The organism is Prolixibacter bellariivorans ATCC BAA-1284 (assembly GCF_000621705.1).
GTDB lineage: Bacteria > Bacteroidota > Bacteroidia > Bacteroidales > Prolixibacteraceae > Prolixibacter > Prolixibacter bellariivorans.
This window is the reverse complement of record NZ_KK211332.1, coordinates 284,512-342,182: the sequence shown is the minus strand read 5'-3', so window position 1 is coordinate 342,182 and position 57,671 is coordinate 284,512. Positions and strand designations below refer to the sequence as shown.

Sequence of the window (57,671 nt, the reverse complement as noted above, 5' to 3'; positions counted from 1 at the left end):
CCGTGGGACAAGATTTGAATCATATTACCGGGAGGCAAATTGCACTGGAGGAATCGTGGAGAGTGATTCCATAACATATCATCTGCAGTTGTCTAACCTGTTTTTAATGGCTCCCCTAATCCTGATAATGGCGTATATTTATGTAAGGCATTTTGTCTGAACCGGTTTATTCCCCCGGAACCGGTCAGCATATGAAACTGAATTAAACGTCCAAAATCATGAAATCACTGCTCATTCTCGTCCTTGGGATATTCCTGATGCATCCATTGCGGGCGCAGGAGAATGTAAAAGTCACGTACATTTCCAATGAGGGTTTTCTCACGGAAACGGGTGGCACGAAAATACTCATCGATGGTATGTTTGGGCCGGTAGCCGGAAACTGGTGCGATTCACCTTCGGCGGAAACGGTTGATGCGATGCGTCATGCCCGGCCTCCATTTGACGGGTTGGATATTGTTGCTGTCACGCACCAGCACCAGAATCATTTTGATGCTGATATTGTCGCTGACCATCTGATGAGTAATCCAAAAGGGAAAGTCATCTGCCCCAAACAGGTCGAACGCCTACTGGCGCAATGTCCGCAGTGGAATAACTTCCGCTACCGCGTTATTACGGTCACACCGGAGTTTTATTGCGATACCTGTCTCGACGTAGCAGGAGTCTCTGTCCGTGTGTTGCGTCTGGAGCACAGTCACTACATGGAGGAAGACACGGCTACCGGAACAATGGTTAACCGGCATCAAAACATTGAAAACCTGGGCTACCTCTTTCAGGTGAATGGTAGGACAATCTTCCATTGCGGCGACACCAATCCGGTGAACGAAAAAGAATATGAAGCCGCGGCATTAAACCGGGAAAACATTGATGTAGCTTTTCTTGAGCGTATGTTTTTCACGAAAGGCGAAAAATCCCTCGACATTCTGAATCGCTGCATCCAACCCAAGGTGATTGTGGTGATGCACGTGGCCCCCAACAATCAGCGCCTTTTCGCTGAGCATTTCAAAGAGCAAACGGATGTAAAAGTGTTTGAGCAGAAAATGGACACTATGATATACAGTTTCAATGAGTAAACCTGTCTTACGAATAATTGTATCAGGATAACAGAACAGGAGTTATGCTGTACACACAAGTCCGAAAATTGGATTGGGCAGAGGCTTCTGTTAATCATAATCACATTTATACTGTTTTTTTTTGCAATCTGTGAACATTATGGTCTGTATGAACGCTGTAGTAGTCGGATATTCGTTTATGGATTCTGCATGATTAAACGTAAATTTAGAGTCGTTTTAAATAGCATGACATTTACATCAAACAAGATACAATAATGACTATTACTGAAAGTACAGGACAGGTTCCGTTTAGCGCATTTCTCAACTCGCTGAAGGAGACATTGAAAAGTGTTTTTTATGAGCGGGACAACATTGAGAAATTTATTCAGCAACGGGGTTTTCCTGCCTTAGTATTGCGTGACATCATGTCCCGGAATCCGTTATCGGTAGCCATTCCTGAAGCCTATGGCGGCAGGGGCGTGAAGGTAAAGGAATGTTTGGGCGTTTTGGAAACGGCGTCGTACGAGTCGTTGCCGTTGTCGTTGGTATTCGGCATCAACATGGCTCTTTTTCTGGAACCGGTGGTGAAATATGGCCAGGATTCAATCAAAGGCGACATCTTCAAACGATTCATGGAGAAGCAGAACATGGGGGGACTGATGATTACCGAGCCCGACTATGGCAGCGATGCTCTAAACATGCATACGTTTAATGTAAAAGAGGGGGCAAAATATCATATTCAGGGAACCAAGCACTGGCAAGGGTTGACAGGTATGGCCGATTATTGGCTGATGACCTCGCGGCCCAAAATTGGGGACGACAGGTTGGGACGCGATATCGACTTTTTTGTTTGTGACGCGCATCAGCCCGAGCAGCGTATTGAAGTAGAAGAGTATTACAACAACATCGGGCTATATCCGATTCCTTACGGGAAAAACAAGATCGATATCAAAGTACCCGAAGAGAATAAACTGAAGCCGGAAACCACCGGATTGAAACTGATGATGGACTTGTTGCACCGCAGCCGGTTCCAGTTCCCGGGTATGGGAATGGGCTTTATTCACCGGATGCTGGATGATGCCATCGGGCAGGTGACTTCGCGTTTCGTGGGAGGTAAGTCACTGATGTCGCTCGACCAGGTGAAACACCAGATTTCCCGTATTCAAAGTGCGTTTACCATCAGTTCAGCTATGTGTTCGCGCAGTGCCGAACACAGCGGTATAGAGCATGATTTATCGCCCGATGCGGTGGAAGCCGGCAGTATGAAAGCATACATCACCGACCTGATGCAGGAAGCGGCTCAAACGCTGACGCAGTTGATGGGAGCCAATGGTTACAAAGCTGAGAGCGTGGGCTCACGGGGCATTATGGACTCTCGTCCGTTCCAGATTTTCGAAGGCTCGAACGACATGTTGTACACCCAGATTTCGGAAGGCGTACTGAAAATGATGCGCAAGCAGAAAGTGATGAATCTGTTGGATTTCTTCCAGTCGTACAACCTCACTGATCGCGCGGCTGATTATTTCAAGTCACTGGTGAACTTCAAGGTTGATTTCGATTTGCCTCAGCGGAAAGTGGTCGACCTGGGCAAAATCATCAGCAAGGTGATTGCGGCCAATCACGTGGTTACGTTGGGAGCAAAAGGTTTTCGCGGCGATTTGATTCAGGAAAGCATCGAAACCATCCGGCACGACATTGCGATGCTGGTGAGCTCATACAAGTTTCAGACACAAACGGCTCCGGTAGTCGAATATCAGGAGAATAGTTCGTGGCTGAAGTTCAGCTAAGCGTTTCAATCAAAAATATGTGAAAGGATGTCATCGCTCTGAGGGATGACATCCTTTTTTTGTCTGGTATCTTTCTTAATACTTGAAACTCTTCTTCAATTAGATATTTCACGCAAAAAGCATAACGATTTTTCCCGCTAAAGCAGAGATCATCCGCGGATGGACACGGATAGTATTAACAGATTATTCATACTTTTCCATTCGATGAAAAGTATTGCAAAAATCTTGTCAAAGTGATCCTTCCACCCGCGTCACGGTTATTTTCTTCCCTACCCACAATCCTGAATCCCCGCCAAAAACCGCTCCCCCCAACTCCTGCCCGGGCAACTTTGACGGGCAAACGCACGTATCGCCTATGGGCGATGTAGGGGACGAATCATTTAAGAAGTTGCTATGTATATATTATCTGTAAGGCTTCGAGTAACAGAAAAAACATCGTAACTATTGGAGCACAACTAAAATAAAGCATAACCTGAAACTTGAAATCGCGTAGCGTAACCTGAAACCTTTTAACGATAGGAACAACAGAAACCCCTTTAACCTGAACCCTCGCAGCTCAACCTGAAATCGCTAAGCGTAATGCAGAAGAAGTCTATATAAGCAGGCAAATCGCTGATGCGCTTAAATTTCAGCTATCTTGTGCCAATTGAATGACAATAGCATGAATAAATAAAAAGCTGAACGTTGCCTGACACGCAGTGGCGGCATGAAGGATTTGAAGAGGAAGAAGAGATAATTTCCCACCTGCCGGAAGTTCCCAAAGGTCAAAAAGAGAATACCCGTAAGCCACCCTACCCGTAGATTCCAACGTTTACTGAATAACAAACTACATTATGGCAAACACTCACTCGTTTCATATTCCTGTTATGGGAATTGGATATACCATTGATACCCCCTTAAAAGTTGCGCATCTGGGCATTGATTCCGTCATTTCACTGGTGGACGACATGCTGTTGGAGAAACTGCGCAAAATGTATTGCGAGAAGTTCGAAATGCCTTACCAGGAAATCACGGAGAAGATTGAAGATTTCCGGGCTAAGCGGATTACTTCCTATCTCAACCTGATGAACAGTGTGGCGGAACGCAAGCTCGAAGAGTTGAAAAGTGCGGCATTGGGGAAGAGAGAGGAGATAAGGGAATATATCAACATGTTGCCGGATAGCTCGTCCATCAAGCAGGAGTTCAAAAAGCGAACGGCAAAATATGTCAATTGGGATGAAGTTGGTAGTTGGCTCCGGGAGAATCTTTCGCTGGGAAGCATCGACGTGAACATCATGACCAAGATTGATAAAGACAATTACCTGAAAAAGGAAAAACTGCCGGTTGAATATAACGATGCGCACGCTGCGTTGCGTGGATTTGCCCAAAGCAATTTGCATTCGAGCATTGTCCTCTCGGCGGGGATGAATCCGCGTTTGTACAGTTACCTGGAAAATTTCGATGACTTCTATCCGGATGCCAGCGGTTACATTCAAAAGAAAATTGTGCTGAAGGTAAGTGATTACCGTTCTGCTTTCATCCAGGGAAAATTTCTGGCAAAAAAGGGATTGTGGGTTTCGGAATACCGGGTTGAATCGGGATTGAACTGCGGTGGTCATGCTTTTGCCACCGAAGGTAACCTGATGGGACCCATCCTGGCCGAATTCCGGGACAACCGGAAAGACTTGATTCAGGGGGTGCACGAAATCATGGTACAGGCCCTTACTGCAAAAAACCGTGTAGTTCCGGAGAAAGAACTTCCACTGAAAATTACGGCTCAGGGAGGTGTTGGTACCGCTGAAGAGCACGAATTCCTCATCGATCATTATCAGATTGATTCAGTGGGATGGGGGTCACCCTTTCTGTTGGTTCCGGAAGCCACCAGCGTGGATGATGAAACCATGAACAAGTTGGCAGATGCCAAAGAGGGCGATTTGTACCTAAGTAATATATCGCCATTGGGCGTGCCGTTTAATAATCTTCGTGGTAACACGAAAGATGTAGAGAAAATGGCCTGGGCCGAAGGTGGCAAGCCGGGAAGTCCGTGTCCGAAAAAATATGTGGCGCTGAATAATGAATTCACCGAAAAGGGAATTTGTCCGGCCTCTCGTCATTACCAGCTGCTGAAAATGAAAGAGCTGGATAAAGAGGGTATGACACCGGAAGCTTACCAGGAAAAAGTAGACCAGATCATCGATAAATCGTGTATTTGTGTAGGACTGGGAACCTCGGCGTTGAAAGCACACCATCTCGACACCATTGACGAAGGAGAAGGAGTATCCGTTTGTCCCGGACCGAATATGGCCTATTTTGATAAAGTAGTTAGTCTGAGAGAGATTACCGATCACATTTATGGTCGCGGTAATATGATGGCGCGGGCTGACCGACCCAATATGTTTGTAAAAGAACTGAAGATTTACCTCGATTACCTGAAGGATAAAGTAGACGAGACTAAAAAATCGGTGACTGCAAAACAGGAAAAATACTTATCTTCTTTTGCGAATAATCTCGATAAAGGAATTACCTATTACCAGGGACTGTTTAGTTCAGCGAAAGAGAAATTCAACGACACCAAAGCAGGCATTTTAACCGAACTGGACAACAGCAAAAAGACGCTGCAACGTCTGGTAGGAGAAATTGAAAGTTTGAAGTAAAAAATATCCCCGCCCGTTGCAATGCATCAGGCGGGGAATTCTACACTTAGATGGATAGTTGGCTTTCAGATAGAATCAATCCAATGTCTCACGTTCATTAATAAACGTTCTTAAATCTATCCATCATTGGTTTATCATGCTCCAAAAATTTCTCTGCCAGTGAGTCGGAATCCCCGTATTTCTTTTGCAGTAAGCGCAACTGAACGGTCAGCGAATCCCTGACTTGCCTGTAATCCGGGTTGTCGTATACATTCTGCATTTCGTCCGGATCGTTTTTGAGATCATATAACTCCCATTCGTTGACATTGTAATAGAAGTGGATGAGTTTATAGCGCTGTGTCCGGATACCGTAATGTCTTTTCACGGCATGCCAGCCGGGATATTCATAGAAATGATAGTAAACCGCCTTTCTCCAGTTTGCCGGTGCTTCTCCACTAAATAACGGTACCAATGAGGTTCCCTGCATGTAGTCCGGTTTCGGAATACCTGCCAGGTCGAGGAAAGTTGGACCAAAATCGAGATTCATTGCCATGCCATCGACAAGGGTGCCAGGCTTGATTTTGGGCGGATAGCGCATCAGCAGCGGCGTCCGGAACGACTGTTTGTACATGAACCGTTTATCAAACCAGCCGTGCTCACCTAAATACATCCCCTGGTCAGAGGTGTAGACAATCAGGGTATTATCGAGCAATCCAGCCTGTTTCAAGTAATCCAGCAACCGGCCCACATTCCGATCAACGGAACGGATACACCGGAGGTAATCTTTGACGTATCGTTGATATTTCCAGATAACGAATTCCCGGTGCGTCATTTTCGAGGTATCTACCTGGGCATCTTCGTTGGCGTAAAACCGGAGTACGGTGGCACGCTGAGCACTGTCCATGCGGTTAAGCTCACGGTGCAAATCGGAAGGTGCGTCGTTGGGTATCGGTCCCGATGCATTATATTTCAGGTCATTATACAAATGCATGTTTTTGTCAATTTCCATCATCTGTTCGTGAGCGGCTTTTCCACGTCCGGAATAGTCGTCGAATAACGTGGCCGGCAAAGGAAGGTCTTTGCTGAATTCATGGAAATCCGTCGTATCTGGCAGCCAGTCGCGGTGCGGCGCCTTGTTGTGAATCATCAGACAGAATGGACTGTTCTTATCCCGCATACTCGAAAGCCAATTAAGCGCTTTGTCCATGGTAATGTCAGTCGCATAGCCGTGCGCCCGGGCTGTGTCGCCATTGGTAATAAAATCGGGGTTATAATAATTCCCCTGACCAATCAGGATGGAAGAGTAATTGAACCCTTTCGGTTTGTTGAGCAGGTGCCATTTTCCAACGATGGCAGTTTGGTAACCCACTTTCTGCAACAGCATAGGGAAAGTGGGTATCCCCGAATCGATGCGCATGGAAAAAGAGTTGTCCCTGGCGCCGGTACGGTGGCTGTACTGGCCGGTAAGAATCACAGCACGGCTTGGGCTGCAAAGGGAATTGGTGACGAAGCAGTGATCGAAACGTGCTCCCTGGTTGGCAATTTGGTCAATGTTGGGCGTTTGAATCAGCTTTTGATCGTATGCACTGATGGCCTGGTAGGCATGATCATCACTCATGATGAAAATGATGTTGGGCTTTTTAGGCTCCGGTGTCTTTTGGGTACAGGCAGAGAACAAACTTAAAGCACCCAGGCCGGCGGCTGCAAGTGTTTTCCCTTTTAAACGATGAGATTCCATAACCTAGTGTTTAGCGAGTTATTTCTGCCAGTTTATCCTGGCTGATTGTACATCTCTTGAATTTCCGCCAACCATGATTTCGAACTCACCCGGTTCCCAGTCGTATTTCAAATCGTAGTTGTAAAACTTCAGGTCGTCGGGAGTGATGTTGAAAGTTATTGTATGGGTTTCGCCAGCTTTCAGGTCGATTTTCTGAAATCCTTTCAATTCCTTCACCGGACGGGTTACGCTTCCCACCATATCGCGGATGTAGAGCTGAACCACCTCTTTGCCATCCCTGTCTCCCGCATTGGTTACCGGAACTGAAACGGTTAACGTCTGATCACCTGTTAGGGAGTCGCTACTCAGCTTCATCTTACCATAATCGAAGGTAGTATAACTCAGGCCAAATCCAAACGGGTAAAGCGGATCATTCGAAACATCAAGATAGTCGGAGCGGAATTTCGTGAACCATTTTCCTTCCGGAAGCGGCCGACCTGTATTTTTGTGGTTGTAGTAGATCGGTACTTGTCCCAGGTTTTGCGGGAACGTAGCCGTCAGTTTCCCGGAAGGGTTGACATCGCCAAAAAGCACATCTGCAATAGCGTTACCGGCTTCTGTTCCACCAAACCACACATCGAGGATGGCGGGAACATGTTCCTGTTCCCACTTAATGGCCATTGGGCGACCATTAAAGAGCACCATCACCACCGGCTTTCCTGTTTTGAGTAACGCTTTAAGTAGTTCGCGCTGGTTTTCAGGTAGCTCAATATGCGACATGCTGGAGCTTTCCCCGCTCATTTCAGCGGCTTCGCCCAAGGCTGCTACAACCACGTCAGCTTTGCGGGCCGCATTGACCGCTTCACGAATCATTACATCAGCCGGACGGTTATCCCGGTAGGTGGGTTTACCAAATATGCTTACGCGCGCTTCCAGTGCTGAGTCGGCAACCACGTTGGTGCCCCTGGCGTAAATCACTTTCACCTTGTCACCCGCTACATTCCGGATGCCGTCCAGCAGCGAAACTGAATTTTTGAAATCGCCTGCCACACTCCAGGTCCCGTCCATGTTTTCGCGGTTATTGGCTAAAGGTCCAACGAGGGCGATGGTTCCCTTTTTCTGTAATGGCAAAATATTCTGGTGATTTTTCAGTAAAACAAAACTCTGAGCAGCCGTCTCACGTGCAATCCGACGGTGTTCAGGCGTGAAAATGTCTTCTTTTGCTCTTTCTGTATCGCAGTAGCGATACGGATCATCGAAAAGTCCCAACTTGTATTTGGCTTCGAGAACGAGGCGGCAGGCACGATCAATTTCATCCTGTGTGATTTTTCCTTCTTCCAGCGATTTTTTTAGTGTCGTAACGAAACCTTCGCCTACCATGTCCATGTCGACACCGGCTTTCAGCGCCAACGCCGAAACCGTTTGTAAATCGCCTAAGCCATGAGAGACCATCTCATTAATGGCAGTAAAATCGGTTGCCACGAAGCCTTTAAAACCCCATTGCTTGCGCAGAACCTCGGTCAGTAACCATTTGTTGGCGCTGGCCGGGATACCATCAATCTCATTAAAAGAAGTCATCACACTTCTGGCTCCTGCATCCACCGCAGCTTTATAAGGCGGAAAGTATTCGTTGTACATGCGGATACGACTCATATCGGTGGTGTTGTAATCACGGCCGGCTTCCACTGCGCCGTACAAAGCGAAATGCTTCACGCACGCCATAATCGTGTTGTTTTTCGTCAGCGAATCGCCTTGATAGCCTTTTACCATGGCTTTGGCAATCTCGGCTCCAAGGTACGGATCCTCACCGCTTCCTTCGGCTACTCGTCCCCAGCGCGGGTCACGCGAAATATCAACCATCGGAGAGAAGGTCCAGCAGATTCCGTCGGCACTGGCCTCAATGGCTGCGATGTGAGCCGATCGTTCAATCAGGGACATGTCCCAGCTACAAGAAAGTCCCAAAGGAATTGGGAAAACTGTCTCGTAACCGTGAACGACATCCATACCAAAGATCAACGGAATTTTCATCCGGCTTTGCTCAACGGCAATCTTTTGTACTTCGCGAATCTTTGCAGCGGTTTTGATATTGAAAAGTCCGCCCACTTCACCATTCTTTATTTTGGTGGCAATGTCGGAATTAGTTGCTTCTCCCGTGGTAATGTCACCTGCACCGGGTAAGTTCAGTTGTCCAATTTTTTCTTCAAGCGTCATCTGCTGCATCAAAGCATCAATCTTTTGATCCATTGGAGACTGCTGGTTTGTCGACGTGCAAGCTACAACCAAAATTGGCAGCACTACCGGCAGATAAAATCTTCGCTTTAGCTTTTTTGTCCATCTCGTCAACCACATCAAAATTGATATGGGCCTTTTCACTCGTTGCTTCATAGTGTATTTAGTCTTTATCGTTTTTCCTTATCGCTCAAACTACGGTTTCAACTTATTTCTGAATGACCAGTTTGGTTTGGCCATAGTTGTTACCGTTGACGAGTTGCAGGATGTACATCCCGTCGGGCAAAGCAGAACAGTCGAAAAAAATCTCAGTACCGGAGCCTGTTATGTTTTTCTTCAACACCATCCGTCCGTCGAGAGAGAAAACATTCACATCAACGGAACGCTGTGTATTGACAGCCGGAAAGTAGATGGTTACCTGTCCGCTTCCCGGATTCGGATATACGCTGAATTCCTGTTTGTTACTGAGAATATCGTTTGCGTCGGTTGAGGTTTGGTACTGAAAGCCGAGCTCATCTAATCCGGCCTGTACGTCGCTATCCTTCATCAGGGTGTTCCAAAGCAAACCGGTCCGGTAGTTTTCAATCATCACCACAATGGGACCTTGATCGATTCCGATGTAGGCTGGTTGCACCCAGTTTACGTTATCATTGAAGGCGTCATAAGGTCCGTACAAGCCAAATAGTTTCTGTCCGCGCTCGCGATAGAAATATTTTAATGCCTTCAGGGATTCAGCGGGCGTATAAGGCATGCTGGCCAGAGCCGCCGTCGGGCTGATGGTTCCGTTGTCGTTGTCATATGGCCGGTGTGCGGAGTAGCCATCCGGATCATCGCTGGCGGTGAGGCCCCAACACTTGTCGCTGTAATTCGGGAAATTCTTTGGATTGTCGACTGCGTAGGCGTGATGAATCTTCGCCGTGTTGACATTCTCCTGCCAGTAGTCGGCATATTGGTCTTTCAAACCGTGCGGATTGATGCCCAGAAAGGAGTAGTGAATCCAAAACAACGGACCGCCCCAATCGGGTGACAAACTGATGGGAAAATCGTAGTACGTTCGTGGGTTGACTATACTACCGTTACGAGCCCATCCCTGCTCATACACCTCTTTGGGGATGCCGTGCGTAGGAGAGGCGGCTGCCATCAGATACGTCGTGAGGCACTCATCCCAGCCCTGCACTTTCATGTTTTTGGCGAAACCGTAGTTGGGAGACCAGTGCCAATACAGCACATTTTGCCCATCCTGCCGGTACCAGTCCCAGTCTACGCCTTTCCAAAGCTCGTCAGCCTTTTGTCTGATTTGAACCGATTTGTCATCCGTTCCCGTGAAGTAGTTTTTTAGAGCAATGAGGCCTTGCACCACATAGGAGGTTTCGACCAGGTCGCCGCCGTCGTCATCGGCACTGAAGGGCTTTGTTTTATATGTGTCGGCATCGTACCAGTGGGACCATGCTCCGTGGTGACGGTCACAGTTTTCGAGGAAATTCAGGATTTTTAGAATTCGGTCCTTGATTTCGTCGCGAGGCCGATATTCCCGTTCATAAGCCACTATCATAGCCATGAGGCCCATTCCGGTGGCACCCGAAGCAGCCGTTGTTCCACTACCGTTGGAGCGTTCCAGCGCCATGCCGGTTGCTTGGTGAGCGCCGTCCCAGAAATAGCGAAACGCATACCGTTCGGTCATGTCCAGCAACTCATCATCCGTAAAGTCTCTTAGAGTAGCCGTCTGCTCAGCTGGAGTGGATTCTTTTCCTTGTGTTGTCGCAATAACACGGTAAGTGACGGTTGAGTTTTTTGCACTTGCCGGGACAAAGTCGAGGTAATAATTCTGCGCGGTTTCGCCTCTGAGTTCGAAAGTCTGACCACCATCGAATGACGCATAAATCTGGTAAGACAAATCGTTCATAGGAATGGTCCAGTTCAACTCAGCATGACTGTCGTAACCTTTGGCAGTTAGCCCGGTGACTGCCGGTACTTCGCTGATACTTTTGAATGCGGTAATTTCATCGAGCAGGATCAGCCTCGAGCTGTTATCGTTCTCCGATTGGTTGAAAATGATTCCCTTTGCTTTCGTGAAATCGAGTGTGCTGTTGTTTGTATCGTTAAAGATCACGCTTAGCGGAAAGGTAACCCGGTTCCATTGTCCGGTTTGAAGGTCGTTGTTGTAATCGGCCAGCGCGTATAGCTGGGAAGAAACTTCGGAAGTGCCACCCGCCTGAATTGCCCTTATGCCAATTAGCGGCAAGGCTGAGGCCGGGAAGGCATTATCCGTGTAAACGTAAAACGAAATGGAATCCATTCCCGAGATATCGGCAGTGGACCAGTCGTTACGAAAGATCGTAGCTTTCCAGTTTCCGTTAGGAGAGGAGGTGTAATTAAATTTCAGCGAAGTAGCTCCCTGGTAAGCCGTGGTTGAGCAGGGAACTTTATCGTCGTATTGCGGTGCTCCCGGAGGATAGGTATGCTCGAAGGTGCTTTCGCCCAGATTGGCCACATCCACCAGTCCCTGGTCGTAGTAAGTCGCGTCCGTTCCTTCCGTGAAGAAGGTCACTTCCTGTGCCCATGTGGTGCGGAAAAGCCCGATTAAAATGATGAGAACGACTAGCCTGCTTTTATTCATTTTCGGTTCAGTTAATGGTTGTAATTCAATCTTCCGCTTTTGCGGATTCGGATGTCACGGTAAATCCCAGTCTCTTCAGCCCATTTTGAACATCTTCATTTTGCATGAATAATTTCCAGAGCAAACCCGTCCGATAGTTTTCGATCATCACTGGAATCGGCCCCTGATCGATAGCCAGATAACGCGGCGTATACCAGTGGTTTGACACGCTGTAGGCGTCATAAGGTCCGTATTTGCCAACCAGTGAATCGGCTTTGAAATAAAGGTATTTCAGGAATTGCATCGATTCTTTAGGCGTATACGGAAAGGATGAGAGTGCAGCAGTCGGAGAAATCACGCCTAAATCCGCTTCCCCGGGGTGATGTCCGGCATATCCTTTCATCGAATAGCTGGAGGTCAGTCCCCATTGCTCTTTTCCATAACCTTTATATCCTTTGGGATTGTCTAGCGCATAGCGGTAATTGATCAGAGCATGGTTCCGGTTGAGTTTCCAGTAATCGGCGTATTTATCGGATAATCCATGCGGATTCAGTCCCAGATAAGAATAGTGTGCCCAAAACAGCGGCCCCACCGGATCGTTGTTGTGTTCGTAATGATTGAGAACGGTGTGAAGCCCATAATAAACAGTATCGTGCGCAATGGCACCATCCCTTGCCCAACCTTTATCATATACGCGTGGAGTAATCGGGTGCGTGGGAGAAGAAGCTGCCAGCACGTACATAATCAGGCATTCATTGTATCCGCCTACCGGGAAATTCATGTCCCAGTCATAATTGGGTGACCAGTGCCAGTACAAGACGTTTTCGCCACCTTTGGTATACCAGTTCCAGTCTACCTCTTTCCATAGTGTTTGAATATCGGAAGCCAGTTGTTGTTCCGCTGCATTGCCATCTTTAAAGTATTCAGCGACTGTCAGCAAACCTTGTATCATGAAGGCTGTTTCGACCAGGTCGCCTCCATCGTCTTTTTTGCTGAAGGGCTTTACCTCTCCGGTTTCGCCATGCAGCCAATGCGGCCATGCACCATGGAACCGGTCGGCTTTCGCCAGAAAATCAACAATTTTCCGGTAACGGGTAAATGCTTCTTCGCGGGTAATGAAACCATGTTCGACACCAACCAGAATGGCCATTACTCCGAAGCCGGAACCTCCCAATGTTACAACGTTCTTGTCATTCTGTGGATAGACATTGTCCATGTGAATTCGTTCGCGGGCCATCCCGGAATTGGGTTCGGCTCCGTCCCAGAAATACTGAAAGGTTTGGTATTGAACAGTATCCAGCAGTTGATTGTCGGTCAGGTCAGCATATTTCCCGGTATCTACTTCCTGTTTCCCTTCTTTTTTACCAGAATGAACGCATCCAGCCATCAGGAGTAGGAGTAGGCTTGTCATCAATATTTTCATATGCTCGGTGCTCTTTCAGGGATGAGAATCCCTATTTGTTTGGTTTATTCGGATGTAAAAAAAAGATTGTTTTAAAGAGAATAGAAGAGACAGATCATGTCTTGTCTGATAGGTTGTTTAGATAGAAAGAGCTGCCCGGATGCTTCCGGGCAGCCATTCCCACTGTCAGAAGAACCTATCTAATCTATAATCTATGAAAAATGACGTATGAGAACGCAGCGGATTTCCAGTTGGTGTATATTTAAAATACCACTTATTGCTGCTACTCATTTGCCAGTAGCGTTACTTCATCAGCTGAAAGTGCTTTATTGAACAGATACAATTCATCCATTTCTCCTACACATGACAAATGTCCCCATCCGGTGAACCGGGGTGCTCCTGACATAATGGAGAACAAGTCGCAACCCGTCCAGTCAATTCCGGTAGTTGTAGCGGTTCCTACCTGTTGTCCGTTGATGTAATAGGCCACGTCAGTTCCTGAAATCGTCATCGCCAGATGGATCCAGCCATTGTTAACAGCCGGGTCAACTTTAGCAGCATCGCCACCATCAACCCAGGTTTCCCCGGCACCGGTACCGACATTCACCTTTAAGTAGGCCAGGCCGCCGGAATTGTCATAGAAGAAGCGGAAACCACTTGTTCTTACGTTTTGAGCATCGGGATTTGCTGTGTCTTCCGGTCCCATCACCAAAATACCGGCATTGCTATCAATGGTTGACGGCAGTTTCAGCCAGCAGCTTGCACTGAATTCATTTCCCTGCAAGCCGGTTGTCGGGAAGGTCAGGTAAGAATCAGCGGCACCCTGGTATGCATCACCGGAAACGCCATCACCATAGGCATACGAAGGTGAACCGACAACCGTTGCAGCATCTCCGCTCACGGCATCTTTATAATTTCCGTCAAAGCCCATGTGGAACGTTGATTCTTCTTTCAACATCATGGTTTGAATTTCCGCCTGGGAAAGTGCTTTGTTGTAGAGACGCAACTCATCCATACCTCCGGTGCATGACAAATGTCCCCATCCGGTAAATCGCGGAGCACCCGACATGATGGAAAGCAGATCGCAACCGGTCCAATCGATACCGGTGGTGGTACTTTGCTTAATAAGCTGACCATTTACATAAAGGGTGGCTTCTGTTTGGGAGATGGTTAATGATACATGAATCCAACCGTTATTGGTTGCCGGATCGAACTTTGCTGCATCGCCACCATCAACCCAGGTTTCGCCGTCTCCGGTACCCACATTCGCTTTGATATAGGCCATACCCCCGGCGTTGTCGTAGAAGAGCCGGAAGCCACTGGTCCGTATGTTTTGAGCATCCGGATTGGCTGTATCCTCAGGTCCCATCACCAGAAGTCCGGCCGCACCATCGATGGTTGAGGGGAGCTTCAACCAGAAAGTGGCACTGAATTCGTCACCCTGCAAACTGGTTCCGGGGAACGTCAGATATGAATCAGCTGCTCCCTGGTAAGCTGTGCCTTGCTGAATACCATCCGTGAAACCAGGCATGCCAACTGCTGTTGCCAGTGTCAGGCTGTTCATCTCCCGGTATTCGTTGTTAAACGGCATGTAGAATGTTTCTCCTACATACTGGGGAACATAAGGCGGAGCTTTTGAGAAATTGACATTCGTCGTTGACGTTTTGCCATCCGTATCGGTCGCTTCAACGGTGAGAACGTGTGAGCCTGTCGTTACATTATCGTAGGTATACTTCTCCATGGCTACACGGTAGTCTTTGAAATCGCTATAGTTGTTGATTTCAGATCCGTCAACCTTCAGGGATATCGATTTGATTTCAATGTCATCTGTCACCTTAAAATCAATATTTATCGAAGTAACCGCTTCATTCGTCTGGAGTTCGTATCCGTCCGGCGGAAAGTTTACGGTAATTTGCGGCGCCGACTCATCAGTTCCCGGGTCTACCTTTGTGATTGAGTCGATATAGTCTTGCGTACATGCATTGAACAGGAAGAGTGTCAATGCAAAAACGATTAATTTACTGTATATTTTCATTTCGGTTCGTTTTTTAGTTTTGGACTCCGTCTGCCAACTGTGGTAAACTAGATATTTGAGCTGACGGGAAAGGCAAATAAGCCTTGTCCATGGTAAATGTTCTGCCTCCATAGCTCAGTTCAGCTGTATTTTTAGTCCGTACCATGTCGAAGAAACGGATACCCCACTCAGTGGCAAGCTCGGCAAATTTCTCATCAAGAACCTGCTGTGTCGTTACACCGCTCAGGTCTCCTAAAACAGCACGTTCCCGTACCATATTCACGGCTTGGTCGGCGGTCATGCTAATATTGCTCGACGCACCCCTGGTCAGGGCTTCTGCGTACATCAGCAACATTTCGGAATACCGGATGACAATGAAATTTTTATTGCTTCCCGGAGAGGTTCTCCCGGGTATCAATTCAGTAGAAGGTTGGATGAACTTACCACTTCCGAAATTCAAGCGGGGGGTATTGTTAAACACGTCGCCTTCCCTGTTGGTATTGCTAATCCAACTGGGAATGGTGCCGTAATCGTTTTGAAGTTGAGTGATGCCGTCCGGGGTGAAAACAACCGATGTCTCCAAACGAACGGTTTCACCTCTGTCGAGCATGAATTCGACATATTTCAGGGATGGTGAATAGAATCCCCAACCAGCTCCAGCTCCTGCAACTACAGGTGTCCAGGCCCCGGTACCGTATGGGGCAAACAGGTGATTAAAGCTATCACCCTGTCCCTGTCCAAAATCTGAAAACTGGAACTCCAGAATGTTTTCGTCGTTCAATTTGCCGGCTGTTTTAAACAGGTGGTAAAAATCATTTGACAAGCTAAACTTAGCGGAACTGATGATAGCTGAAGTGGCATCAACAACCCCCTGGTAATTTTCCATTTCCTGGTAAGCCATTGCCTGGATGGCGTATGCAGTGAATTGAGTAATTCCTCCTTTTACATCGGTGCGCTCGTTGGGCCTTACTGCTGGTAAATCCGGAATTACTTCGTTCATCTCATCCACGACGTACTGCATTACTTCCTGCTTATTGCTCACCGGCGTATTCTGAATGTTATCCAGTTGGTCGATGATAATACAGCCACCGAAGGTTTTGGCCAGCGTCAGGTATTCCCACGCTCTCATGACGCGGCATTCAGCAATATACTGATCTGCCAGCGCATCATTGTTGGCAGCAGGCCGGTACTTGTTGATTTCGTCGATTTCAGTGAAAACATTCACAATGGCATCATACTGGTGCTGCCAAAATCCGTTGATATTCCAATGGCTGGCCTGGTAACTGTACTTATCCTGCTCCTGCATGGGAGCCTGGTCACCGGCCGCATCAACATCGTCACCACGTAAACTGTAGGTTATAGCTCCATCCCACGACTGATCATAGAATTTGGAATACGCCCCGATGAGCGGTAAAATCATATCTTGTCCTTTCGAGTAATCCACATCACTTGTAAAGGCTTCATCTTCAAAAGGTGCATTTAATTTATCGGTACAGCTGGATACCGGTAGCATTAACAGCCCACTGAGAAGAACAGGCAGATAATAGCGTATTTTTATCTTGTTTAATTTCATCTTTTGGAGAATTTAGAATTTAAGATTAAGTCCAATCGTATAAACTGCCGGAATCGGGTAGAATTGACGGTCAATACCGTTGGAAACTTCCGGGCTAAAACCGTTGTAGTTAAATACAGTCAGAGGTTTCTCTGCGGTTACGTAAACCCTTGCATTGGGCATACCGGCACCGAACAATTTCGAGCCTTGGATATTATAGGCAAGCTGGACATTTTGAATCCGGAAGAAAGAGCCATCTTCAACGAGGTAATCACTAAAGTTCTGATCCCAGCCACGTCGGAGAGCTGCAGCTGAAGGATACTTATTGGAAGTTCCTTCTCCATGCCATAGTCCGTTGGCCAGATCGGCATCGATGTTCGTGTCATTGGTCCAAATGATCTCACCTCTTTTTCGATTCAGGATTTTATTTCCGCTTTGTCCCATGATACTCATCGAGAATTCGATATTTTTGTAGGTTAATCCAAGATTGGCACCATATGTTAGATTAGGGAAATAGGATCCCAGAAACACTTTGTCGTTGTCGTCGATTACCTGGTCGTTGTTCTGGTCAACAAATTTGAAGTCACCGGGAACTAATCCGTTAGCCTGAGCGATAGGATCTGCATCCACCTCAGCTTGATTTTGGTATACGCCGGCAACTTTATATCCATAGAATGAGAGCAGTGGTTCGCCCACTTGCGATCGCTGACGGAATTCTGCACTACCGCCGTCAATATATTGCTGACCATAGAGGTCCCGTACTTCATTTTTAAGTGTGGAAATATTTCCGCCCACCGTATAGCTAAAATCTTTCGAAATTTGACCATTCCAGGTCATCGCGAGTTCGAATCCGGAATTCCGGATAACACCAACATTCTTCAGAACACTTCCGGGCTGAAGTTTGAGGAGAACTGGTATGGCAGCGTCTTTGGTATCTCTGATGTAATAGTCAGATTCAATACTCAGGCGACTGTCAAATAAACGGGCACTCAGACCAGCATTTGTTCCTTCTACAATCTCCCATCCCAGGTAACCAAATGTACTGGTAGTTGTGGTACCATCTGTTTTGGTGTCGTCAACTGCGATGTAAACAGGAGTAGTCGTATTAGCTCCATCCTGCCGTTTTATTTTGTCATTTCCTAAGCGGCCCCAACCACCTCTAAACTTGAGGTAATTAATGAATCTCACACCTTTGAAGAAGCTTTCTTCTGAAACGACCCAGCCGAGACCGAAGGCAGGGAATGTACCCCATTTTTCCTGGTACTTGGAGGTTCCTTCTCTACGAAGAGTGAAGTATGCCAGGTATTTATCTCCGTAATTATAGGCAATACGGCCAAAGTAGGACATTCCGTAAATTCTTTCCGCATTGTCATCAACGGTTTTTGAGTCTTCGGAACGGGATTGACCGATATACCAGGAGTTTTCCTGGAGCGGGACATCTTCAGCATAGCCTTTTAACCAATCATACCACTCGTCCCGGTAGGAAGCTCCTGCCATGGCAGTGATATTATGACGACCAAATTTATCCGTATAAGTCAGTACGTTGTCGAAATATTTATTGGCCTGCATCGTCCGGGATGTGGTGAGAGTTGAAAGAGGCTTGTTCGTGTTAGTCGTAACATAATAGGGTAGACCAACATTCCGGTCCCTCAAGAACATCCATGACACATTATAATCCGTTTTGAATGTCAGTTTTTTAGGTATAATGGATATTTCACTGTAAGCTCCTGCGTATACCTTTTTAATATCTTGCCGACGGTTCGTATAAGCAAGATTAAAAAATGGGTTTTGTGAGCCCCTGTACCCCATCAATTGTGCACTCGCATATTTGCTCGCATAGGGTACATTATCAGCTACTAACTGATCGTAATTATTCTGATCATAAATCGGTAAGATCGGAACAGCATGATAAGCTAAAAACCAGGCTGAAAATGTTTCATCATTTTGTTCTCCGAGGTATTTAATCCCATTACTTAAGTTCATATTCAATCCAACTTTCAGCCAGTTGTTGACCTCCTGGTCCAGGTTACCCCTGAGATTCAGCCGTTCGTACGAGCTTTTTGCTTCTAACAGTCCCTGTTGTTCAAAGTAGCTCATTCCAACGGAATAGTCAGTGTTTTTGTCACCACCAGTGATGGAAAGAGAATGGTTTTGTTGTCGCGCTGCTGACCGCATAATTTCTTTATACCAGTCAGTATTGACATCAGGTACATTTGGGTTGATCCGGCTTCTGCCATAATGCTGCATCGCATTCGCTACAAAACCTATATCCGCTGGGTCTCCAATTTGATTGACGTAGTTGACAAACTGCTCTGCATTGGCCATCTTCAATACATTCTGAGGTACCTGCACCCCAATGTAACCGTCATAAGTTATTTGCGATTTGGTATTCAAAGTACCCTTCTTGGTTGTAATCAGTACAACGCCATTGGCTGCCCTTACACCATAAATAGCAGCGGCTGATGCATCTTTCAATACCGATAGCGTTTCTATATCAGACGGGTTGAGGAAGTCGATGTCATCGAAATATACCCCATCAACAACGTATAATGGTTTTGAATCACTACTGCCGGGAAAAGAACCAACTCCCCTGATTCGAACCGTGGGTGCACCACCCGGAGCTCCGGAGTTGATAATTTGTACACCGGCAACTTTTCCTTGCAACGCCTGCATGGCCTGTCCTGTCGGTGTTTTAACCAACTCAGCCGATTTCACGGTAGCGATCGAAGAGGTCAGGTCTTTTACATTTAATTTACCGTAACCGACTACAACTACCTCATCGACCTGTTGGGTAGATGTTTGCAGCGAAACATCGATGTTGCTTCGGTTATTGACGGCAATATCCTGACTTTCCATTCCTACAAAGCGGAAAGTCAATACGGCATCACCGGCAGCATCAATGGTATATTGACCATCGACATTCGTAACAGTTCCTGTCGTTGTCCCCTTGACAAGAACAGTTACCCCCGGGATGGGGTTTCCGGTGGCAGCTTCGGTAACAGTACCGGAAACAGTAATCCGCTGTTGGGCGAAAACTGTCGCAACCGAAATTAATAATGAAAAGAGAATCGTTAATTTTTTCATAGGTTCACTTTTTTGAAACAGTTTGTGAGATTAAAATTAGGTTGCTTTCGTATAACTGTTTAAAAACGGTCTACACTACTATTTCTCATGTTGTGATGATGTGTAAATTCTACCTCATCATTACCTCACAGTTCGATGGTTTAGCTTTCGGAACAGGCATAACAAGAGGGTTTGAGAAGTGATCGTTTATTAAAATTTGTAAAAAAGTGTTAATATGATGTGCAGCATGTTTCCGTAAAATCATGTAAATTGATAGTAAAAGGAGCTTATTACATCCCTATATTTGGCGATCGATACAATAGCAATCGGCTTATATAGCTTCTAAAAAGTTAATTTACAGGAGATGGGAAGAACTTGCTTCATTCTGATTTGGTTGATGCTTATACCTCACCTTTCTGTTTACTGCCAGGAAGAGGATAATGGATGGATGGCTTTTAATCAGCAACACCTGGCAACGGAAAGTATCAATAATTTCAGTAAGATGGATTATGGTGCCGGTACACAGAACTGGGGAGTCAGTGCCGGCCGTGATGGGATGATGTATTTTGCCAATAACAATGGTTTACTGGAATTTGATGGTACCAGTTGGCGATTGTATCATCTGCCGAATGAAACAATTTTGAGGGCAGTTCTTGCTGTGAATGATAGTCTTATCTATACAAGTGGTTATCGCGAAATGGGTTTTTGGAAGAGAAAACCTTCCGGAGAATTGGTCTATCATTCGCTCAATTCGCTGGCAGAGCAATACTTCTCCAGGAACGAAGAGTTCTGGAATATCGTCAGAGACGATGATAAAGTTTATTTTCACTCGTTTAACCGGATATTGTTATATCAACACGACTCAATTTTTCCGACGAATCTGCCTGGATTCACCAACGTGATGAATAAGGTTAGGAACCAAATATTGCTTGGCGTTAGGGACAAAGGAATTTACCGTTTGTTGGGCGAGAAGATTACACCCGTTGTGACAGATCCTTTTTTCGAAGGCAAAATTATCCGCTTCATTCTTCCATATAAAAAAGATGAATTAATGATTGGGACTGCTTCCAATGGTATTGTCATCTGGGATGGTAAGCAGCTGCAACAATGGAAACCGGACTGGCGACCCTACTTCCATGAAAACGAACTGAACCGGGGATATTTTTTGCCAAATGGAAATCTGGTCATTGGAACCATCATCGATGGGATTGTGGTTTTCGATAAATCAGGAAACCTGATTCACAAATACAATCATACCAACGGTCTTCAGAATAATACGATTTTAGGAATTGCCGGGGATCAATTCAATAATATCTGGCTGGCGCTTGACCATGGAATCGATTTCATCAGTACGCGGAATAATGACGGTGTCAGGATTGAAAATATACCCAATATCGGAGCGGTATATTCAGCAGCTATCTTTCAGAATCACATTTATCTGGGAACCAATCAGGGACTATTCTCCAAAGACTTATCCGATCCGAGTGCAAATTATACCCTTGTTCCCAATACGCAGTCACAAAATTGGGATCTGCGTGTAATTGGTAACCAGCTGGTGGTAGGCCATAATGAAGGAACAATTGTTGTCGATAACGGAAAGGCTAATTTCATTTCACGCAGTTCCGGTGGGTTTGCTATAAAGGAAGATAGTAAACACAAGGGCCATTATATCCAGTCTACTTATTACAACCTGATTTCCTACAAGGAGGTGGATGGTCATTTGGTTATGGAGAATATTATTTCCGGATTTGCCGATTTGATTCGGTACATCGAAATCGATCATTTGGGAAATATTTGGGCCAGCCATATGCATCGTGGTATATACCAACTAAGATTGAATGATAAGCGAGATAAAGTAATTAGTCAGAAATACTATGGCGCGTCGTCCGTCTTTGGGAAAGAACATTCGTTGAATGTATTTAAAGTAGAGGATCGGATTGTATTTACCACAAAAGACAAACTTTTTACATACGACGATTTGAATGACACAATCATTCCCTACACGCATTTGAATGAGCATTTGGGAGATTATATTAAGGCGCATCGGATAATAAAAGCGCCGGATCATCACTACTGGTTTATATCATCAGAAAAAATCGGCTTGTTTTACATCAACCAGAGCCGGGTACGTCTGATAAAATCGTATCCGACATCCTATTTCAAGCGTAGTCCGTTATTTGAGGATTTTGAAAACATTTTGCCCATTACTGCAGATAAGGGGATTCTCTGTTTGGAAAATGGCATTGCCTGGCTCGATGCGTCCGAGAACGATAGCTTGCAAACCATCTCCAATTTTGCGCCCCAATTGCGTCGACTTCAATTGATCAACCGGAGAAATGAAGCCATCAGTCAGGTTCCGGGTAATCATGCGCTGGAAGTGAATTATAGCCACAACAGCATCGAAGTACGTTACTCATTTCCACATTATTCTGCTGAGCCGGTTTTCTATCAGGCTTTTTTGAAAGGGATCGATCAGAAATGGTCCGACAAATCCGAGTCGTCTGTTTTCCGTTTCGACCGTCTTCCGGCCGGAACTTATCAGCTTCAGGTAAAAGCAACGGATTTGTGGCACAACGAGAGCCGTGTCAACTCGCTCACGCTGGAAGTGCAGGAGCCCTGGTACAGTACCACGCTGGCAAAAATCGGGTATTTCGTTCTGCTGGTGGTTTTCTCCATTCTTTTCCAGGCGTGGGGAGCAAGGCGTACCAAGAGAAAGCAGCGCATCCATATCGAGAAGAGGGAACGCGAACTGATTTTGCTTAGGAACAAAAATCTAAGGACCGAGGTGGAACATAAAAGCAAAGAGCTGGCCAACTCCACCATGTCAATAATTAAAAAGAACGAGTTTTTGCTCGACCTGAAGCAGCAGGTAACGCGGCATAAAGAGCAGTTAGGAACCCGTTATCCGGATAAATATTTCAACGATATCATCAAAAAGATCGATAAGAATATCTCAAGCCACGATGACTGGCAGATTTTTGAAACCAACTTCGAGCAGGCCCACGAACAGTTTCTGCGAAAGATCAAAGACGATTTTCCGGATTTGACGGCCAAGGATTTGCGCATGTGTGCTTACCTGCGGATGAACCTCTCTTCTAAAGAGATTGCGCCGCTTTTAGGTATTACCGTTCGTGGCGTCGAAAATCATCGCTACCGGTTGAGGAAGAAAATGGGACTCAGTCACGACGATAATCTAATCGATTTAATATTACAGTATTGATTTTGTTTTCGTCGAAATTAGAATTGTTCGGGGAAAGCAAATATGTTTTTCTGCCGTTACAGGAATACTTTATTCATAATTAATTTACATAAAAGCTACCTTCATTCCTGATGTCCTCTGTATTTTAGCAAGAGTAAAAAAGACCAACAATTTGGTTAAAACTCAATTGATATACAGACCGATGAAAAGGACTATTTTATTGCTGCTTGGTTTAGCTTTTGTTGTTACAAGTTGTTCTTCGCCAAAAGCCAACCCGTTGCCATCGTGGAACAACACACCCGAAAAAGAAAAAATCATTGACTTTGTCACGAATAAAGTGCCACAGATTCCGGTAGCCGACCGGATTGCGGTATTTGATATGGACGGAACGCTGGCTTGTGAGGCACCGCTTTGGTTTGAGATGTACAGCGCTGTTCAGGGCTTGTGCCTGCAAGTCAAAAAAGACAGTTCGCTCTTGCAGAATCCGATGTATCGTTATGCCGAAAAACTGAGAGTCAATCCGAAAGATACATCTGTAACCAATCATTGGGGACCATCAATCCAACCCATGATCATGAATGCGTTTAAAGGCTGGGATAATGAGAAGTATGTAAAGTTCAGCAAAGCGTATCTCGATACGGCCATGAACCGGGATTATCATATTCCACTGGCCCAAATGTTTTATCCTCCCATGCTCGAACTGATTTCTTATCTGAAAGCTAACCAGTTTGATGTGTATGTCGTTTCCGGCTCGCTGCAGGGACTGATGTGGAGCGTTTGTCCCAAAGCGCTGGGCTTCGAACGCAACCATTTGATTGGTACCAGCCAGGCTATGAAGCCCGTCTTTCATCCCGGTAAGGGAACAGAATTCGTTCTGGAACCCTCCATATTCAAGCCATCGAACAATAACAATGGCAAAGCGATAAACATCTATCGTCACATTGGAAAGGCCCCTGTTTTTGCTTTTGGAAATACCACCGGAGACTGGGGCATGTTCCGCATGGCTTCGGCTAATCCGTTGCCCAATATTTCCTTCATGCTGAACCATGATGATGCCAAACGGGAATATAAATATAGTCCATGGCACGGCACACCTTGCCCGGCTTGGAGAGATTCCATGTCCGTGCACGGATGGAATACTGTTAGTATGAAGAAGGACTTCAAGGTGGTGTTCGACGCGGGTAAGTGAGAATGATAATTTGAAAAGGCGGAACGATGAAAATTGCTATAATTGGAGCAGGGGGAGTAGGCGGATATTTTGGTGGAAGATTGGCCCAGGCAGGTAATGAGGTGACCTTTCTGGCGCGTGGTGCCCACCTCAAAGCGATGCAGGCCAATGGTCTGACCGTGAAAAGTGTGCTGGGTGATTTTCATTTGGAGAATGTGCAGGCAACCGACGATATCGAAACAATCGGGAAAGTCGATCTGATTATTGTTGGCTTAAAAGCCTGGCAGGTGAAAGATATGGCTGCTCAGCTGAATCATCTTATTGGCGAAAAGACAATCATTCTGCCCTTGCAAAATGGTTTGTTGACGTACGACGAACTGCGTGAAACCGTCGGACCAAAACCGGTAATTTGCGGTTTGTGCAAAATCATCAGCAAGGTGGAGGCTCACGGAGTCATTAATCACTTTGCGCATACTCCTGAGATTGTGTTTGGCGAAGCCGACAACACGAAGACAGAACGGGTGCAGCAGCTGCAGACCATTCTGGAAAAAGCGGGTATTCAGGCAACCCTCGCCGAAAATATTCAGAAGGAATTATGGAAGAAGTTCATCTTTATTTGTGTGAGCGGCTTGATGGCCATCACCAATACCAACTACGGTGAGCTCCGATCGATTCCGGAAACGCGAAAACTCATGATCGATTTGCTCAACGAGATTGTGACCCTGGCGCGTGAAGCAGGAATTCCTTTCAGTGAAGATTTCGTGGAAAAGAACATCAGTTTTATCGATTCGCTGGCACCCGGTTCCACCACTTCGTTGGCGCGGGACATCTGGGCCGGCAATCCTTCTGAATTGGAATACCAGAACGGAACGGTGGTCAAGCTAGCCAATGAATTCAATGTGGATGTGCCCGTCAACCAATTTGTCTATTCCTGTCTGGTTCCTGCCGAGCTCAAAGCGCGAAAAGGGTAAAAGGTTTCAGGTTTCAAAATTTCAGGTTTCAGGTGATCCCTTGAGGTCACTGGATAAAAGGAACGAACGATAGGAACAACAGAAACGTTACTAACAATAGTAACGATTATAGATGCAACGACCTGTATGATAGCGTGTAGACTGAAACAGCGTAGCGTAACTTGAAACCTTTTCGTGGCCGAATATGTCGGATGATTGTCATTGCAGACAAGTGCCGGACGCAGTACCTTGCGGATGTAAAAAAGAACACGGATGAGCTTAGTGAATCCGTTGAGTTTAACCATCAAAAATGAACAAGGTATGATTAGAGTTGCCATTAATGGATTTGGCCGAATCGGGAGATTGGCTTTCCGCAAGATGCAGGATAACCCGCAACTGGAAGTAGTGGCTGTAAACGACCTCAGCGCACCGTCGATGCTGGCTTACCTGTTGAAATACGATTCCACGCAGGGCACCTTTGATGCCGACGTAAAAGAGGGTGATGACCATCTGATTGTGAACGGAAGAAGTGTGAAAGTACTGGCCGAGCGCAATCCGGAAGCATTGCCATGGAAAGAGATGAACATCGATCTGGTACTCGAATGTACAGGCTTCTTCGCATCGCCGGAAAAAGCTTCGGCTCATCTGAAAGCCGGCGCTAAGAAGGTCATCATTTCGGCACCGGCCGGACCGGACCTGAAAACCATTGTATTCAATGTAAACCACGATATTCTGGAGTCGTCCGATAACCTCATCAGTTGCGCGTCGTGTACCACCAACTGTTTGGCGCCCATGGCCGATGTGCTGAATAAAAACTTCGGGATTGTAGCCGGACAGATGAGCACCATTCACGCCTACACCAATTCGCAGCCGCTGATGGACACTCCCGACCCGAAAGTCAATTACCGAAAGTCGCGTGCGGCGGCCAACAACATTGTGCCTTATACTACCGGTGCCGCAAAAGCCACCGGGTTGGTGATTCCCGAACTGAAAGGCAAACTGGACGGTTCGTCGCAGCGGGTTCCGGTAGCGGCAGGTTCCGTTGTCGAGCTCTATACGGTACTGGAAAAGCAGGTAACGGTTGAAGAGATCAACCAGATGATGCAGCAGGCAGCTAATGAATCATACGGTTACACCGAAGCTCCCATTGTATCGGGCGATGTTATCGGTATTTCCTACGGTTCGTTGTTCGATGCCACACAAACCAAGGTAGTGACTACCGGAAACCAGCAACTGGTGAAAACCGTATCGTGGTACGATAACGAAATGTCGTTTGTGTCTCAGATGGTCCGCACCGCAGCTTACTTTGGCTCGTTGTAAAACAATTTGTTCAAAACGGCGTTTAGTCAATTCGGTCTCAAAGAAAACTGAATATATGTACCAGAGGAACATCAACTGTTTCTCTGGTATTTTTTAATGACTTTCTGCAACCATTTATTGAGAGCATATAGGATGATTGAAGGATGGCAGAAAGCTTAATGAGAAGAGAAAGATGAAACGAGCCACGAGAATTAAACTTCTCACGCAGGAGTATGATTTCAATGGCGAGTTCCATGTGGCAATTGAAAAATAAGGTACATACACATGAAAATGATTCAAGACAGATATAAAGGTTTTGCCATTGTTCTGGCGTATGCCATTGTCCCCTTGTCGGGAATTGCAGTCGATTTGTATTCACCGTCGCTACCAGCCATGGCCAGTGACCTTCACGTTAGTGTACTGAAAATGCAGGCCTCGGTCAGCATCTATTTGATATTTTATGGCATTAGCCAACTCTTTGTGGGAGTGCTGCTCGATAGTTTCGGTCGGTTTCGACTCAGCTTGATTTCATTGCTGATATTTTCCCTATCCAGCTTTGCCATCGCTGTTTTCCCGAATATCCATCTGATCTATTTTTTCCGGGCCATCCAGGGAATTAGCATTGGCTTTGTGTTGGTGGCGAAAAGGGCCTTCTTTGTCGATGTTTTCGAAGGAAGTAAATTGAAACATGCTTTGAGTCTGTTGACCATTATCTGGTCCATTGGACCGATTACTGCCCCGTTTATTGGCGGGTACCTGCAAACCAGTTTCGGATGGAAATACAATTTCTATTTCCTGGGAGGTGCTTCCATGGTGGGTTTCCTGCTGGATTGGATATTTAGCGGGGAAACATTGCAAACTCCGGCCCGGTTTCATCTTAAAGGAATCATAGGGAACTATACCAAAATGCTGGGAACTTTCGATTTTATTCTGGCCATTTTGTTGTCCGGATTCGCATACAGCGTGGCAATGATTTTTACACTAACCAGTCCGTTCCTTATCGAACATACGTTTCATTACAATTCAGTCACGGTAGGTTACTCATTATTGATTATTGGACTTGGATGGCTTTCTGGTAATTTGCTGGGAAAAGCGCTCATCAAAACCGACTTTACGAAGACCGTGTTCATTGCGAACATTGTGCAATTTGTAATGGTGGCCCTGATGATGGTGTTTTTCCGGTTTGCACCGAATTTGTACACACTCATCGGTTTTACCTTCTTCATCGTCATGATGTCGGCCTTCATCTTCAACAACTCGTTCACCTATAGTCTGAGCCGGTTTCCCAAAGCAGCCGGAGTGGCCGGAGGTTTGGTCGGTGGTGTTACGTACATTCTACTCTCGGGAATAACATACCTGTTGTTACTTTTCATTCCGGTTAAAGAGCTGATGAGCCTGGCCTGGTACGATATCATTTTAATCAGCGGTATCAGCATTGTATTCCTTTCATTCCTGCGATACAAACGGAGACAGGTCGCTCTTCAACGTGCCTCCTGTTCCTGCTAATTCTATCGTATGGCTGTCTGGAAGCTTTGCCGGTAAACGCTGGGCGATGTTTTCAGATGGCGCAGGAACAATCGGCGAAGCGTATCAGCGCTTCCCAGACCGCATTCGCTGGAGATTTCATCGAGCGATAAGTTCGACTCTTCCAGGCGGCGGCGGGCCGTTTCCACGCGTAGTTTTTCGATATACCGCGCCGGCGTGATGCCCATCTTCCGGGTGAAAACCCGCGAAAAGTTACGGGGGCTCATCGACACCTGTTCAGCCAGTTTTTCTACCGAGAGTGCGTCATTCAGGTGTTCCGGCATCCATTCAATCAATGTTTGGATGGGATTGTAATCAACCTCCTGATGGGCCAGTACCACGCTAAACTGCGACTGGTTGCCCGGCCGTTTGAGGTACAGTACCAGCATGCGTGCCACGTAAAGCGCAACCTCGCGGCCGTAATCCTCTTCGACCAGCGCCAGCGCCAAATCCATACCGGTGGATATACCGGCCGAGGTATAAATCGGGCCATCCTTCACAAAAATCGGATCGGGATTCACCCTCACTTCCGGATACAATGCCGTCATCTGTTGGCAACGGTTCCAGTGGGTGGTGGCTTCGCGGCCATCCAGGAGACCGGCTTCGGCCAGTATATATGCCCCGGTACAAACAGAGCCAATCCGGCGAATATTTTTCCAGTGCGTGCGGAGCCAGTCGATAGTGGCTTTCGCGGGTGTCATATCGGGTCGGTAAGCATAGCCGGCAATCAGCAAGGTATCGATGGGATAACGAAAATCGAATAAAGTGCTTTCGCAAATAATGGGCAACCCCGTTGAGGTGGCCACCTGCAGTTCGTCGGTGGTCGATACCACATGCAATTGATATACAAATGGCGGCTGGTTGGTAAATTCAGGCAGGTGTTGTTTCGCTTTCGCGAAGACTTCCAGCGGGCCGCTCACATCCAGCAACGATGTGTTGGGCGATGCCACCATTACAATGTGTTTAACGGGTGTTTTCTCGTTCTTCTTCATGGTCTGTACCGTATCGGTGAAAAGCTAAAGATACAGCCTTCCATCCTGTCCGCAAGGACATTTTTCCGACAAATTAGGACAGGAAATAGTTTCAGGTTGGGCGATTTGAGGAAGATTTGCGCAAAAGAAGGATGTCATCCCTCGAAGTGGCGACATCCTTCAACCCGAATTTCCGCTAAGCTATTCTATTGAATGGGAACGTAAATCTCTGTTTTCAGTTTTTCCGGTTCCGTTTGGGTCGGGTTGTTGCCATACTTTTCAAATACCGGAAGATCGCGCAATTCACACCCGCTGGCAGGCAGCCATTCCGAAAAAATCGTGTCATATACCATTCCTAAATTGCTGTATGGCCCCTGGTAGGAAAATACGGCGTATTTACCGCCAGGTATCACTTTCACATCGATTTCGCCTTTCGGCTGAACGGGCTTTTTGATTACCAGGCAAACATCCGATCGCAGTTTGCTGCTTTCCGTCACTTTCGGGTCGTCGTAATACACACCAACATGTTCAATCCCGGCAGAATAGAGCTTTTGCTCCTTTACAAAACTCCATAGTTTCGCAAAGGTTCCGGGAAAGTCCAGGTCGTTGTATGCACCCGTAAGCCGGATGTAAATAGCGGTTTTGTCTTCGAGTTCAAGAATCTTAGGCGCTTTCAGCTTTAATTCAGTGTTTACTACTTCTTTTTTCATAATGAATATATTTTTATTTGTTCGGTATTCGGTCGGAGTGATACCATAAAACTTTTTAAACGATTTCGATAAGGAGGAAGGCATCTCATAGCCTACGTTGCCGGCGATAGTCTCGATGGGCAGGTCGGAATAACGGAGCAGGCGGGCTGCTGTCTCTACCCGAATCCGGGTAATGTAAGCCGACACTGTTTCGTGCTGAAACGCCTTAAAAATCCGGTGGAAATGAAATTCGGAGAAGTTGGAAACTCCTGCCAGCTTCTTCAAATCCATGTCTTTGGTCAGATGGTTGTTGATATATTCGATAACCTTATTGATTCGTCGGATATATTCTTGTTTGGTTGATGTTTTTGTTTTCATATAGCAAAGATAAAGACAAGCTCCTGAACAGACTTTTCCTATCCTGCTATGTTTGAAAGAAATGTCGGAATGAAATATTAATGAGATTTTTAGCGAAACGGAATGAGAAAAGGAAGTTGTTTTTCCAAACATTATGTAGTTTTGCCTCAAATCAAAAGAACCAAAAACATCGATGAAACGTAAACCATTGTCCCCCGAAACCAGAAGCCAATTGCTGGTTGCTCAGGGAAACGAAATTACCGAATATCATATTTACAAGCAGCTGGCTGAAAAACAGCGTGACCCGCATAATGCCGAGGTTTTGAGCCGCATTGCCGACGATGAGCACAAGCATTATGAAATTTGGAAGGAATACACGGAAAAGGAAGTGGCTCCGAGTAAATGGAAGATTTGGAAATTTTATTGGATAGCCCGGATTTTCGGCATCACGTTCGGCATTAAGTTGATGGAAAAAGGGGAGGAGAATGCCCAGGTCAACTACAATGAGATTGCAGATGAAATCCCGGAGGCCAAAATCATCGCCAAGGAAGAGAATGATCATGAGGATCAGTTAATCGCCTTGCTCGAGGAAGACAAACTGAAATACGTTGGTTCCATCGTGTTGGGATTGAACGATGCCCTGGTGGAAATTCTGGGAACGCTGGCCGGATTGACATTTGCCTTGCAAAATACCCGATTGGTAGCGCTGGCCGGCATCATCACCGGACTGGCTGGTGCCCTGTCGATGTCCTCGTCCGAATATCTGTCGAATAAGTCGGAAGGTAACCATGAAGGTGCTGTCAAATCGGCCATCTTTACTGGTATCGCCTATGTTTTTGCTGTTGTTTTCCTGGTAGTTCCCTACCTGCTCTTTACTTCACCGTTTGTGGCGCTGATTGTGGCTGTCATCGATTCGGTTTTGGTGGTGTTTCTTTATAGTTATTACATCTCGGTCGCCAACGATCAACCCTTCCGGAAACGTTTCTGGGAAATGGTTATCCTCAGTACCGTGGTTGGTTTGATTTCATTTGGTCTGGGTTACCTTGTCCGAATCATGTTTGGCATCGAGGTTTGATTTGAGCAATATTTGTTGAATATATAGACGAAGAGGATACTATTGGTGTCCTCTTTTTTGTGTGAATAAGGTGCTCAATTAGCTTCCGCTGAAACAGGATGCCTTACTCTTCGGCAAAAAAACTATTTTTAAAGAACTAAATCATCAGCAAACTAACCACCAGCCTTTTTTACATAAGGTTATTGCTAACTTAAATAGATGAAAATGAAGTTTAACTTGATTCTTTCCGTCCTGATAGTAGCGATGCTTTCGGCGATGGATTTGTCGGCTCAAAATCAAAATGAGTCCAAACATTCGCAAACTCCGGTACATCCCGACACCACATTAACTCATCCGCAGAAATCGGTTACTACCGGAATGGTAACCGTCGAAGGGAAGCGGATTGATTACAAAGCGGTAGCTGGTACGCTCGTTCTGAAGAATAAAAAAGAGGAACCGACCTGCAGTATGTTTTATGTGGCTTATTTCAAGTCGGATGAAAGCAATTCGGCCAATCGTCCGGTGACGTTTATCTATAACGGTGGCCCGGGAAGTGCATCGGTGTGGTTGCATTTGGGGGCATGGGGCCCAAAGCGTGTCGATGCGGCTGACACAGCCCGGACTGCAGCGCCTTATTCGTTGGTAAACAACGATTACAGCCTGCTTGATGCCAGCGACCTGGTGTTTATCGATGCTCCCGGAACCGGTTACAGTCAGCTGATCGGGAAAGACAAAGGAGGAGCCGGCGACCCGAAAGATTTTTACGGCATTGATCAGGATGGTCATGCTTTTGCCTCGTTCATCACACAGTTTCTGACGACCTTTAACCGGTGGAATTCTCCGAAGTATTTGTTCGGGGAAAGTTACGGAACGTTCCGCTCGGCGGTGGTTGCTTACTACCTGGGCGAGAACCATGGCATCGATTTGAATGGCGTGATCATGCTTTCGCAGATTCTGAACTACGATAATGTTTCCGGGATGGCTGCCCTAAATCCGGGAAATGAAATCGCTCATCAGCTGGTTTTGCCGAGCATGACGGCCACTGCCTGGTACCATCATAAACTTCCCAATCAACCGGAAAAACTGGAACCACTTCTCCGGAAGGTGGAAGATTTCGCACTTGGCGATTTCGCCCTGGCACTTAGCAAAGGTGTCACAATTGATTCTGCAACCTTCAATCAGACAGCGGAAAAACTATATGAATACACCGGGCTTCCGGTAGATTACATCAAGAAAGCCAACCTGCGCGTAACCGGACCGGGATTTGAAAAGAATCTGCTGGCGAAAGAGGATAAGGTAACCGGACGTTTGGATACCCGCTTCTCCGCTTATATGGTCGATCCGTTGAGTAAACGCCCGGCTTTCGACCCGATGAACAAAGCCATTGGTGGTATCTACATTGCCACGGCGAACACGTATCTGCATTCGACGCTGAAATTCAGAGAAGATGTACCTTATCAGCCGTTTGGGGATGGCATTGGCCGCAAATGGGATTCACGGCATCAGGCACCGGGAAGCGGCAGGAAAATTTTCCCCAATGTGATGCCCGATTTGGCCCGGGCGATGATTTACAATCCGAAAATGAAAGTCATGCTGAACATGGGCTACTTCGATTTGGCCACGCCGTACTTCGAAGGAGTATATGAAATGCGTCATTTACCCATGCCTGCAGCTTTGCAAAAGAATATCTCGTACCATTATTACATGTCGGGGCACATGGTTTATCTGAATATTCCTTCTTTGAAGGAGCTGCACGATAACACCGCGAAATTCATTCAGGATACGCACTAAAGAAACACAAAAGTGTACTTGGAATGGCTGTTATGCTTTCGTAATTTTAGCTACGGAATATAACAGCCATTTTTTATGGCTAATCTGAAATAACGACCCCTTGTCCGGGATTCGGAAAATACCAAACCAATGAAATCAAAAACCATTTACTTGCTCATTCTATCCTCTTTTTTGTCGATTATTTTTAGCGGATGTAGTGAGAAGAAAAAGGTCGTCAAAGAAAGCTGGATGGCGAAACCTATAAAAGATTGGCCGTCTTTTGCCTTAACCAACGATATCGCCTTCACCGATACCACCTATCGAGCGTTAGCCAATGCCTTCCTGATCGATACCGGCAAGGACACCCTGGCTGTCAGTTGCAAACACATCTTCATGGCGTTTGCCAATCTACGGGGCCTGTCAACCATTGATTTGGGGTCTCAGTTTGTGTCATGGAAAATGTATCCGAAAAACCGGCCTCTACAACAGGTGGAAATAAAAAAGCTTATCAATCAATCATCTGCAGAACCCATCGGACAGTTTAATACGCTGAAAGACAGGGATTGGATTTTGTTTTCTATTCAGGAAAAGAATAAAAATATTTACCCACTCAAAATCCGCTATACGCCGGTCCGTCCCAACGAGGTTGTTTTTGCGGTAGGCTGGGGAGCACTGCAAAAGGATAACCATTATCCCCAACTGGTGAAACTGCAGTGTTTTAAGAATATGGGAAACTATTTCTATGTACAGACACTCACAAAAAATGTCTCACAGGAGGGGAGTAGCGGTTCTCCCGTGATTGACCAAAACGGCTACCTTGTGGGGCTAATTTCCGGACAGGAAGGAAAATTGGGCGTCATTGGCAGTGTGGCCTATTTACAGCAGTTGTTCGAACAATACGGAATTCCTTACCAATCGCATTAGATGAATGTTGAATCTTCGTTGTGTATCCCTCTTTTCCTTCTTATCTTTAGGCAAATCAAACCTTTCAACTGAACTGTAAATCATGAAATTTGAATCGAAACGTTTGCAATTGCTGGAAATCTCCTGGGATGATCTGGACGATATTCACCGGTTGCATTCTTTCCCGGCTGTTGATGAGTTCAACACCATCGGGATACCAAAAAACAGGCAGGAAACAGAAGAGTTGATACGGCCTGCCATCGAAGAGCAGACGGATAAGCCGCGCAAATCGTATACCTGGAAAATTGTCTTGAAAGACTCCGGTGAATTTATTGGGTTAGCCGGTTTTTCGCTATCGTTGGATAAATTTCGCTTAGGCGAGATTTACTATAAACTACTTCCGGCTCACTGGGGCCGCGGTTATGCTACCGAAGTAGCCCAAAGACTCATTAAGGCCGGATTTGAAGATTTCCATTTGCACAAAGTGGAAGCCGGCGTAGCCACCGAAAATATCAAATCCATCAGGGTACTGGAAAAATGCGGGATGGTGCGCGAAGGTTTACGGCGTAAAATTCTGCCTATCCGGGGAAAATGGATAGACAATTATCATTATGCCATTCTGGAGGATGATCCACTGGCGGGATAACCAAATGTTAAATTGACTGACGATTTACCATGAAAAATTTACTGAGCCTGCTTTTCCTTTTATCACTGGTTTCTTTAAGCTATGCCCAAAAGATAACCGAGCGAAATTTCAAACCTTATTTTGACCGTTATGGTGTAAACGGATGTTTTGTGTTATTCGACGAAGCGAATAACGAGTTCATTCGCTATAATCCGGCGGTGTGCGATTCCGGATTTATTCCTGCGTCCACTTTTAAGATTCCCCATTCAGTGATAGCATTGGAGGAGGGAGTGGTATCCGATACGAATCAGGTCATTCCGTGGGATGGTCATGAATGGCCGATAAAAAACTGGAATCAGGATCAAACGTTGCGTACGGCGGTAAAGTATTCTTGTGTGTGGGTTTACACCGGCTTTGCCGAAAAAATAGGCATTGACAAGTACCGGAAGTATGTACAGGCATTCGATTACGGGAACAAGAATTTGAATGGTCCGCCTACCCGGTTCTGGCTGGCCGGAGAATTTCGCATTAGCGCCAATCAGCAAATCGCTTTTCTACGCAAGTTCTATCACAATAACCTACCGGTTGCAAAGGAATCCATTGAAAAGGTGAAGAAGCTTATCGTGTTGGATAAAGGAGACAATTGGATACTCAGCGGGAAGACAGGAGGCGGAGTTCTAGATGACACTGATTACGTCATGTGGCTGGTCGGGTATTTTGAAAAGGATAACCATCCTTACTTCTATGCCCTGAATTTTGTATCAGATGATTTCAACGGAACCAGTCAGGCCAGATACAAAATTACGAAGGACATTCTAATGGAATTGAAACTAATAGAACCATGAAAAATAGGATAGAATATCTCGTTCGGTGGAAACGTCGCCTGGGACTCCTTTGGGTTGTGTTGATATTCTTAACCAGCATTTCATTGGGGCAACGGGGGCAAAAGTCAAAAACGGATCAGGATTGGTTTTTTTATCCGCTGACTTACCTGTCGAAGCCGGATATGGCTTCCCCGTCGGTGCTGAAGTACGGGACAGAAGCCATTCTGGTAATGAAGAAGGATTCGACCTTTGGAATCGTTTCAGTTACGGTGGAAAATGGCGAACCCCTTCTTTACAGCAATCAATTCAAATGGATGATGGGTAAGGGACAACAGCTCGGAGTTGACGGAGGCGATTTCCCCGCATTGGCAAAGACTGGATTGCACGATGAAGCGGAGTTGGAAGGCAAGGAGAGGATTACTGGATTCCCGGTGAGAATTATCAATGAGATAGGTCGTCCCAATGGTTTTTCGCGAGCCGGATTTATGGCAGAAGACGAAGATATTCTTTCGGTGCTGGAAGGCGATAATCAACTGGCGCGAGCCATGGGACTAACGCATCCGCAGATGGCCAAACCACTTTTTCACATATGGAACCTGGTTCTCAAGGAAATTGAACTAAAGCACTGGAAACGATTTTACGACAACATACCGGTGATATTCTACAACGGTCATCAATTAAATTTCAAAGCGGAGAGAAGCAAAGGTTGGCAGGTTTCCATCTTTCAGGATGAAATACAGGGGAATTTCGATTTTACGATTAGTCGGAAGCTAACCCCGGAAGAAAAGACCTTTCTGGATGAGCATTACAGCCGGTTATCCGATGTTCAGCGAGACAAGCTGGAAAAGAAACTGACTTCACTGTATTTTAGCGAAATGGCGCCTTATTATATAATGCGATACGGATTCTACGAAGGACATACAGCTTACCGGGCCGAACCAGTTGCCATTGCCTTTATTTTTGGTTTAAAGAAACTTTCAGAGTTGGATGCAGCATGCAATCACGATTTGTTGGGTGTGTTAACGAAGCATTTCACGAAGTAACGGTTGCAGATTATTTAAAAAAGTAACACCAAACACTTTGCAGGAAAATGTTTGGTGTTAAGGTGATTGAATTATTGAAGAAAAAACATGTAATCAGAGAAAGTAACTATTAGACTACACGTCCTGCTCGTTTTCCACAGAGAACGTAAAGCGGTACGTATCTGTGTCATATTCTGTTTCAAAAACCAGTTCGGTTAAACTGATTTGGATTACGTTAAACGTTAACACTTCACCACCGTTGATCGTAACTTCCAGTTAATAGTTTATTAGGTTAATCGATATTATAAGAACATACGTTTTAGGATATATTTTTAGTATCCCAATCTGTACGAAGCATCATCAAAACGTAAAAAAATGTGAAAAGTGCTATTCCGGAGCAATTTAGGGGGACTAAAAAAGCCCTTGCAGAGGAAATGCAAGAGCTTTAATCAATATTAAATCGTATCCGGAAGGTTAATCCTTCTGCAATTCTTTCAGTACTTCTTTGCCCACCTTTTTAGCCGATTGTGGGTTTTGTCCTGTAATCAATCGTCCGTCGTGCACGACATGCACAGTGAACTTCGATGTGCAGGAATATATCCCACCGCGCTCTTTGAGTTTATTTTCCAATAGAAACGGAACGACGTTCGTTAGCTTGACAGCTTTCTCTTCTTCATTGCTAAAGCCTGTTACCTTTTTCCCGGTAATGAGGTACGAGCCATCATCCAGTTTGATATTGACCAAGCCGGCCGGCCCGTGGCATACGGCACTTACTACACCATGGTGTTCGTAAATTTTCGCAGCAATCTCTGCCAGTTGCTTACTCTCAGGGAAGTCCCACATGGCACCGTGGCCGCCCACAAAATGAATCGCCACATAGTCATCCGGGTTAATTTCCGACGGTTTTAGCGTGTGATTGATTTTGTACTGGATTTCCGGATTATCCCAGAATTCCTTATTCACCGGATCACTCAAATCAAATCCGTCAACCGGTGCTTTCCCGCCTTTCGGACTGACAAAATCGATGACATACTTGTCTTTCAAAACGTCCCATGGATGAGCAGCTTCGGATAAAAAGAATCCGGTTTTTTTGCCGGTATCACCTTTCTGATCGTGGTTGGTCAACACAAACAGAATTTTGGGTTTGGCCGCTTTTTCCGTTTGGGATTTCATAGCGGTAGTCTCGTTGTTTGCCGAATGGCCTTTGTGCTTTTGGTTGCATCCGCTTAGGAGGAGTCCAAACAGCAGGACGGGCATCAATTTTCTAATCATATACATTTTTGTTTGATGGATTTCTTTTCATCATACGAAGCAGTATGATAATGGATTCAAAATTTTCGGAAACCGGAATTTCCCGTTGAGGCTATTGGTATGCCGAAGCTTTCTCCAGCAATTGCATATCTTCCGGCTCCGGTTTCATCTGCATCGCTTCGGTGAATGCTTTCAGGTGATTGCTTTTGGTGGCGCTGGCAATGGGGGCGGTCACATCCGGCTGATGAATAAGCCAGGCAAGTGCTACAGCCGCCTGCGAAACCTCGTGTTTGGCCGCCAGTTCGTCCAGCGCTTTGAGAATACGAAATCCCCGTTCATTCAGGTAGCCTTCCACGCCACCTCCGCGAACACTTTTTCCGAGATCGTCTTTGCTTCGGTATTTCCCGCTAAGGAAACCCTTGGCCAGCGAAAAATAGGTAATCACTCCCAGACCTTCCTCCCGGCAAACCGGAGCTACACCTTCTTCAAAGCCCTGTCGGTCGAATAAATTGTACTCAGGCTGGAATACCTCATAACGAGGCAAGCCGTTTTGCATGCTGGCATTCAGTGATTCTTTCAGCCTTTCAGGCGGAAGATTGGAAGCGCCGATAAAGCGCACTTTTCCGGCTTTGATGAGTTTCCCGTAAGCTCCCAGTGTTTCTTCCACCGGCGTATTTTCATCGTCCCAGTGCGAGAGATACAAGTCGATGGCATCGGTTTGCAACCGGCGCAGCGAGTCCTCTACTGCTTCCATGATGTGTTTCTCCGAGAGGTCGCGATGGCCTTGTCCCATATCGGAGCCTACTTTGGTTATCACAGTCACCTTATCGCGATTGCCTCGTTCTTTCATCCATTTCCCAATGATGGTTTCCGATTCGCCTCCTTCGTTACCGGGAACCCACCGCGAATACACATTGGCGGTATCGATGGTATTGAAACCGGCGTCCACAAATTCATCCAGAATCCTGAACGACTCTTTTTCGTTGAGTGTCCATCCGAAAACGTTTCCCCCGAATACGATGGGAGCAGTCTGTAAGTCTGTATTTCCTAATTTTTTCATCTTGTCAACTATCGTGAAATTCAATAATAAGGCGCATCTGTCCTACCTACTTAACAGATGTTCGTACGGCAATGTTTGTTGGATAACTGTAAAATAGGTAACCGGAAATAACCGCTCTAGCTCCGTTTTACCGGATTAATCAATCTGAGTTCCGAAGCATACTGAATTGCCTCGAACGTGTTGCTGACTTCCAGTTTCTCGATGATGCGCTGACGATGCGTATTGACGGTATTGACACTGATAAACAGTTTATCCGCAATCTGTTTGCTTACCAGTCCGCTGGCAATGAGAGAAAGAATTTCCTGCTCGCGTCCCGATAGTTTGGGTGGCATACTTTCGTTCCCTTCCGGTGGGAAAAGATACAATTCTCCCGTAAGGGTATTGATTAAACGGCTGCGTGCAGGTGTCTGCACGTCCTTGTCAGGCGATACGTCCAGCACACTGAGTGCCAGCCAGACATTGCCTAAGGAATCTAGTTCCAGCGCTTTTTGCTGTTCGATAACACGAATGTAGTTTCCAGTCTTGTCTTTGGTCCGGTAGTCGGTGATAACTTTATAGTTGGGCAGTTGCTTCCGGTCTTCTCCCGTCAGGGCATAAGCCATTTTCATAAAGTAGATCCCGGCCTGCGTCAATCGAATGGCATCTCCGGGATGCAACCGCTCATCCATGTAATAAGTGCCCTGCTCATTGGCCTTTTCGATGTCCCACCCCAGCATCGTTTCGAACTGTGAAGAAATAAACACGTGTTTTTTCCGGTACATATCGAAGATGGAGATAGCACTGTCCTGCACCACATTGATGGTTTCCAGCATCCGGATATGCCGGTCGAGAATCCGGTAATCAAGAACCGACTCATCAAATATCTGCGAGTCAACAAGCTGGTAAAATTCGGCAATTAGTTGTTGGTAAGTTCTCTGCATTCGATTACTGATTTATCAGTATTGACTATGGCGGTTATCTGCCCCAATTTTGAAACAAATTATGGAAAAAAACTTAACCGACGATGAAACACTTGCTACAACTTATACTCATTTTCCTTTTCCTGTCATTTTCCGCTGCGGCGCAACCTCTGACACAAACCATCATAGGCCGGGTAGTCGATAATGATACCCAGGCACCTTTAACCGGCGTAGCGGTGGTACTGATGGATTCGACCGCTCAAAACGGTACCATTACCGACAACAACGGTTACTACTCGTTACCCGACGTTCCGCTGGGAAGACAAAAGATTGCCTTCCGGTACCTGGGCTACAGGCCTCACATCGTGAATGAAGTGATGGTGACTTCGGGGAAAGAGGTCGTCCTGAATATCGGGTTAACCGAAAAGCCGGTAGCTTTGGGAGAAGTGGTGGTCAAATCGAACACAAGGAAAGACCTGCCGCAGAATTCCATGGCCACGTTAAGTGCCCGGCAACTGACCGTAGAGGAGGCAAGCCGTTACGCAGGCGGTATTGACGATCCGGCGCGACTGGCTTCCGCTTTTGCGGGAGTAACCATGGCAACAGGGAATAACGGAATTGTTGTCAGGGGAAATGCCCCCAAAGATTTGCTCTGGCGTATGGAGGGTGTCGAGATTTCCAATCCGAACCATTTTGCCAACCTAATTTTATATGGCGGCGGTGGGCTGACCGCACTGAGCAGCCATGTACTTGCCAGCTCCGACTTCTTTACCGGCGCCTTCCCTGCAGAATATGGAAATGCACTTTCCGGTGTATTTGATTTGCGCATGCGTACCGGTAACCCGGAAAAACGGGAGCATACCTTCCGGGCAGGCATCATCGGGATTGATGCGGCATCCGAAGGTCCGTTCAAAAAGAATAAGCGCTCCACCTATCTGTTCAACTATCGCTACTCCACTTTGGGATTGCTGTCACCCATTCTGCCCAAAGAAATGGGTGCGTTGAGTTACCAGGACCTGTCGTTCAAAACCAGTTTTCCAACCAAGAAGGCCGGGGTGTTTTACCTGTGGGGACTAGGTGCCTATGACCACCAAGGGAAAGATGCGGAGAAAGATGTTAATAAATGGGAAAAAGATGCCGACAGCAAAGATTATACAGCCGATATCTATTTTGGAGCGGTGGGATTGAGCCATCAACTGGTTATGGGCACAAAATCCTATATCCATTCCACGCTCGCCTTTTCGGGAAACGGGTTGCAGTGGAAACAGCAAAAGCTTGATTCATCGCTGGTGATTCATCCGGATGAATACCTGAACAATAACACCTGGAAATACACCCTCAGCACTTTTATCAATCACAAATTCAGTACACGACATGTGAATCGGACCGGTATAACAGTGGACCAGCGGCTGTACAATATGGATATAAGGAACAGTCCTGACGGGATTATTGAAACACAGTATGTAAAAGCGAAGGGAAACACCCAACTGATTCAGGCGTATACGGAGTCGCGCTTCGATGTCGGGAAAACAGTCACCATCAATGCCGGAATCCATTCGCAATATTTTGCCCTGAACGGACACTATACCATCGAACCGAGGCTCGGTGTCAAGTGGCAGTTCTGGCCCGACCAATCGGTTGGCATCGCGTATGGATTGCACAGCCGGCTGGAGCAAATCAATTTTTACCTGCTCGAACAGCAAACGGCCAACGGAATGGTGCAGCCCAACAAAGATCTCAACTTTACCAAAGCACAGCATCTGGTATTGTCGTACAACCGGCAGATAAGCGATTACCTGCATTTCAAAGTGGAACCTTACTTTCAGTACCTCTTTGATGTGCCTGTGGTCCCGGGGAGCTATTTCTCTTTGCAAAACCTATACGACGAAACCTACTTCAACGACTCACTGGTTAACCGGGGCAAAGGCTGGAACTATGGCGTCGACCTGACACTGGAACGTTTCCTGCACAACCAGTTCTATTACCTGGTTACCGCATCCGTTTTCCAATCGAAATATAAAGGTGGAGACGGCGTGCTCCGGAATGCCCGCTATAACCGAAATTTCGTCTTCAATGTGCTGGGTGGCAAGGAATGGAATGTCCGAAAAAACAATCTATTCAGCTTCAACGTCCGGTACACGTTGATGGGTGGCGATCGTCTGATTCCGGTAGATGAAGCAGCGACTTATGCGCAACAGGAGATTGTGTATGATTATTCGCGGGCTTTTGAAAGGCAGAAACCGATAGCCAACCTGTTAAGCTTTACGCTGAAATATCATGTAAACAAACGAAAGTATACGGGCATATGGAGTTTGGAGATCACCAATGCACTAGGTTATAAGGACCTCCAGGATTACCGGTTTAACCGGAAAACACAGTCCATCGAAGCGGAAAGAGATTTGATCATGGTCCCTAACCTGAGTTACCAGATTCAATTTTAGGAAGAGCTCATAACCAGATAGCTTTTGTAATGAAGCATTAGTTTTGTAGCTTTAGAAAGCTGGTTTCCCAAATGAGCCAGCTTTACCTTTTTCCTTAACCTGAACGACTGATGAAAAGAATCCTGTATTTTCTTCTTGTTGCCTTGGCGACTCCGGCCATTGGTCAAACAGTTTCCAGTGAGACACAATTTTCAATTGATAAAAAAGAGCTAAAGCAGACCATCAAAGTATTGGCTTCCGATTCGATGGAAGGACGGCTAACCGGAACAATCGGACAGATGAGAGCAGCCCGCTATATTGCCCGACAATTCAAGGAATATGGCCTGACGGGAGGAGGAGATAATGGTTTCTACGATGATTTTAAGTTGATACAATATTATCGGGGCGAAACGTATCTGAAAGCTGGTAAGAGAAGATTGAATGATTTTGAAGAGATGGTTTACATGGGCCGTGGTCCATTGAATGAAGAGAGGGAAGAAGAATTAGTTTTTGGTGGAAGAGGAACGCCCGAAGAACTGGATCAAATTGATGTGAAGAATCGGATGGTGATGATTTTTATTCGGAACGTGCGTTCACCGTATATCGTAAATAGAGAGTTAAAAAGGAGAGGAGCTAGCGGAGTCGTTCTGGCCAATCCTGATAATTTGGCGCAATTTGAATCGGTGAGAAGGACCTTTAAGAACTTTATGACGCGTAAACGATATGCATTTGCAGACCGTAATAAGTTAGAGCGGAAAAGTGCCGGTTTCCAGGAATTTATCATTCCCAATTCACAAATTCGTCGTTTGATGGGGATGTCTCAGAAAGAACTCAATCGGTTGGTTGAGACGAAAAGTATTGCTGATTGTCCGGTGGCCTCTATCGGGATGAAGTGCGAAAGGATAGCAAACCGAACGACCGGACGAAATGTAATTGGCTTGCTAAAAGGAAGCTCCGATACATCGATTTATATCACGGCACACTACGATCACTTGGGAACAAACGGTCACTTTTATTATCGTGGTGCGGATGACAATGCTTCCGGCGTAACTGCAATGCTGGAGTTGGCTAAACTGTTTTCGGTTATTCCGGAAAAGAAATACACGATGGTTTTTTTGGCGACCACCGGAGAGGAAGTTGGAGAGCTAGGCGCTAAATATCAGGTCAACCGAGCTGATTTTGAACCTGAAAAGGTACTGGTTAATCTGAATATCGATATGGTTGGGCGGATAGATTCCCAACACATCGGGAAAGAGGCGTATCTCTATACCATCGGAACAGATACGCAACCGAAGCTGGCAGCCCTGTTCGAAAAGGTGGACCAGCAGGTTCCGGAATGTTCTTTCGACTATACCTACAATAATTCTCACGATCTAACCGGATATTATACCCGTTCCGACCAGTATAATTTTTATGAGAAAGGCATTCCTGCCGTCATGTTCTTTGCTGGTATGCACAAAGACTACCATAAACCTACCGACACACCGGAAAAGATTAACTATGATCTACTGCAGGACCGGGTCTCACTGATAAGTCAGGTCGTTCTTGCATTGCAGCGAAAAGGAGCAGCGAATTGAATCTTCCGGTTGCCGATAAAGTGACGTTCATTTCATGATTAGTTTTTGCGTTGATAAACAAATGGATTGCTCAAAATTCGTTAACTTGATTAGTGATTCTGTTTTGGGGATGCTCAATTGGCGAACCCAAAGGGGAGAGCAGAAGAGATGTGGACGTCTAAATGAACGAAGATGAAAAAGCGAACCCTAAGTTACATTCAGTTCGTCATCGGAATTATTCTGGCTTTAGTCGGTGCGGCACTAATGTTTTTTGGTTTATTACCGACCGGGGCAAGGATTACGATTGGCATCGTAGGATTGTTGTTGATTGCCACATCCCGCCGGAAGATGGACCTGCTGTAGCATCTGTTTATCCGATAAGGTTACTTTGCGAATCGTGAGAAAAACAATAGCATGATGCCCCGACAAGACACAACATTGGAATGGATCGCCGGACATGCGGGGGTAAAGAGACTCTGCAGAATAGCCGGGATTGCTGCCTTTATTCTGATTGTTTATTCTGTAGTGACGATGGTGCTGTTGATAACCATTGGTACACAGCCGTTAACGGTGGAGGAGTGTTTTCAGATGTTGCAGGAAAATAAAATGGTTGGCCTGCTTCGCCTCGATATTTTGACTGTCATATTTATCCCGCTCTATTACGTTCTGTTCGCTGGTCTTTACTTCAGTCTGAAGGAATCCAACCAGGGAATCACAACCTTGTCGGTTGTGATGGTATTTATTGGTGTAACCCTTTTCCTGGCCACACCTTCTGTATTTTCATGGTTATACCTGAGCAACCGGTATGCCGGCGCCATAACTCAGGAGGAACAACGCCGCCTGATCGCCGCCGGCGAAGTGCTTTTCGCTTCCGACATGTGGCACGGAACCGGTGCCATTGTGGGAAGTGTACTGACCCAGTTAGGCGGCATCTTTATCTCATGGGTGATGTTGAGAAGTGCCGTATTTAGTAAGCTTACTGCCTATACGGGTTTGGTAACGCACGGACTCGACTTTCTGCACATCTTCGCGGGCTTTATTTTCCCGGCCGCCAGTACATTGTTGATGGCAATTGCCGGACCTTTATACCTTCTCTGGTTTTTCCTGGTCGGAAGAAAACTATGGCAGATTGGTAAAGGGCAGGCCAGAATACTTCGATAACGTTTCCCTTAAATCTTGATTTTTTCTTTGCCGCTAGTCTTTCACTAAATGAGAGCAACTCCGGATAGAGTTTTTTTCGTAAAATTGACATTTAATGATCCGCAATATTCGTTTTCGGATACTTTCTTAAACTGGAAAAAATGAATGACGTTGCACTGTCAGAACATTATCATCGACTCTACACCCAATCGGTCGATCAAATCAGCTCCGAAGGCGTAACCACTGATTCCTGGCTGGATGATCCACTTGATGACCGGCGTGGAATCACCCTGCTGATTCGTCCGGATAAAGTGGTGAAAGAACGTATTCTGGAATGGTTGGAGCAGTTGAGGGAAACAGAACCGGAGCAGTATTACTATCGGGCTTCCGATGTGCATATCACGCTTCTCTCCGTCATTTCATGCTACAGTGGCTTTCAACCCGAACAAATTGATTTGCCATCCTATACTCAGCTTATTCGCGACAGCTTAAAAGGCGAAAAATCCTTTTCGATACGGATGCAGGGCATTACCGCATCGCCATCAGGCGTGATGATTCAGGGATTTGCCGAAGGCGACCGGCTCAACGAACTCAGGGAAAAGCTTCGGACCCGGTTCCGTCAAACCAATCTGCAGCAATCCATCGACAAACGCTACATTTTGCAGACAGCTCATTCTACCGTCGTCCGTTTCCGGAAACCGTTGCAGCGGAAGAAGGCCTTTCTCAACGTTCTGGAGCGTTACCGGGACGTTGATTTCGGCACCTTCCGCGTTGAAGAAGTGGAACTGGTCACTAACGATTGGTATCTCCGGAAGGAAAAGGTAAGCACATTGAGGCGCTTCCCGTTAGGATAAATGCAAAGTTTTTTCCGTAACTTTTTCAGTGAAATGGCCGACAAAGGATTGACTGAAGCTTACAGCTATTACATCTCTCAATCGCAGGACATGGAAGCGACCGAATGGTTCGATTGGAACGAAGAAGATGATGAACGGTTCAAAATCTGGGCCAGTCTGAAATAGATGAAGTGCTTTCCTAAGCGGGAAAGAAGAATATCCATAAAACCGAATGTGATGATAGCCTATTGTGGATTGGTTTGTGATGAATGTCCCATTCATCTGGCCACACTGGAAACCGACCTGATACGTCAACAGGCCATGCGTGAAGATATTGTCAGGCAGTGTGCCATCGCGTATGGAATTAATATCCAACTTAGCGATGTTACTGATTGCTATGGCTGCCGGGCCGAATCAGGAAGATTGTTTTCCGGTTGCCGAAATTGCGATATTCGAAATTGTGCACGGGAAGAAAGGGTTGAAAACTGCGCTCATTGCAGTGATTATCCTTGTGAAAAGCTTGAGGGCATTTTCGGACAGGAGCCTGAGGCAAAAGTCCGGCTCGACGGCATTCGTCAGGCACTGGCATAAGATATGAACATTCCTAATGTAACTACGGTGAATATGAAGAAATGGTTGGTTCTTTCCCTGATGGTCTTTCTGCAGGGACAAGTATGGGCGCAGACAATTGCTCCCCGAATTAAGATATCTGAGGATATAACCTTGATCAAATTATCCGAAAATGCCTATATGCATGTTTCTTACAGCGATTTGCCTGAGTTTGGTCGATTCCCGTCAAACGGCCTGGTATGGATACAGGGAAATGAAGCTTTTCTGTTCGATACTCCCATGACAGAAGAGGCAACTAAAACATTAACCGATTGGCTGGGTCACTCCCTGCAGGTGAAGGTCGTTGGCTTTGTGCCGAACCACTGGCACAACGATTGCATGGGCGGGCTGGCATATCTGCAGCAGCAACACATCCCGTCGTGGGCTAACCAGATAACCATCGACAGTGCCAAAATAAAAGGTCTGCCGGTTCCCGATAAGGGATTCACCGATTCGTTGCAGTTGAAACTGGGAGCTAAAGTTATCGAATGCTATTATTTGGGACCGGCCCATTCAACCGATAACATTGTGGTCTGGATTCCGTCGGAGAAAATCCTGTTTGCCGGTTGCATGGCGAAGAGCATGGGGGCACGAAACCTGGGCAACACGGTGGATGGTGATTTGAAAGCCTATCCGGCCACCATCAAAAAGGTGATGGACAAATTTCCTGACGCGCGCATCGTCATTCCCGGACACGGACCATTTGGCGGCCCCGAGTTGTTAAGGCATACGTATCAATTGGCCACACAGTAAAGATGCGATTAATCGCGTCTTGTGAAGATATGGACCGAAACATAGATCATGTATCCTCCTGATAAATACCAACACAAATACCGAATTGCTTCGTCACGCTTGTATAGCTGGGATTACGGATGGAATGGAATGTATTTCGTTACCATTTGTACGTCAGGGAAACGGTGTTATTTAGGACATTATCACAATCCGGAACAATTATTCCCAACAGGAATATTGGCGCGCAACTATTGGCTGGAAATCCCAAATCATTTCCCGTTTGTGAAACTGGATGCATTCGTCATCATGCCGAACCATGTGCATGGGATTGTTATTATTGATAAACCAGAAAGTAATGTCAAGCCGCTGCAAAGTAGAGACGCGATTAATCGCGTCTCTACTGGGCTGCACACTGTGAATACGGCTGACCGAACTGGTGGGGCCACCAGAAGTCATAATCCTATGTTACACGATAATTTATCGAGAATTATTCGTTGGTACAAAGGACGCGTGACTTTTGAAATCCGTAAAACCAACCCCCAATTTGCCTGGCAATCCCGCTTTCACGATCACATCATTCGGGACAGGGAGGAATACCATGGCACCCGTCAATATATTATCGATAATCCACAGCAATGGATGAAAGACCCTTTGCGGGAAGCATTCAAATCCTGACCAATACCATTGATATTCCCTGTTACCTTACCTCTTCATTTCCGTAAGCAGAAAATAAACTTCGATGAGCACGGAACTGATTCAGCATATCCGCCAGTTCGTAACGTTGACGGATGACCAGGCAGCCTTGATTATGGCGAACGTATTAGAGCGAGATGTTGTCAAAAAGGAAATGTTGCTGAATCCCGGCGCCATTTGCCGGGCCAACTATTTTGTCGCATCAGGATGTTTGCGGTTATTCTTTACTGATGAACAAGGCAACGAACGGACCATCCAGTTTGCCATCGAAAACTGGTGGATGACCGATTATACCAGCAAGGACCGGAAAGTTTCCAGTCAGTATAGCATCCAGGCAGTTGAAGATTCTGTTGTCATCTCGCTGGACGATGAAACCAGCGAAAAGTTATTTGCTACGATACCCGTATTCGAGACTTACTTTCGGAAGATATTGCAACGGGCCTATTCCGCATCGTTGTTTCGCATCGGTTTGCTTTACAGTCGTTCCAAAGAGGAGATGTTCTTCAATTTTCAACGCAAGTATCCGGAATTTGTGCAGCGCGTTCCCCAATACATGCTGGCCTCGCTGCTGGGGATGACGCCCGAATACCTGAGCGAACTTCGAAAAAAGACCGCCTCATCTGTTTCTTAAACCCGTTTAAGTTTTTCCCGTGTTTTCATGGCCAACTTTGCGATGAACTAAAAGCAAATGTCATGAAAGCACATGTAAAGATTGCCGAAGTACAGCCGGAAGCATACCAGGCTATGCTCGGATTGGAACACTACGTTAAAAACAGCGGACTGACCGATATTCACCGGGAACTGATCAAGATACGGGCATCGCAGCTAAATGGTTGTGCCTTTTGCATTGACATGCACACCACCGATGCCATGAAGTACGGAGAATCACCACAGCGCATTTTTCTGCTGGATGCCTGGGAAGAAACCGACCTGTTCGATGAAAAGGAAAAAGCGATTCTGGCATTAACCGATGCTGTTACGCGAATACACGGAGATATTCCTGCCGAACTGATCGTCAATGCACGCAAATATTTCGATGAAACATACCTGGCACAAATCATCATGGCCATCATTACCATCAACGCCTGGAACCGGATTGGTATCCTATCGGGAGCTGCAGAAAGGATTGAAGCGGTTCAATCGTAATCGACCGTAGCAGTAGAGAGAAGGCATTGCCTGGTCTCTACTGCTAAATCAAAAGCAGGAATCTTCTTCAACCTTTTATTCCTTAAAGTGTTATGTAACCGGATGGACCATCCGGAACAAAACTTTCTGTTTAACCAAACTCTGAGATTATGGCAATCGTAAATCCCTATCTGACCTTCAACGGAAACTGCGAGGAGGCGTTTAACCATTACAAAGCTGTTTTTGGTGGAGAGTTCGCCTACGTGGGACGTTTCAAAGACATGCCGCCGCAGGATGGCGTGGATGTGCCGGAAGCCGACCAGAACAAAATCATGCACATAGCCTTGCCGCTCAGCAAAGACAATATCCTGATGGGTAGCGATACCGGTGGTTGGGCTCCGGAACTCAAAGTTGGTAACAACTTCTCTTTGTCTGTCTCGGCCGAAAGCAAAGAACAGGCCGATCGCTTTTTCATGGCCCTGTCGAAGGGCGGCAACGTCACCATGCCCATGGCTTCCACCTTTTGGGGCGATTACTTCGGGATGTGCACCGACGCTTTCGGTGTCAACTGGATGATTAGCTTCAAAGAGAACCCGCAGGAATAGCCAACCGGAGTTCGTCATTTCGTTTCATGGTAGTCGGAAATGAGCTTTTCGAAGATGCATTTCAAGGCCGGATTGTGTAACTTTATTCAGGTATTGAAAGGCCAATGAGCTGTTAACCTGAAACGTTACCAATATGAAACGACCTGAACTTTCCGTAGTAGCCCTGATTGTGGTTATGCTGTTACTTGCTTCCTGCGACAGCAACACCATCCGTGTAACGGGTGAAGGGCCGGTGGTCACGAAGACCATTACGGTACCCGAATTCACGGGCATCGATTTGGCCGGTGCTGCCAACATCATCATTTCACAAGGTGCAACACAGAACGTGGAAGTTTCTGCCCAGCAAAACATCATCGACCGGTTACTGACCAAAGTTGCGGGAGGTATATGGACCGTGAAGCTTGAAGACGGAAACTACTCCAACTACGATTTGACAATTCGCATCACCGTTCCGGTGATTCGCAGCATCTCCGTCAGTGGCTCGGGCAACGTTGAAGTGAATGATTTTACCGGGCAGGACGATTTGGAGCTGGACATCAGCGGTTCCGGAAACATTGAGATGAATGCTTTTGGTGGATGCGAAAATCTGTCGGTGACCATCACCGGAAGTGGAAATGTGGTTGGGAAGAAGGATTTTACCGATCTGAAGAACATGAGCGTGCATATCAGTGGTTCGGGTAATTTTATGGCCTACCCGGTTATATCCGACAATTGCCACATCAGCATTCCCGGGAGCGGCGTTTGTTTCGTCACGGTCAACGATGCCCTGAACATCAGCATCAGCGGCTCGGGCAGTGTTTTCTACAAAGGAAGCCCAACCCTGACGCAGAGCATCAGCGGCTCGGGAGTCGTGATGAATGCGAATTGACCGTAGAGACGCAATTGATTGCGTCTCCTTTCCTCCGTGGTCGCTGCGACCTTCCCGACGGTAATGCCTTTGGCTTTTGTTGGGACAACTTTTCTTTGCCCTTTTGGCTCGTCCCCAAAGTACAAGTCAAAGTGCTCCTTCTGCCCGGCCTACTTTGACTGGCCGGCACACTTATCGCCTGGTGGCGATATTGGGGGGTAAATAATTAATAGTGGAAAATGAACAATCAAGAGAACGAGTGGGCTGAACCTCAAGGCACAACTTGATACTTGAAAGCAGAAGCTTCTAGCCGGAAACCCGAGCCTTGAACCATCTAACCTGTCTCTTGAGTCAACTCATCCCATTCCTGAACCAGTTACAGCTATCCTTATGCCGGTTGAGCTACGATTTTAGTCAACGAAGCGACAACTTGAGCCAACTAATCTGCTTCTTACGCCGGAAACTTTTAGCCTTATGGCGGTAAAATTTATCCTTTTGTCAGCAAGATTTAGCCTATGGACAGAACATTTTAGCCTTTCGCAGATAAGATTTAGCCTTACGGCAGAAGGAATTATCCTTGAGCCAACAAGATTTATCCTTTCGTCGACAGAATTTAGCCTTATGCCAAGAGGTTTTATCCTTTCGTCGGTAAAAATTATCCTTTGGGCAATACTTTTTATCTTTATGGCGGTTAAAATTAACACAAATAGGTTAAAGCATCGCCTCGGAATGGTTAAGGGGGATCTGAATTGAAATGGTTCTGTTGTTTCGACAGGAATAACAGTGCTACTGATAAGAACCGAACAACAGTAACAAAAGTAACAGCGAAGTTTAACCTGAAACCCCCTAACAACAGCAACAATAGTGATCGTGAAGCTCCACCTGAAACTATTTTATAATGATTCTTAATAGTTCGATTTCTTCCATGAACGTACTGATTTCTTCCGTGAACGTATCGATCTGTTCCGTGAACGGAAAAAGCGACTCGTTCCTTACACCGTGTATGCACCTCGTAATGAACAATAAATTAAATTAGAAATAGTAAATTCGGGCACTAAATACGCAACCTATGCGTTTTTGATTAAAAAGTTACGTTAATCAATCGTAGTAAAACCTGTCCCGGTATAGCCGGGGAAAGGAGAAGTTCTTGGGAAAAGTTACTTCCATATAATGGATGACCTGACCGGGAACAAGGAATGAAGAATTTATGAAAGAGTGGTATTACATTGCTGACGGCGATCGGTTCGGGCCCCTCAGCCTGGATGAACTGAAAGGAAAAATTGGTGAAACGACGAAGGTTTGGAAACAGGGCCTGACCAAATGGGAAAAAGCGATACTGGTGCCCGAGCTGGCCATTTTCTTCCGCGACACCCCGCCGCCGGTTCCCGAAGATGATCGGAAGATCGGTCGGGAGACCAAAGCATTCCGGTACATTCATGCCGGTATTTCATCCGGCTGGATATTCCTCTCAATGCTGGTGGTCGAAATTATCCTGCAGATGCTCGACATGGACGATACCCGACTCTACGGCCTTGTACTTTTTCTGAGCCTCATGGCGCTTGTCAGGTTATTGACCGGCATGAAGAAATACCTCTCGCTACTCCTCGAAATCAGGAAGCCGGCCATCAACATCAACTGGATTATCGTGACCTCCATTCCTATCTACATCCTGATGGCTTACGAGCGGGGGCGCGTCATCGACGACACAATGTACAGTTATGGCATCCTGGTGGTGGTACTGGCCTTTATCCTGAACGGTTATCATTACCTGCGGCTGGCCCAAAAGCTGAGCCTGCTGAAAAGGGTAGGAGTGACGGCTTTCCGGAACTTTGCCTACTTGCAGTTCTTCTACAGCATCCTGGTATTCATCGTTGTCATTGTAGCCCTGTTTTTCATGATCTTCACCGACAGCGCCGATTTCAGTTCCCCGTTGACACTGCGACAGGGCATCACCGTCCTGGCTATCGAGATGTTGCCCTATCTGTTCCTGCAGTTCGGCTTAATGAAAGTGAAACGAAACTACTTTGTGCAACCGGCCTTTTAGCCGAACGAATAAGAAAACAGCATATCCTCAATCCTCATATGCACCCTGTCAGCACGTATCTGCCGGCAGGGTATTTTTATGTCATTCAACCCGAACCTTTTGAAGAACATAAAAAAGTTTTCAACACTCCAAATTGATGGTGAACGGTCGTTTTTTAGTGGTGAACGTATCGATCTGTTCGTTAAACGGAAAATCAGGTGTCTGATCATCAATGACTTTTCAACTGCTGAACAATAAGTTTTGAAAAATATTTTATACATTCAAGGGCAGTTGATTGGAGACAGCGGTATGGCAGGTTAAGGAGAGGCAATCAATGAGGTTATTCGGATTGGTAGAAAAGATTGTTATTCATCGAATAACTTTTTTATCCAGTGATATTTTTTGACAGTCTCTAAAATTTTGCAAAGATGAAAACATTATTTTTTATATGGATGTTCCTTGGTTTTTCTTTCTCTGTGTATGGAAATAATATCGAAAAAAAAGGATCTGATAAGAGTCAAGACCAAATAATTTTAGGAAAATGGGAATGTACATTTTCTGGATATGAGTCCATAATTTCTCTTTATCAGATCGGCAATAAATTCTTTACAATAATAGACTTTACAAAGAATAACAGCCGAACCAAAAAAGAAACTTTACAAAAGAAGGGAAAGAAATATTTTGTCGTAAATAGTACGGCGAATGAGTATTATATCATTAATAATGATGGAAATCTAGAACTGTGGGATAAAGAAGGATTGTTTACAACGGCAAAAAGTATTATGCCCGACAAGAAATCAAAACCAAAATTTGATATTAATAAAAGCATTGGCCAAAATGTATTTACGGTGAGAGGAAATTATAGTAAATCTCTACCAGAGACATTAGACGGGACTGATAATAATTATTGGATAGTTTATTTTAAAGATCTTAACGTAACCTTTAAAGTGGAGAAAAAAACGGACAGAATCATAAAAGGTAGAGAAGGAAAAGTGCCGAAAATGAATTAAAATCTCATATGATTTAGATCTGTATAACATCGTAAACTTTTCGGGCAATATCTATCAGGTATAAAAATACTAACAACCAATAAAAACAATAACTATGGAGATCCAACCGCAACTAAAGGCATTAGCCGAAAAGATTGAATTGTTAAAAGATCAGATTCAAACTGAAGAAGCAACAAAAACGGCATTCACGTTGCCATTCATTAACAACCTTGGATACGATATCTTTAATCCGACGGAAGTCGTTCCGGAATTCACGGCCGATATTGGTTTGAAAAAAGGAGAGAAGGTTGACTATGCCATTTTTCAAAACGGGACACCCATTATCATCATTGAGTGTAAACACTGGAAAGAAGATTTGAATGTGCACAATTCACAACTCTTCCGGTATTTTCATGTCACGAAGGCAAGGTTTGCACTGCTGACCAACGGAATTGAATATCGGTTCTATACCGACCTGGAGGAATCAAATAAAATGGATGAGAAACCATTCCTGGAATTTGATATTACCCAGCTAAAAGATGCAACCGTCACAGAAATCATCAAGTTCCATAAATCGAACTTCGACGTCGATAAAATATTTTCCAATGCCAGTTCATTGAAATACATGAAAGAGATAAAGAAGATGTTTAATCAGGAGTTGAATGAGCCGGGCGATGATTTTGTCAGACTTTTTGCATCGAAAGTATATAATGGCAGGCTTACCGAGAAAGTAATGTTGCAGTTTAAGGAGCTGGTACAAAAAGCCATTAATCAACAAATCAGTGAAAAGGTAAGTGACCGGCTTCAAAGTGCACTGCACAAGGAAGAGGAAAATCAATCACAGGAAGAAATCGTTGTTGAAGAGGAGAGTAAAATTGTTACAACTGAAGAGGAACTGGAGGGCTTTCGAATTGTCGTTGCTATATTGAGGCGGAAAATCCAAAAGGATCGTATTTCACAACGGGATACGCAGTCTTATTTCGGTGTCCTGTTGGATGACAACAACAGGAAGCCCATCTGCCGTTTACATTTTAATGGGACCAATAAATACATTGGGTTATTCGATCAGGATAAAAAAGAAACAAGACACTTGCTGGAAAGTATCGATGATATATACAACTTCGAGAAGGAACTGCTTGAAACGGTTGAGTTTTATGCTGAGGTGAATTGACAAGACCAACACTTTTGTAACCAGATGCAATCCATCAAACGCAAACTACGAGAGATAGTAGAAGACAATACGACGATTGAGGGGAAGATTTTTGACTATGTGATACAGTCACTTATTCTGTTGTCACTTATCTCTTTTTCTGTCGATACATTACCCGGCAGTCCGGAGGGATTAAAAACGGCTCTCCGGATTATCGAGGTGGTGTGTGTTATTGTCTTCAGCATTGAATATGGGTTACGAATTTATGTGGCGCAAAAGCCTTTTAAATATATCTTCAGTTTTTATGGCTTGATTGACCTAATTGCCATACTTCCCTTCTATATCACTCGAACCATCGACTTACGTTCCTTACGAGTGTTTCGTGTGTTCCGGATTTTCCGGGCTTTGAAGTTGGTGCGATACAATCGGGCGTTGAGGAGATTTCATATTGCTTTTCGCATCATCAGAGAGGAACTAATACTCTTTGCCGTCCTATCTGCGATTATGATTTTTCTGTCGGCATCCGGTATCTACTTCTTCGAGAATAAAGCCCAGCCTGAACTGTTCCGATCCATCTTTCATAGTCTTTGGTGGGCCGTCGTGACTCTAACAACAGTGGGGTATGGAGATGTTTATCCAGTTACCATAGGCGGCAAGATATTCACTTTCTTCGTTTTGGTTGTGGGTATCGGCATTGTTACTGTACCGGCAGGTTTGGTGGCTTCCGGACTGTCGAAAGCGAGACAAATAGAGCAGGAGGAAATGGAAAAGAAAACAACGCAAGATTGAACAAGCAGTATTATAGACTTTATAAATGACTTTAAAGATGAACATACAAGAGTTAGTAGAGAAGGAAATAAATGATTTATGGAATTTATACGGAGACAAAGAGTTTTGTAAACTACCTCCGTTGTCAGTGAAGGAGATTCTTGACGCAGGATTAATGTTTATAGGGATTAATCCTTCTGTAAGTAAAAATGACAGGGTAAAACTGATAGAAGAAAAAGAGAAACGTGTTGGATTCTATTTCCTTGAACATCGAGATAATCATAAATATTTTGCGAAGTTCACTGAAATAGCTGAAAAGACTGATTTGCCCTGGAGTCATTTAGACCTGCTTTATATTAGGGAAACTGAGCAGAATAAGATTAAATCGTTATTGAAGACGGATGATGGCATTCAATTTATCTATCGACAGTTGATGGTTAGCAAATCGGTAATAGATAAGCTTATTAGTAAGACCGAGCTTGTTGTTTTTGTTGTAAATAATACGTTAGCCAGAGAGTTTTTAGGAAAGGACAGGCCCAATCACTACGATGATGCTCAGGAGCATTGGATGAATTATCGATTTGTCTGGAACGATGAATTAGGCACTTATACGTGCAATGGTCATCCTTTCTTCTTCACGAGTATGCTCACGGGACAAAGAGCGCTGGATAATGGATCATTCGAACGTTTAATATGGCATATAAGATTCGTAAAAAGTAAATTAGGTATTTAAAACAAACAACATGCGCGAGTAGAGAAATCACAAACCATGCCCAATTCGATGAAACTTTTTTTCGCCGGTTTAGTTGCTTCCGGACTGTCGAAAGCGAGACAAATAGAGCCGGAGGAAATGGAAAAGAAAACAAAGTAGCATTCAGTTTTAAAACGACCTAACTGTTAAACCATGAAACCTCGAATTAAAAACACACATTTTACCTTGACAATTATCGGTTGGCTACAGGTTGTTGGTGGAATTGCCGGGCTGGGACTGATGGCCTACCTCATGCTAAAAACCGGAACCATCAACGGAGCCATATTATTGATGTTTCTGCTGGGGCTTGGGCTGTACGGCTTCTCAATTTACTCCGGTAAGCGGTTACTGACCGATGGCGACAAGAAAACGGGCATCATCCTCTCCATCATTAACCAGGTACCGCAAATCATCCAGTGGAGCCTGTTAGGTTATGCATTGACATATGCCTCCGGATTTCAATTGGCTATCGGAATGGCCAATACAGGTTTAAGTTTTGGTTTTTCAATATCCAGTTTTAAGATGGCGATTAACTCCGGTGGTGATTTTTTGTTTCGGGTGAATTTTACAGCGATTGTCGTTATTGGTGTTCTTGCGAATATACTGGCAGAATTGAAGCAGGAAAATGTGGAGGAAAGTCCGTTAGTTACTTCAGATGAGCAATCGGTTTAGGGTTTAATGATAAGTCGCTAACTTGCAGTAAAACGAGGACTGTAAGAAAATAACCAAAGCATGACCCAACTCTATACCACACTGGCCCGCGTGTATCACGAGATGTACCAACACGTCTTCGATTACGATGAAGAGTACCGCTTCTACGACGACCTTCTGCGAAAGAACCATTGCAAAAAGGTTCTCGAAGTAGGGTGTGGTTCGGGCATGCTGGCCCGCCGGTTCCTGGCCAACGGATACGACTACACCGGATTGGATGTAGCCGAAGAGATGCTGGACATTGCCCGGGAAGAAGTGCAGCAGGATGTATTCGTACAAAGCGATATGCGCCACCTCCGTTTCGACCAGCAATTTGACGCGGTCCTCATTACCGGCCGTTCCCTGGCGTATGTCACCGACAACAGAGGCATCATGGAGACCCTCACCGGCATTCACAACGCACTGAAAGAAAAGAGGCTGTTCGTCTTCGGTATCTTCGAAGCCGGTGGTATCTTCGAAAATTTCGGCGATTTTGAGCAAACCATCGAATTGCCGGATAAAAAGATTCAGCGAATTAGTCACCTCGAAAAGAACCTCGAAACCGGCTGGACCTGGAACTGGCACGCCCGGTACATCATCGAAAGTAACGGTGAAAAGACCGAACATGATGACCAGACCACGTTGCGGGCCTTCACCAAAGACGAAATTCTACTCTTTCTGAAACTCACCGGTTTTGATGTGATGGAGATGCAGGAGGAAGAGAAGGCCATGACGCTCATTGCAAAAAAGAGCTAGGGTTTGTTCCGACTATTCGGGAACAACCCCTATTGCGTAATTGCGTGGAGGTAGAGCCTGTCCGACAAACGTCGGGGACAACTCAATCTCTCTTGTCAGCCTTCGTTTTACGTTTGTTGTGGTCGCTTTTTTACCTGTACTTTTGTCTTGACACAAAAGTACCCAACCCCGATGTACATCGGGACAAGTCAAAGTGATCCTTTCCCCCGCGTCATGGTTTTGTTTTTTCGGACGCACATCCCTGAATACCCGCACAAAACCAATCCCGTCAACGCTGGCCCGGCCGACTTTGACGGGCCAACCCGCTTTTCGCCTAACGGCGAAGTTGAAGGCGAAGCGATGTTGAAAAAGAAACCTCAATGATAAGGTTCCCGGTTACCTGAGCGAAATCCCGACGG

48 protein-coding genes (1 of these 48 running past the window's edge) are annotated in these 57,671 nt (G+C 45.7%); 36 read left to right on the top strand and 12 right to left on the bottom strand.

The window, feature by feature from the left end:
• The 4 genes from T426_RS0120695 to T426_RS0120675 form a co-directional block, all read left to right on the top strand.
• On the top strand, positions 1-74 hold the 3' portion of the coding sequence (locus T426_RS0120695) for a YdbC family protein (protein WP_025863770.1). The gene continues 565 nt to the left of window position 1, outside the view; the window shows 74 of its 639 coding nt (coding positions 566-639); its start codon lies beyond the left edge, outside the window; its stop codon occupies positions 72-74.
• Positions 75-218: 144 nt separating this feature from the next.
• On the top strand, positions 219-1,070 hold the full coding sequence (locus tag T426_RS0120690; protein WP_025863771.1) for an MBL fold metallo-hydrolase: 852 nt from the start codon (positions 219-221) through the stop codon (positions 1,068-1,070).
• Positions 1,071-1,324: 254 nt separating this feature from the next.
• Positions 1,325-2,836 (top strand): acyl-CoA dehydrogenase family protein, encoded by a 1,512-nt coding sequence (locus T426_RS0120685; protein WP_027586231.1) that lies wholly within the window; start codon positions 1,325-1,327, stop codon positions 2,834-2,836.
• Positions 2,837-3,669: 833 nt separating this feature from the next.
• Positions 3,670-5,469 (top strand): hypothetical protein, encoded by a 1,800-nt coding sequence (locus T426_RS0120675; RefSeq protein ID WP_025863772.1) that lies wholly within the window; start codon positions 3,670-3,672, stop codon positions 5,467-5,469.
• A 97-nt stretch (positions 5,470-5,566) separates the two neighbouring features.
• On the opposite strand, the gene T426_RS24605 is transcribed toward T426_RS0120675, so the two are convergent.
• The 7 genes from T426_RS24605 to T426_RS0120640 form a co-directional block, all read right to left on the bottom strand.
• Positions 5,567-7,186: a sulfatase family protein gene (locus T426_RS24605; RefSeq protein ID WP_025863773.1), complete on the bottom strand. Its 1,620-nt coding sequence runs from the start codon at positions 7,184-7,186 to the stop codon at positions 5,567-5,569.
• 18 nt (positions 7,187-7,204) lie between these two features.
• On the bottom strand, positions 7,205-9,514 hold the full coding sequence (bglX, locus tag T426_RS0120665; RefSeq protein WP_081782378.1) for a beta-glucosidase BglX: 2,310 nt from the start codon (positions 9,512-9,514) through the stop codon (positions 7,205-7,207).
• A gap of 88 nt (positions 9,515-9,602) precedes the next feature.
• Complete coding sequence (locus T426_RS25410) at positions 9,603-12,011, bottom strand: glucoamylase family protein (RefSeq protein ID WP_051569058.1); 2,409 nt, start codon at positions 12,009-12,011, stop codon at positions 9,603-9,605.
• Positions 12,012-12,036: 25 nt separating this feature from the next.
• Positions 12,037-13,401: a glucoamylase family protein gene (locus tag T426_RS0120655; RefSeq protein WP_234406556.1), complete on the bottom strand. Its 1,365-nt coding sequence runs from the start codon at positions 13,399-13,401 to the stop codon at positions 12,037-12,039.
• 274 nt (positions 13,402-13,675) lie between these two features.
• Entirely contained in the window at positions 13,676-15,427 is a 1,752-nt protein-coding gene (locus T426_RS0120650) for a LamG domain-containing protein (protein WP_025863776.1), read from the bottom strand.
• A gap of 13 nt (positions 15,428-15,440) precedes the next feature.
• Positions 15,441-16,979: a RagB/SusD family nutrient uptake outer membrane protein gene (locus T426_RS0120645; protein WP_027586229.1), complete on the bottom strand. Its 1,539-nt coding sequence runs from the start codon at positions 16,977-16,979 to the stop codon at positions 15,441-15,443.
• A gap of 12 nt (positions 16,980-16,991) precedes the next feature.
• Complete coding sequence (locus T426_RS0120640; protein ID WP_027586228.1) at positions 16,992-20,042, bottom strand: SusC/RagA family TonB-linked outer membrane protein; 3,051 nt, start codon at positions 20,040-20,042, stop codon at positions 16,992-16,994.
• 343 nt (positions 20,043-20,385) lie between these two features.
• On the opposite strand from T426_RS0120640, the gene T426_RS24595 reads away from it, so the two are divergent.
• From T426_RS24595 to T426_RS0120615, 5 genes are all read left to right on the top strand, one after another.
• Positions 20,386-23,241: a helix-turn-helix and ligand-binding sensor domain-containing protein gene (locus T426_RS24595; protein WP_025863777.1), complete on the top strand. Its 2,856-nt coding sequence runs from the start codon at positions 20,386-20,388 to the stop codon at positions 23,239-23,241.
• A 181-nt stretch (positions 23,242-23,422) separates the two neighbouring features.
• On the top strand, positions 23,423-24,409 hold the full coding sequence (locus T426_RS0120630; RefSeq protein WP_027586227.1) for an HAD family hydrolase: 987 nt from the start codon (positions 23,423-23,425) through the stop codon (positions 24,407-24,409).
• Between the two features lie 26 nt (positions 24,410-24,435).
• The gene (locus tag T426_RS0120625) at positions 24,436-25,359 is read left to right on the top strand and encodes a ketopantoate reductase family protein (protein WP_025863779.1); all 924 of its coding nucleotides are present in this window, start codon (positions 24,436-24,438) and stop codon (positions 25,357-25,359) included.
• A gap of 252 nt (positions 25,360-25,611) precedes the next feature.
• Positions 25,612-26,658 (top strand): type I glyceraldehyde-3-phosphate dehydrogenase, encoded by a 1,047-nt coding sequence (gene gap, locus T426_RS0120620; protein ID WP_282705574.1) that lies wholly within the window; start codon positions 25,612-25,614, stop codon positions 26,656-26,658.
• A gap of 264 nt (positions 26,659-26,922) precedes the next feature.
• Positions 26,923-28,143, top strand: coding sequence for an MFS transporter (locus T426_RS0120615; protein WP_027586225.1), 1,221 nt, complete (start codon positions 26,923-26,925; stop codon positions 28,141-28,143).
• Between the two features lie 2 nt (positions 28,144-28,145).
• Here T426_RS0120615 and T426_RS0120610 read toward each other — a convergent pair whose 3' ends face one another.
• A complete protein-coding gene (locus T426_RS0120610) occupies positions 28,146-29,153 on the bottom strand; it encodes a GlxA family transcriptional regulator (RefSeq protein WP_025863780.1) in 1,008 nt (335 codons plus the stop codon).
• Positions 29,154-29,338: 185 nt separating this feature from the next.
• Positions 29,339-30,199, bottom strand: a complete 861-nt coding sequence (locus T426_RS0120605; protein WP_025863781.1) for an AraC family transcriptional regulator — start codon at positions 30,197-30,199, stop codon at positions 29,339-29,341.
• Positions 30,200-30,371: 172 nt separating this feature from the next.
• Between T426_RS0120605 and T426_RS0120600 the strand changes: the two genes are divergently transcribed.
• The 6 genes from T426_RS0120600 (at position 30,372) to T426_RS0120575 (ending at position 36,397) form a co-directional block, all read left to right on the top strand.
• Positions 30,372-31,253 (top strand): VIT1/CCC1 transporter family protein, encoded by an 882-nt coding sequence (locus T426_RS0120600; protein WP_025863782.1) that lies wholly within the window; start codon positions 30,372-30,374, stop codon positions 31,251-31,253.
• 204 nt (positions 31,254-31,457) lie between these two features.
• Positions 31,458-33,023: a S10 family peptidase gene (locus T426_RS0120595; protein WP_199898492.1), complete on the top strand. Its 1,566-nt coding sequence runs from the start codon at positions 31,458-31,460 to the stop codon at positions 33,021-33,023.
• A 129-nt stretch (positions 33,024-33,152) separates the two neighbouring features.
• On the top strand, positions 33,153-33,926 hold the full coding sequence (locus T426_RS0120590; RefSeq protein ID WP_025863784.1) for a S1 family peptidase: 774 nt from the start codon (positions 33,153-33,155) through the stop codon (positions 33,924-33,926).
• Between the two features lie 82 nt (positions 33,927-34,008).
• Positions 34,009-34,551 (top strand): GNAT family N-acetyltransferase, encoded by a 543-nt coding sequence (locus T426_RS0120585; RefSeq protein ID WP_025863785.1) that lies wholly within the window; start codon positions 34,009-34,011, stop codon positions 34,549-34,551.
• A 29-nt stretch (positions 34,552-34,580) separates the two neighbouring features.
• Complete coding sequence (locus T426_RS24590; RefSeq protein WP_025863786.1) at positions 34,581-35,375, top strand: penicillin-binding transpeptidase domain-containing protein; 795 nt, start codon at positions 34,581-34,583, stop codon at positions 35,373-35,375.
• On the top strand, positions 35,372-36,397 hold the full coding sequence (locus tag T426_RS0120575) for a hypothetical protein (RefSeq protein WP_025863787.1): 1,026 nt from the start codon (positions 35,372-35,374) through the stop codon (positions 36,395-36,397). Before T426_RS24590 ends, T426_RS0120575 begins: the two co-directional genes overlap by 4 nt.
• A 453-nt stretch (positions 36,398-36,850) precedes the next feature.
• Here T426_RS0120575 and T426_RS0120570 read toward each other — a convergent pair whose 3' ends face one another.
• From T426_RS0120570 to T426_RS0120560, 3 genes are all read right to left on the bottom strand, one after another.
• On the bottom strand, positions 36,851-37,648 hold the full coding sequence (locus tag T426_RS0120570) for a type 1 glutamine amidotransferase domain-containing protein (protein ID WP_234406565.1): 798 nt from the start codon (positions 37,646-37,648) through the stop codon (positions 36,851-36,853).
• A 91-nt stretch (positions 37,649-37,739) separates the two neighbouring features.
• Positions 37,740-38,687: an aldo/keto reductase gene (locus tag T426_RS0120565; protein ID WP_025863789.1), complete on the bottom strand. Its 948-nt coding sequence runs from the start codon at positions 38,685-38,687 to the stop codon at positions 37,740-37,742.
• Positions 38,688-38,803: 116 nt separating this feature from the next.
• Positions 38,804-39,607 (bottom strand): response regulator transcription factor, encoded by an 804-nt coding sequence (locus T426_RS0120560; RefSeq protein ID WP_036985522.1) that lies wholly within the window; start codon positions 39,605-39,607, stop codon positions 38,804-38,806.
• Between the two features lie 83 nt (positions 39,608-39,690).
• Here T426_RS0120560 and T426_RS0120555 point away from each other — a divergent pair, with 83 nt between their 5' ends.
• The 21 genes from T426_RS0120555 (at position 39,691) to T426_RS0120445 (ending at position 57,636) form a co-directional block, all read left to right on the top strand.
• A complete protein-coding gene (locus tag T426_RS0120555) occupies positions 39,691-42,027 on the top strand; it encodes a TonB-dependent receptor (protein WP_027586222.1) in 2,337 nt (778 codons plus the stop codon).
• A gap of 110 nt (positions 42,028-42,137) precedes the next feature.
• Entirely contained in the window at positions 42,138-43,583 is a 1,446-nt protein-coding gene (locus T426_RS25405) for a M20/M25/M40 family metallo-hydrolase (RefSeq protein ID WP_025863790.1), read from the top strand.
• A gap of 171 nt (positions 43,584-43,754) precedes the next feature.
• Complete coding sequence (locus T426_RS25880) at positions 43,755-43,925, top strand: hypothetical protein (RefSeq protein WP_153637560.1); 171 nt, start codon at positions 43,755-43,757, stop codon at positions 43,923-43,925.
• A gap of 51 nt (positions 43,926-43,976) precedes the next feature.
• Positions 43,977-44,723: a hypothetical protein gene (locus T426_RS0120540; RefSeq protein WP_027586221.1), complete on the top strand. Its 747-nt coding sequence runs from the start codon at positions 43,977-43,979 to the stop codon at positions 44,721-44,723.
• A gap of 140 nt (positions 44,724-44,863) precedes the next feature.
• Entirely contained in the window at positions 44,864-45,556 is a 693-nt protein-coding gene (locus T426_RS0120535; RefSeq protein WP_025863792.1) for a 2'-5' RNA ligase family protein, read from the top strand.
• 33 nt (positions 45,557-45,589) lie between these two features.
• Complete coding sequence (locus T426_RS26235) at positions 45,590-45,721, top strand: hypothetical protein (protein ID WP_262884811.1); 132 nt, start codon at positions 45,590-45,592, stop codon at positions 45,719-45,721.
• A gap of 51 nt (positions 45,722-45,772) precedes the next feature.
• A complete protein-coding gene (locus T426_RS25650; RefSeq protein ID WP_036984365.1) occupies positions 45,773-46,126 on the top strand; it encodes a DUF3795 domain-containing protein in 354 nt (117 codons plus the stop codon).
• A 33-nt stretch (positions 46,127-46,159) separates the two neighbouring features.
• Positions 46,160-46,897: a subclass B1 metallo-beta-lactamase gene (gene bla, locus T426_RS0120520; RefSeq protein ID WP_025863794.1), complete on the top strand. Its 738-nt coding sequence runs from the start codon at positions 46,160-46,162 to the stop codon at positions 46,895-46,897.
• 48 nt (positions 46,898-46,945) lie between these two features.
• On the top strand, positions 46,946-47,551 hold the full coding sequence (locus tag T426_RS0120515) for a transposase (RefSeq protein WP_036985521.1): 606 nt from the start codon (positions 46,946-46,948) through the stop codon (positions 47,549-47,551).
• Between the two features lie 64 nt (positions 47,552-47,615).
• On the top strand, positions 47,616-48,200 hold the full coding sequence (locus T426_RS0120510) for a Crp/Fnr family transcriptional regulator (RefSeq protein ID WP_025863795.1): 585 nt from the start codon (positions 47,616-47,618) through the stop codon (positions 48,198-48,200).
• A 62-nt stretch (positions 48,201-48,262) separates the two neighbouring features.
• Entirely contained in the window at positions 48,263-48,715 is a 453-nt protein-coding gene (locus tag T426_RS0120505; protein ID WP_025863796.1) for a carboxymuconolactone decarboxylase family protein, read from the top strand.
• A 149-nt stretch (positions 48,716-48,864) separates the two neighbouring features.
• On the top strand, positions 48,865-49,299 hold the full coding sequence (locus tag T426_RS0120500; protein WP_025863797.1) for a VOC family protein: 435 nt from the start codon (positions 48,865-48,867) through the stop codon (positions 49,297-49,299).
• Between the two features lie 133 nt (positions 49,300-49,432).
• Positions 49,433-50,167: a head GIN domain-containing protein gene (locus T426_RS25400; RefSeq protein ID WP_051569055.1), complete on the top strand. Its 735-nt coding sequence runs from the start codon at positions 49,433-49,435 to the stop codon at positions 50,165-50,167.
• Between the two features lie 1,186 nt (positions 50,168-51,353).
• Positions 51,354-52,190, top strand: a complete 837-nt coding sequence (locus tag T426_RS0120485; RefSeq protein WP_025863801.1) for a DUF4339 domain-containing protein — start codon at positions 51,354-51,356, stop codon at positions 52,188-52,190.
• A 407-nt stretch (positions 52,191-52,597) separates the two neighbouring features.
• Positions 52,598-53,179, top strand: a complete 582-nt coding sequence (locus T426_RS0120480) for a hypothetical protein (RefSeq protein WP_025863802.1) — start codon at positions 52,598-52,600, stop codon at positions 53,177-53,179.
• Between the two features lie 94 nt (positions 53,180-53,273).
• Positions 53,274-54,329 carry a type I restriction endonuclease gene (locus T426_RS0120475; protein WP_025863803.1) on the top strand — a complete coding sequence of 352 codons (1,056 nt, stop codon included), beginning with the start codon at positions 53,274-53,276 and terminating at the stop codon, positions 54,327-54,329.
• A gap of 24 nt (positions 54,330-54,353) precedes the next feature.
• The gene (locus T426_RS0120470) at positions 54,354-55,097 is read left to right on the top strand and encodes an ion transporter (RefSeq protein WP_036984311.1); all 744 of its coding nucleotides are present in this window, start codon (positions 54,354-54,356) and stop codon (positions 55,095-55,097) included.
• A gap of 37 nt (positions 55,098-55,134) precedes the next feature.
• The gene (locus tag T426_RS0120465) at positions 55,135-55,809 is read left to right on the top strand and encodes a hypothetical protein (protein ID WP_027586217.1); all 675 of its coding nucleotides are present in this window, start codon (positions 55,135-55,137) and stop codon (positions 55,807-55,809) included.
• A gap of 171 nt (positions 55,810-55,980) precedes the next feature.
• Positions 55,981-56,499 carry a hypothetical protein gene (locus T426_RS0120455; protein WP_025863806.1) on the top strand — a complete coding sequence of 173 codons (519 nt, stop codon included), beginning with the start codon at positions 55,981-55,983 and terminating at the stop codon, positions 56,497-56,499.
• Between the two features lie 60 nt (positions 56,500-56,559).
• Positions 56,560-57,273, top strand: a complete 714-nt coding sequence (locus T426_RS25395; RefSeq protein ID WP_025863807.1) for a class I SAM-dependent DNA methyltransferase — start codon at positions 56,560-56,562, stop codon at positions 57,271-57,273.
• A gap of 171 nt (positions 57,274-57,444) precedes the next feature.
• Complete coding sequence (locus T426_RS0120445) at positions 57,445-57,636, top strand: hypothetical protein (RefSeq protein ID WP_027586216.1); 192 nt, start codon at positions 57,445-57,447, stop codon at positions 57,634-57,636.
• Positions 57,637-57,671: the final 35 nt, after the last annotated feature.

Coding starts and splice junctions, on each gene's coding strand:
- T426_RS0120690 (WP_025863771.1), top strand. CDS start 219: ATGAAATCACTGCTCATTCTCGTCCTTGGGATATTCCTGATGCATCCA.
- T426_RS0120685 (WP_027586231.1), top strand. CDS start 1,325: ATGACTATTACTGAAAGTACAGGACAGGTTCCGTTTAGCGCATTTCTC.
- T426_RS0120675 (WP_025863772.1), top strand. CDS start 3,670: ATGGCAAACACTCACTCGTTTCATATTCCTGTTATGGGAATTGGATAT.
- T426_RS24605 (WP_025863773.1), bottom strand. CDS start 7,186: ATGGAATCTCATCGTTTAAAAGGGAAAACACTTGCAGCCGCCGGCCTG.
- bglX (WP_081782378.1), bottom strand. CDS start 9,514: ATGTGGTTGACGAGATGGACAAAAAAGCTAAAGCGAAGATTTTATCTG.
- T426_RS25410 (WP_051569058.1), bottom strand. CDS start 12,011: ATGAATAAAAGCAGGCTAGTCGTTCTCATCATTTTAATCGGGCTTTTC.
- T426_RS0120655 (WP_234406556.1), bottom strand. CDS start 13,401: ATGACAAGCCTACTCCTACTCCTGATGGCTGGATGCGTTCATTCTGGT.
- T426_RS0120650 (WP_025863776.1), bottom strand. CDS start 15,427: ATGAAAATATACAGTAAATTAATCGTTTTTGCATTGACACTCTTCCTG.
- T426_RS0120645 (WP_027586229.1), bottom strand. CDS start 16,979: ATGAAATTAAACAAGATAAAAATACGCTATTATCTGCCTGTTCTTCTC.
- T426_RS0120640 (WP_027586228.1), bottom strand. CDS start 20,042: ATGAAAAAATTAACGATTCTCTTTTCATTATTAATTTCGGTTGCGACA.
- T426_RS24595 (WP_025863777.1), top strand. CDS start 20,386: ATGGGAAGAACTTGCTTCATTCTGATTTGGTTGATGCTTATACCTCAC.
- T426_RS0120630 (WP_027586227.1), top strand. CDS start 23,423: ATGAAAAGGACTATTTTATTGCTGCTTGGTTTAGCTTTTGTTGTTACA.
- T426_RS0120625 (WP_025863779.1), top strand. CDS start 24,436: ATGAAAATTGCTATAATTGGAGCAGGGGGAGTAGGCGGATATTTTGGT.
- gap (WP_282705574.1), top strand. CDS start 25,612: ATGAGCTTAGTGAATCCGTTGAGTTTAACCATCAAAAATGAACAAGGT.
- T426_RS0120615 (WP_027586225.1), top strand. CDS start 26,923: ATGAAAATGATTCAAGACAGATATAAAGGTTTTGCCATTGTTCTGGCG.
- T426_RS0120610 (WP_025863780.1), bottom strand. CDS start 29,153: ATGAAGAAGAACGAGAAAACACCCGTTAAACACATTGTAATGGTGGCA.
- T426_RS0120605 (WP_025863781.1), bottom strand. CDS start 30,199: ATGAAAACAAAAACATCAACCAAACAAGAATATATCCGACGAATCAAT.
- T426_RS0120600 (WP_025863782.1), top strand. CDS start 30,372: ATGAAACGTAAACCATTGTCCCCCGAAACCAGAAGCCAATTGCTGGTT.
- T426_RS0120595 (WP_199898492.1), top strand. CDS start 31,458: ATGAAGTTTAACTTGATTCTTTCCGTCCTGATAGTAGCGATGCTTTCG.
- T426_RS0120590 (WP_025863784.1), top strand. CDS start 33,153: ATGAAATCAAAAACCATTTACTTGCTCATTCTATCCTCTTTTTTGTCG.
- T426_RS0120585 (WP_025863785.1), top strand. CDS start 34,009: ATGAAATTTGAATCGAAACGTTTGCAATTGCTGGAAATCTCCTGGGAT.
- T426_RS24590 (WP_025863786.1), top strand. CDS start 34,581: ATGAAAAATTTACTGAGCCTGCTTTTCCTTTTATCACTGGTTTCTTTA.
- T426_RS0120575 (WP_025863787.1), top strand. CDS start 35,372: ATGAAAAATAGGATAGAATATCTCGTTCGGTGGAAACGTCGCCTGGGA.
- T426_RS0120570 (WP_234406565.1), bottom strand. CDS start 37,648: ATGATTAGAAAATTGATGCCCGTCCTGCTGTTTGGACTCCTCCTAAGC.
- T426_RS0120565 (WP_025863789.1), bottom strand. CDS start 38,687: ATGAAAAAATTAGGAAATACAGACTTACAGACTGCTCCCATCGTATTC.
- T426_RS0120560 (WP_036985522.1), bottom strand. CDS start 39,607: ATGCAGAGAACTTACCAACAACTAATTGCCGAATTTTACCAGCTTGTT.
- T426_RS0120555 (WP_027586222.1), top strand. CDS start 39,691: ATGAAACACTTGCTACAACTTATACTCATTTTCCTTTTCCTGTCATTT.
- T426_RS25405 (WP_025863790.1), top strand. CDS start 42,138: ATGAAAAGAATCCTGTATTTTCTTCTTGTTGCCTTGGCGACTCCGGCC.
- T426_RS25880 (WP_153637560.1), top strand. CDS start 43,755: ATGAAAAAGCGAACCCTAAGTTACATTCAGTTCGTCATCGGAATTATT.
- T426_RS0120540 (WP_027586221.1), top strand. CDS start 43,977: ATGATGCCCCGACAAGACACAACATTGGAATGGATCGCCGGACATGCG.
- T426_RS0120535 (WP_025863792.1), top strand. CDS start 44,864: ATGAATGACGTTGCACTGTCAGAACATTATCATCGACTCTACACCCAA.
- T426_RS26235 (WP_262884811.1), top strand. CDS start 45,590: ATGGCCGACAAAGGATTGACTGAAGCTTACAGCTATTACATCTCTCAA.
- T426_RS25650 (WP_036984365.1), top strand. CDS start 45,773: ATGATAGCCTATTGTGGATTGGTTTGTGATGAATGTCCCATTCATCTG.
- bla (WP_025863794.1), top strand. CDS start 46,160: ATGAAGAAATGGTTGGTTCTTTCCCTGATGGTCTTTCTGCAGGGACAA.
- T426_RS0120515 (WP_036985521.1), top strand. CDS start 46,946: ATGTATCCTCCTGATAAATACCAACACAAATACCGAATTGCTTCGTCA.
- T426_RS0120510 (WP_025863795.1), top strand. CDS start 47,616: ATGAGCACGGAACTGATTCAGCATATCCGCCAGTTCGTAACGTTGACG.
- T426_RS0120505 (WP_025863796.1), top strand. CDS start 48,263: ATGAAAGCACATGTAAAGATTGCCGAAGTACAGCCGGAAGCATACCAG.
- T426_RS0120500 (WP_025863797.1), top strand. CDS start 48,865: ATGGCAATCGTAAATCCCTATCTGACCTTCAACGGAAACTGCGAGGAG.
- T426_RS25400 (WP_051569055.1), top strand. CDS start 49,433: ATGAAACGACCTGAACTTTCCGTAGTAGCCCTGATTGTGGTTATGCTG.
- T426_RS0120485 (WP_025863801.1), top strand. CDS start 51,354: ATGAAAGAGTGGTATTACATTGCTGACGGCGATCGGTTCGGGCCCCTC.
- T426_RS0120480 (WP_025863802.1), top strand. CDS start 52,598: ATGAAAACATTATTTTTTATATGGATGTTCCTTGGTTTTTCTTTCTCT.
- T426_RS0120475 (WP_025863803.1), top strand. CDS start 53,274: ATGGAGATCCAACCGCAACTAAAGGCATTAGCCGAAAAGATTGAATTG.
- T426_RS0120470 (WP_036984311.1), top strand. CDS start 54,354: ATGCAATCCATCAAACGCAAACTACGAGAGATAGTAGAAGACAATACG.
- T426_RS0120465 (WP_027586217.1), top strand. CDS start 55,135: ATGAACATACAAGAGTTAGTAGAGAAGGAAATAAATGATTTATGGAAT.
- T426_RS0120455 (WP_025863806.1), top strand. CDS start 55,981: ATGAAACCTCGAATTAAAAACACACATTTTACCTTGACAATTATCGGT.
- T426_RS25395 (WP_025863807.1), top strand. CDS start 56,560: ATGACCCAACTCTATACCACACTGGCCCGCGTGTATCACGAGATGTAC.
- T426_RS0120445 (WP_027586216.1), top strand. CDS start 57,445: ATGTACATCGGGACAAGTCAAAGTGATCCTTTCCCCCGCGTCATGGTT.